The sequence below is a fragment of the Ruegeria sp. BA12 genome (assembly GCF_056539625.1).
This window is the reverse complement of record NZ_JBQFVF010000010.1, coordinates 1-55,812: the sequence shown is the minus strand read 5'-3', so window position 1 is coordinate 55,812 and position 55,812 is coordinate 1. Positions and strand designations below refer to the sequence as shown.

At 53.2% G+C, this 55,812-nt stretch carries 59 protein-coding genes (1 of these 59 only partly in view); 36 read left to right on the top strand and 23 right to left on the bottom strand.

Translation table 11 applies throughout. The features are described 5' to 3' along the window. The 10 genes from ACR0B0_RS17025 to ACR0B0_RS16980 all read left to right on the top strand — a co-directional run. Positions 1 to 817, top strand: partial view of a catalase gene (locus ACR0B0_RS17025; protein WP_480648829.1) — the 3' portion only. Its footprint begins 140 nt before the window's first position; only the last 817 of its 957 coding nucleotides appear in the window; the start codon falls outside the window, past its left edge; the stop codon is at positions 815 to 817. Between the two features lie 152 nt (positions 818 to 969). Beyond that, on the top strand, positions 970 to 1,866 hold the full coding sequence (locus ACR0B0_RS17020; RefSeq protein ID WP_480648827.1) for a catalase: 897 nt from the start codon (positions 970 to 972) through the stop codon (positions 1,864 to 1,866). 108 nt (positions 1,867 to 1,974) lie between these two features. Beyond that, entirely contained in the window at positions 1,975 to 2,394 is a 420-nt protein-coding gene (locus ACR0B0_RS17015) for a group III truncated hemoglobin (protein WP_170362191.1), read from the top strand. Then, positions 2,391 to 3,134, top strand: coding sequence for a DUF2189 domain-containing protein (locus ACR0B0_RS17010; protein ID WP_480648824.1), 744 nt, complete (start codon positions 2,391 to 2,393; stop codon positions 3,132 to 3,134). Before ACR0B0_RS17015 ends, ACR0B0_RS17010 begins: the two co-directional genes overlap by 4 nt. Continuing rightward, positions 3,131 to 3,421, top strand: a complete 291-nt coding sequence (locus tag ACR0B0_RS17005; protein ID WP_170362189.1) for a TehB-like domain-containing protein — start codon at positions 3,131 to 3,133, stop codon at positions 3,419 to 3,421. The genes ACR0B0_RS17010 and ACR0B0_RS17005 overlap by 4 nt, the downstream gene beginning before the upstream one ends. Continuing rightward, positions 3,411 to 5,033: a cytochrome-c oxidase, cbb3-type subunit I gene (ccoN, locus tag ACR0B0_RS17000; RefSeq protein ID WP_170378519.1), complete on the top strand. Its 1,623-nt coding sequence runs from the start codon at positions 3,411 to 3,413 to the stop codon at positions 5,031 to 5,033. The genes ACR0B0_RS17005 and ccoN overlap by 11 nt, the downstream gene beginning before the upstream one ends. 6 nt (positions 5,034 to 5,039) lie before the next feature. After that, a complete protein-coding gene (ccoO, locus tag ACR0B0_RS16995; RefSeq protein ID WP_170378521.1) occupies positions 5,040 to 5,771 on the top strand; it encodes a cytochrome-c oxidase, cbb3-type subunit II in 732 nt (243 codons plus the stop codon). Beyond that, positions 5,768 to 5,935 (top strand): cbb3-type cytochrome c oxidase subunit 3, encoded by a 168-nt coding sequence (locus ACR0B0_RS16990; protein ID WP_170578245.1) that lies wholly within the window; start codon positions 5,768 to 5,770, stop codon positions 5,933 to 5,935. The genes ccoO and ACR0B0_RS16990 overlap by 4 nt, the downstream gene beginning before the upstream one ends. After that, on the top strand, positions 5,926 to 6,798 hold the full coding sequence (gene ccoP / locus ACR0B0_RS16985; protein ID WP_480648821.1) for a cytochrome-c oxidase, cbb3-type subunit III: 873 nt from the start codon (positions 5,926 to 5,928) through the stop codon (positions 6,796 to 6,798). Before ACR0B0_RS16990 ends, ccoP begins: the two co-directional genes overlap by 10 nt. A gap of 25 nt (positions 6,799 to 6,823) precedes the next feature. Continuing rightward, positions 6,824 to 6,949, top strand: coding sequence for a hypothetical protein (locus ACR0B0_RS16980; protein ID WP_302478873.1), 126 nt, complete (start codon positions 6,824 to 6,826; stop codon positions 6,947 to 6,949). 33 nt (positions 6,950 to 6,982) lie between these two features. Here the strand turns inward: ACR0B0_RS16980 and ACR0B0_RS16975 are convergent, their stop codons facing one another. Next, positions 6,983 to 7,447, bottom strand: a complete 465-nt coding sequence (locus ACR0B0_RS16975) for an RrF2 family transcriptional regulator (protein WP_170347428.1) — start codon at positions 7,445 to 7,447, stop codon at positions 6,983 to 6,985. 106 nt (positions 7,448 to 7,553) lie between these two features. Between ACR0B0_RS16975 and ACR0B0_RS16970 the strand changes: the two genes are divergently transcribed. The 7 genes from ACR0B0_RS16970 to ACR0B0_RS16940 are packed head-to-tail and all read left to right on the top strand — an operon-like array spanning position 7,554 to position 12,448. Next, a complete protein-coding gene (locus ACR0B0_RS16970; protein WP_480648819.1) occupies positions 7,554 to 8,063 on the top strand; it encodes a cupredoxin domain-containing protein in 510 nt (169 codons plus the stop codon). Continuing rightward, positions 8,064 to 9,524, top strand: coding sequence for a cbb3-type cytochrome c oxidase subunit I (locus ACR0B0_RS16965; protein ID WP_480648817.1), 1,461 nt, complete (start codon positions 8,064 to 8,066; stop codon positions 9,522 to 9,524). Then, a complete protein-coding gene (locus ACR0B0_RS16960; RefSeq protein WP_480648815.1) occupies positions 9,524 to 10,123 on the top strand; it encodes an SCO family protein in 600 nt (199 codons plus the stop codon). Before ACR0B0_RS16965 ends, ACR0B0_RS16960 begins: the two co-directional genes overlap by 1 nt. Further along, positions 10,120 to 10,680, top strand: a complete 561-nt coding sequence (locus ACR0B0_RS16955) for a hypothetical protein (RefSeq protein ID WP_480648813.1) — start codon at positions 10,120 to 10,122, stop codon at positions 10,678 to 10,680. Before ACR0B0_RS16960 ends, ACR0B0_RS16955 begins: the two co-directional genes overlap by 4 nt. Before the next feature lie 6 nt (positions 10,681 to 10,686). Beyond that, positions 10,687 to 11,502: a formate/nitrite transporter family protein gene (locus ACR0B0_RS16950; RefSeq protein WP_480648811.1), complete on the top strand. Its 816-nt coding sequence runs from the start codon at positions 10,687 to 10,689 to the stop codon at positions 11,500 to 11,502. 13 nt (positions 11,503 to 11,515) lie between these two features. Continuing rightward, on the top strand, positions 11,516 to 12,043 hold the full coding sequence (locus ACR0B0_RS16945) for a hypothetical protein (RefSeq protein WP_480648809.1): 528 nt from the start codon (positions 11,516 to 11,518) through the stop codon (positions 12,041 to 12,043). Between the two features lie 39 nt (positions 12,044 to 12,082). Then, positions 12,083 to 12,448, top strand: a complete 366-nt coding sequence (locus ACR0B0_RS16940) for a c-type cytochrome (protein ID WP_170362178.1) — start codon at positions 12,083 to 12,085, stop codon at positions 12,446 to 12,448. 85 nt (positions 12,449 to 12,533) lie between these two features. Here the strand turns inward: ACR0B0_RS16940 and ACR0B0_RS16935 are convergent, their stop codons facing one another. Beyond that, complete coding sequence (locus ACR0B0_RS16935) at positions 12,534 to 13,478, bottom strand: hydrogen peroxide-inducible genes activator (protein ID WP_480648807.1); 945 nt, start codon at positions 13,476 to 13,478, stop codon at positions 12,534 to 12,536. Positions 13,479 to 13,574: 96 nt separating this feature from the next. On the opposite strand from ACR0B0_RS16935, the gene ACR0B0_RS16930 reads away from it, so the two are divergent. After that, positions 13,575 to 15,035: a catalase gene (locus ACR0B0_RS16930; protein ID WP_480648805.1), complete on the top strand. Its 1,461-nt coding sequence runs from the start codon at positions 13,575 to 13,577 to the stop codon at positions 15,033 to 15,035. Between the two features lie 169 nt (positions 15,036 to 15,204). Here the strand turns inward: ACR0B0_RS16930 and ACR0B0_RS16925 are convergent, their stop codons facing one another. Further along, positions 15,205 to 15,729, bottom strand: a complete 525-nt coding sequence (locus ACR0B0_RS16925) for a redoxin domain-containing protein (RefSeq protein ID WP_480648803.1) — start codon at positions 15,727 to 15,729, stop codon at positions 15,205 to 15,207. Between the two features lie 58 nt (positions 15,730 to 15,787). Beyond that, entirely contained in the window at positions 15,788 to 16,537 is a 750-nt protein-coding gene (locus tag ACR0B0_RS16920; RefSeq protein WP_480648801.1) for a hypothetical protein, read from the bottom strand. Positions 16,538 to 16,623: 86 nt separating this feature from the next. Between ACR0B0_RS16920 and ACR0B0_RS16915 the strand changes: the two genes are divergently transcribed. After that, on the top strand, positions 16,624 to 17,169 hold the full coding sequence (locus ACR0B0_RS16915; protein WP_480648799.1) for a MarR family winged helix-turn-helix transcriptional regulator: 546 nt from the start codon (positions 16,624 to 16,626) through the stop codon (positions 17,167 to 17,169). Next, entirely contained in the window at positions 17,166 to 17,864 is a 699-nt protein-coding gene (locus ACR0B0_RS16910; protein ID WP_480648797.1) for an MOSC domain-containing protein, read from the top strand. Before ACR0B0_RS16915 ends, ACR0B0_RS16910 begins: the two co-directional genes overlap by 4 nt. Positions 17,865 to 18,327: 463 nt before the next feature. Here the strand turns inward: ACR0B0_RS16910 and ACR0B0_RS16905 are convergent, their stop codons facing one another. Further along, complete coding sequence (locus ACR0B0_RS16905) at positions 18,328 to 19,329, bottom strand: helix-turn-helix domain-containing protein (protein WP_480648795.1); 1,002 nt, start codon at positions 19,327 to 19,329, stop codon at positions 18,328 to 18,330. A 139-nt stretch (positions 19,330 to 19,468) separates the two neighbouring features. On the opposite strand from ACR0B0_RS16905, the gene ACR0B0_RS16900 reads away from it, so the two are divergent. From ACR0B0_RS16900 to ACR0B0_RS16865, 8 genes are all read left to right on the top strand, one after another. Further along, a complete protein-coding gene (locus ACR0B0_RS16900; protein ID WP_480648793.1) occupies positions 19,469 to 20,866 on the top strand; it encodes a metal-dependent hydrolase family protein in 1,398 nt (465 codons plus the stop codon). An 86-nt stretch (positions 20,867 to 20,952) separates the two neighbouring features. After that, on the top strand, positions 20,953 to 21,657 hold the full coding sequence (locus ACR0B0_RS16895) for a DUF3299 domain-containing protein (protein WP_254429615.1): 705 nt from the start codon (positions 20,953 to 20,955) through the stop codon (positions 21,655 to 21,657). Next, entirely contained in the window at positions 21,654 to 22,832 is a 1,179-nt protein-coding gene (locus ACR0B0_RS16890) for a carbohydrate porin (protein ID WP_480648791.1), read from the top strand. Before ACR0B0_RS16895 ends, ACR0B0_RS16890 begins: the two co-directional genes overlap by 4 nt. A 48-nt stretch (positions 22,833 to 22,880) precedes the next feature. Beyond that, positions 22,881 to 24,122 carry a membrane dipeptidase gene (locus tag ACR0B0_RS16885; RefSeq protein WP_170351540.1) on the top strand — a complete coding sequence of 414 codons (1,242 nt, stop codon included), beginning with the start codon at positions 22,881 to 22,883 and terminating at the stop codon, positions 24,120 to 24,122. Positions 24,123 to 24,399: 277 nt separating this feature from the next. Next, positions 24,400 to 24,726, top strand: coding sequence for a potassium channel family protein (locus ACR0B0_RS16880; protein WP_226689145.1), 327 nt, complete (start codon positions 24,400 to 24,402; stop codon positions 24,724 to 24,726). A gap of 176 nt (positions 24,727 to 24,902) precedes the next feature. Continuing rightward, complete coding sequence (locus tag ACR0B0_RS16875; protein WP_170553532.1) at positions 24,903 to 25,982, top strand: AI-2E family transporter; 1,080 nt, start codon at positions 24,903 to 24,905, stop codon at positions 25,980 to 25,982. Continuing rightward, positions 25,979 to 27,043: an HlyD family secretion protein gene (locus ACR0B0_RS16870; protein WP_170351536.1), complete on the top strand. Its 1,065-nt coding sequence runs from the start codon at positions 25,979 to 25,981 to the stop codon at positions 27,041 to 27,043. Before ACR0B0_RS16875 ends, ACR0B0_RS16870 begins: the two co-directional genes overlap by 4 nt. After that, positions 27,033 to 28,043 (top strand): DUF2955 domain-containing protein, encoded by a 1,011-nt coding sequence (locus tag ACR0B0_RS16865; RefSeq protein ID WP_302478430.1) that lies wholly within the window; start codon positions 27,033 to 27,035, stop codon positions 28,041 to 28,043. Before ACR0B0_RS16870 ends, ACR0B0_RS16865 begins: the two co-directional genes overlap by 11 nt. Positions 28,044 to 28,425: 382 nt before the next feature. On the opposite strand, the gene ACR0B0_RS16860 is transcribed toward ACR0B0_RS16865, so the two are convergent. After that, positions 28,426 to 29,325: a LysR substrate-binding domain-containing protein gene (locus tag ACR0B0_RS16860; RefSeq protein ID WP_480648788.1), complete on the bottom strand. Its 900-nt coding sequence runs from the start codon at positions 29,323 to 29,325 to the stop codon at positions 28,426 to 28,428. Positions 29,326 to 29,421: 96 nt separating this feature from the next. On the opposite strand from ACR0B0_RS16860, the gene ACR0B0_RS16855 reads away from it, so the two are divergent. Further along, a complete protein-coding gene (locus ACR0B0_RS16855) occupies positions 29,422 to 30,276 on the top strand; it encodes an MBL fold metallo-hydrolase (RefSeq protein WP_170362162.1) in 855 nt (284 codons plus the stop codon). Between the two features lie 66 nt (positions 30,277 to 30,342). Continuing rightward, positions 30,343 to 30,804 carry a cupin domain-containing protein gene (locus ACR0B0_RS16850; RefSeq protein WP_170362161.1) on the top strand — a complete coding sequence of 154 codons (462 nt, stop codon included), beginning with the start codon at positions 30,343 to 30,345 and terminating at the stop codon, positions 30,802 to 30,804. A 310-nt stretch (positions 30,805 to 31,114) separates the two neighbouring features. Here the strand turns inward: ACR0B0_RS16850 and cutA are convergent, their stop codons facing one another. The 10 genes from cutA to ACR0B0_RS16800 form a co-directional block, all read right to left on the bottom strand. Then, positions 31,115 to 31,432 carry a divalent-cation tolerance protein CutA gene (gene cutA, locus ACR0B0_RS16845; protein WP_480648785.1) on the bottom strand — a complete coding sequence of 106 codons (318 nt, stop codon included), beginning with the start codon at positions 31,430 to 31,432 and terminating at the stop codon, positions 31,115 to 31,117. Positions 31,433 to 32,128: 696 nt separating this feature from the next. After that, positions 32,129 to 33,115: a type II secretion system F family protein gene (locus ACR0B0_RS16840; protein ID WP_170351524.1), complete on the bottom strand. Its 987-nt coding sequence runs from the start codon at positions 33,113 to 33,115 to the stop codon at positions 32,129 to 32,131. A gap of 14 nt (positions 33,116 to 33,129) precedes the next feature. Further along, entirely contained in the window at positions 33,130 to 34,098 is a 969-nt protein-coding gene (locus ACR0B0_RS16835) for a type II secretion system F family protein (protein ID WP_480648783.1), read from the bottom strand. Beyond that, positions 34,095 to 35,486, bottom strand: coding sequence for a TadA family conjugal transfer-associated ATPase (locus ACR0B0_RS16830; protein ID WP_367647831.1), 1,392 nt, complete (start codon positions 35,484 to 35,486; stop codon positions 34,095 to 34,097). Before ACR0B0_RS16830 ends, ACR0B0_RS16835 begins: the two co-directional genes overlap by 4 nt. A 12-nt stretch (positions 35,487 to 35,498) precedes the next feature. After that, positions 35,499 to 36,728, bottom strand: a complete 1,230-nt coding sequence (locus ACR0B0_RS16825; protein WP_170414587.1) for a CpaE/TadZ family protein — start codon at positions 36,726 to 36,728, stop codon at positions 35,499 to 35,501. Further along, positions 36,725 to 37,372 (bottom strand): TadE/TadG family type IV pilus assembly protein, encoded by a 648-nt coding sequence (locus ACR0B0_RS16820; RefSeq protein WP_170414589.1) that lies wholly within the window; start codon positions 37,370 to 37,372, stop codon positions 36,725 to 36,727. Before ACR0B0_RS16820 ends, ACR0B0_RS16825 begins: the two co-directional genes overlap by 4 nt. Continuing rightward, positions 37,369 to 37,866, bottom strand: a complete 498-nt coding sequence (locus ACR0B0_RS16815; RefSeq protein WP_170414592.1) for a TadE/TadG family type IV pilus assembly protein — start codon at positions 37,864 to 37,866, stop codon at positions 37,369 to 37,371. Before ACR0B0_RS16815 ends, ACR0B0_RS16820 begins: the two co-directional genes overlap by 4 nt. Before the next feature lie 14 nt (positions 37,867 to 37,880). Beyond that, on the bottom strand, positions 37,881 to 39,416 hold the full coding sequence (locus ACR0B0_RS16810; protein ID WP_170414595.1) for a TadE/TadG family type IV pilus assembly protein: 1,536 nt from the start codon (positions 39,414 to 39,416) through the stop codon (positions 37,881 to 37,883). Positions 39,417 to 39,425: 9 nt separating this feature from the next. After that, complete coding sequence (gene cpaB / locus ACR0B0_RS16805; RefSeq protein ID WP_170414598.1) at positions 39,426 to 40,385, bottom strand: Flp pilus assembly protein CpaB; 960 nt, start codon at positions 40,383 to 40,385, stop codon at positions 39,426 to 39,428. Between the two features lie 143 nt (positions 40,386 to 40,528). Further along, entirely contained in the window at positions 40,529 to 40,705 is a 177-nt protein-coding gene (locus tag ACR0B0_RS16800) for a Flp family type IVb pilin (RefSeq protein ID WP_145975006.1), read from the bottom strand. A 528-nt stretch (positions 40,706 to 41,233) separates the two neighbouring features. Here ACR0B0_RS16800 and ACR0B0_RS16795 point away from each other — a divergent pair. Beyond that, positions 41,234 to 42,076 carry a helix-turn-helix transcriptional regulator gene (locus ACR0B0_RS16795; RefSeq protein WP_480648780.1) on the top strand — a complete coding sequence of 281 codons (843 nt, stop codon included), beginning with the start codon at positions 41,234 to 41,236 and terminating at the stop codon, positions 42,074 to 42,076. 696 nt (positions 42,077 to 42,772) lie between these two features. Here ACR0B0_RS16795 and ACR0B0_RS16790 read toward each other — a convergent pair. After that, complete coding sequence (locus ACR0B0_RS16790; RefSeq protein WP_170351495.1) at positions 42,773 to 44,002, bottom strand: hypothetical protein; 1,230 nt, start codon at positions 44,000 to 44,002, stop codon at positions 42,773 to 42,775. A gap of 206 nt (positions 44,003 to 44,208) precedes the next feature. On the opposite strand from ACR0B0_RS16790, the gene ACR0B0_RS16785 reads away from it, so the two are divergent. Genes ACR0B0_RS16785 through ACR0B0_RS16775 form a run of 3 tightly spaced genes read left to right on the top strand, consistent with a single transcriptional unit; the run spans position 44,209 to position 46,917 of the window. Then, positions 44,209 to 44,886: a PepSY domain-containing protein gene (locus ACR0B0_RS16785; protein WP_480648778.1), complete on the top strand. Its 678-nt coding sequence runs from the start codon at positions 44,209 to 44,211 to the stop codon at positions 44,884 to 44,886. Positions 44,887 to 44,923: 37 nt separating this feature from the next. Next, positions 44,924 to 45,583 (top strand): response regulator, encoded by a 660-nt coding sequence (locus ACR0B0_RS16780; protein ID WP_170351510.1) that lies wholly within the window; start codon positions 44,924 to 44,926, stop codon positions 45,581 to 45,583. Next, positions 45,583 to 46,917, top strand: coding sequence for a sensor histidine kinase (locus tag ACR0B0_RS16775; RefSeq protein WP_170351508.1), 1,335 nt, complete (start codon positions 45,583 to 45,585; stop codon positions 46,915 to 46,917). Before ACR0B0_RS16780 ends, ACR0B0_RS16775 begins: the two co-directional genes overlap by 1 nt. Positions 46,918 to 47,067: 150 nt before the next feature. Here the strand turns inward: ACR0B0_RS16775 and ACR0B0_RS16770 are convergent, their stop codons facing one another. The 6 genes from ACR0B0_RS16770 to ACR0B0_RS16745 all read right to left on the bottom strand — a co-directional run bounded on the left by ACR0B0_RS16770 (position 47,068) and on the right by ACR0B0_RS16745 (position 54,321). Then, entirely contained in the window at positions 47,068 to 47,502 is a 435-nt protein-coding gene (locus ACR0B0_RS16770) for a hypothetical protein (RefSeq protein WP_170351506.1), read from the bottom strand. Between the two features lie 4 nt (positions 47,503 to 47,506). Then, a complete protein-coding gene (locus ACR0B0_RS16765) occupies positions 47,507 to 49,906 on the bottom strand; it encodes a trimethylamine N-oxide demethylase (RefSeq protein ID WP_170351504.1) in 2,400 nt (799 codons plus the stop codon). Next, positions 49,903 to 50,256 carry a cupin domain-containing protein gene (locus ACR0B0_RS16760; RefSeq protein ID WP_170351502.1) on the bottom strand — a complete coding sequence of 118 codons (354 nt, stop codon included), beginning with the start codon at positions 50,254 to 50,256 and terminating at the stop codon, positions 49,903 to 49,905. The genes ACR0B0_RS16765 and ACR0B0_RS16760 overlap by 4 nt, the downstream gene beginning before the upstream one ends. A 19-nt stretch (positions 50,257 to 50,275) precedes the next feature. Continuing rightward, positions 50,276 to 52,258 carry an ABC transporter permease gene (locus tag ACR0B0_RS16755; RefSeq protein ID WP_170351501.1) on the bottom strand — a complete coding sequence of 661 codons (1,983 nt, stop codon included), beginning with the start codon at positions 52,256 to 52,258 and terminating at the stop codon, positions 50,276 to 50,278. Then, the gene (locus ACR0B0_RS16750; protein WP_170351499.1) at positions 52,258 to 53,286 is read right to left on the bottom strand and encodes a quaternary amine ABC transporter ATP-binding protein; all 1,029 of its coding nucleotides are present in this window, start codon (positions 53,284 to 53,286) and stop codon (positions 52,258 to 52,260) included. The genes ACR0B0_RS16755 and ACR0B0_RS16750 overlap by 1 nt, the downstream gene beginning before the upstream one ends. A gap of 84 nt (positions 53,287 to 53,370) precedes the next feature. Continuing rightward, the gene (locus tag ACR0B0_RS16745) at positions 53,371 to 54,321 is read right to left on the bottom strand and encodes an ABC transporter substrate-binding protein (RefSeq protein ID WP_170351497.1); all 951 of its coding nucleotides are present in this window, start codon (positions 54,319 to 54,321) and stop codon (positions 53,371 to 53,373) included. Positions 54,322 to 54,558: 237 nt separating this feature from the next. Between ACR0B0_RS16745 and ACR0B0_RS16740 the strand changes: the two genes are divergently transcribed. Together ACR0B0_RS16740 and ACR0B0_RS16735 are read left to right on the top strand one after the other, a co-directional pair. Further along, complete coding sequence (locus ACR0B0_RS16740) at positions 54,559 to 55,494, top strand: LysR substrate-binding domain-containing protein (RefSeq protein WP_170351689.1); 936 nt, start codon at positions 54,559 to 54,561, stop codon at positions 55,492 to 55,494. Between the two features lie 170 nt (positions 55,495 to 55,664). Continuing rightward, the coding region (locus ACR0B0_RS16735) for a formate--tetrahydrofolate ligase (RefSeq protein WP_480648903.1) at positions 55,665 to 55,812 on the top strand (148 nt) is incomplete at its 3' end.

Below are 55,812 nucleotides of genomic sequence, written 5' to 3'. Positions count from 1 at the left end.
CACCAAAGGATTTTGCGTTGAGGGCACGCTTACACCCTTAGACGAGACGATTGAAACGTACTCCAACAGCCCTTTGTTCACTAGTGAATCTTCGGTTATTGCTCGGGTGTCCCACAAGGGTGGTAAGGCGAATCCAGCAGACGACAAATACGGGCTACTTGGGCTATCGATGGAGATCACGACGCCGGATGATGACCTGCACGTGATTGCCATGAACACGGAACACTTCTTTCCGGTGCCGACGAGCAAAGCGTTCATCGAACTTTTGCGTTCCAAGGCTGCTGGAGCGGACGCAACCAAGGCGTTTGCAGCCGCTAATCCTACATTGAAGACCTACAGCGAGTATCATGGCGCGTTGGATAAATCGCTTCGACCCCATGAGGGTACAACCTACTACAGCGTGAATTCTTTCCTCCTTGTAAATGACGCGGGTCAAGAAACTGCGATGCGATTCTATTTCCGCCCATCGGGGCAGGAAGATATCGTTGTTGACACTCACCCCGACTTCTTCATTGAAAACATGCAGGCCAATATCGCCAACGGGGGCGTGTCCTGGGACATGGTTATCGTTCTGGCTAACGCTGATGACAATGTCGAAGATCCCTCTGTTCAGTGGACCGGCGATCACACAGAAATCGTTGCTGCGCGTTTCACAGCGAATGCTGCGATGACTGAGACTGATGGGCAGTGTGACGAGATCAACTTTGACCCGCTGATCTTGAGCGACGGCTTTGCACCATCCAATGATCCCATGTTGAAAGCACGATCGTTGATCTACGCACATGGTGTGGGAAAACGGCTGTCTGAAAAAGAATAACTTCGAATCCACTGAATCAGCGGATCAATCGATTTCCTGTGATGCTCTGCGCTGCCGGAAATACGAATTCTCAATGAGCAAAATGCATGGGCAATAAAGCCATCTCAAAAAGGGTTTCCCGGCCTGCTCGATAACTGATCAAGGAGGACGTCATGTCACAGGCAGTAAAACTGATCGACGCATTGAATGGAACGTTTGGCCGTCACAATGGCTATCGCGTGTCACACGCAAAGGGGTTTACAGCACAGGGGCGTTTCTGTCCTGCTGCGGAGGAGCCGAGAGTTCAAATCCCGATGTTGAACAATGAATGCAAGGTTACGGCGCGCTTCTCCGTTGGGGGTGGAAAACCGGGCATCAGTGACAAAAGCCCTACGGTGCGCGGGATTGGGCTGGAGATCGGAAATGGATCAGACTCTTGGGTTCTGACGTTAATTTCGAACCCGGTTTTCTTTGCCAACTCTGCTGCACAATTCCGGGCTTTTCTTGCCGCTCGTATTCCTGATCCGGACACCGGTGCCCCGGATCCGAAGTTGGTAGAAGCCTTTAATGAGGCAAACCCCAACACGGTGCCACACCAACAATATCTGAAGTCTGTTGTGCCGTGCCGTTGTTATTCGTCTGAACAATACCACTCTGGTCATGCTTATCGGTTTGATTGGAGTGGAAGGGAAATCTCTGCCCGAATTCTGCTGGAGCCGGAGGGTGGGCGTTTGGCATTGAGCAAGGAAGAGGTGGAAACCCTCTCGGATGATTTCCTTCATGACAGGTTCCTGGAAAAGCTCTGCGATGGTCCCGCCCGTTGGTCGTTGAAGTTGGTGATCGCGAACGCCGCTGACAATGTGTCTGATCCGACTGTGCCTTGGAGTGGGACACATACCATGGTTGATCTTGGGACAATTCAGGTTGAGCTACCTGATGATCGTTCTGAAAGCACCAAAAAGGTGTTCGACCCAACCCGGATGCCTGAAGGAGTTAGGGCACCCCTGGATGATGTTTTTTCCCTGCGAAGTGGAGCTTACGCGGAATCTGCGGCAAGACGATCCGTCTGAGAGGCGGGTTGAGTATCTGTGGGGTACCAGCGCCCCCCCCCTTAATAGGTATTGACAATACCTATTAAGGGGGGCAAAAAACGGGAGCCCGAAATGGAGTAGATTCTGATGACAGCTGCGATGGTTGCCAAACCACAGATGTTTGAAATTTCCGCTGAGGAAATTGAGATATTGGTTTGCCGGTTTTACGCGCAGATAAGGGTGCATCCTGTATTGGGGCCCGTGTTCAATGAGGCCATTCAGGATTGGAAAGCGCACGAAGAAAAGATCGCATCGTTCTGGCGCGGCGCGATCCTCAGGGAGCCCGGGTATTCCGGAAATCCAATGCAGGCTCATCTGGCGAATTCAGACATCCTTCCCGAGCATTTTCCCTTGTGGCTCGATCTGTTTGGCGAAACGGCACATCAGGTTCTGCAGCCAGATACCGCTCAAGCTTTTACTCATTTGACCAACCGGATCGGTAAAGGTTTGACCTTTGGGATCGAGAACTTTCGTCGCGAGGTGGGTGCCCCGCCGGTGTTGTCATGACCATATCGGTATATTCAAAAGCGCAGGTCATTACCGAGCCGCCAATCCAAGTCGTGAAACGTTGGTTGCGAGCGGGATGGCGCGATTTCAGAGCGAACCTTGAGTATTCGATATGTTACGGCATTGCGCTTGTTCTGTTGGGATGGGCATGTGTCGCGGGTCTTGTGTTTAGCGGTCAAGGTTGGGTTCTGCTGCCACTTTTGGCTGGTGGCGTGCTTGTTGGACCCATTGCCACCGTTGGTTTGTATTCGATCGCCAGCGGTGACACTGGACCAGCTGTCGCGAAAGGGCAGATTGCTCTGGTCGGCGCGATCCTCATGGTGTTTGCCCTGACTTGGATACGTGCCGCGACAGTCATGTTCGCCATTGTATATGGTCTGCGCCCGTTCTCTGGCTTCGCTGACACTCTGCTGCGGATGATCAGCACACCGTCGGGCTGGGCTTTATTAATCTCTGGATCTTTGATCGGCGGATTGTTTGCATCGTTGGGGTTCGCTGTCTCAGCCTTTTCGCTTCCGATGCTTGTAGACCGCAAGATTGATGGCTTCTCAGCCATGGGGCTGAGTTTTAATGCCACCACTCACAATTTTCGTCTTTGCCTGTATTGGGGCAGTGCGATTACCGCGCTGACTTTGTTGGGGATTTTAACGGGCCTGCTAGGGCTGGCCGTAGTTTTCCCTTTGCTGGGATACTCAACCTGGCATGCCTATGCAGAGCTTTTCCATGGAGACGCACAATGACAGAAGCCCTTCCAGAAGGCGTGGTGCACTATGCGACTTCGCAATTCACTCACGAAACTCTGCCAGAAAAATTGCGCAAGAATCACAGCACGAAAGCCGGTGTCTGGGGCCAATTGGCGGTGCAATCTGGCCAGCTGTTGCTGCGTCGGGACAACAAAGAAGACCTGGTGTTAGCTGCGGATGAAACGGCGGTCTTTGCGCCCCAGGAAATTCACTCTGTGAACCCCATGGGAGAGGTCGCATTGGAAGTGCGTTTCCACCGGCAGGAGCGGCCAGATGCTGAATAACAATACTGTCGAAAACGTTTTGGTCCTGTGTGCTCTTGTCATTGTTCTGATCGGCGGAGTGGCCATTCTTGGTTGGGGTGTACCTCTCGCCTATGTGCTGCATGGCTGGATGATCGCCATCTTCGCCGGTTGGGGGTTGATCTGGATGATCACCCGAATGAGTGAAGAAATCCGGGACATCCCGCTTGAGTATAATGACAAGGTCACGCGTTTCGGTGTCATAGCTGCTCTATTTTGGGCCTTGGTTGGTTTTACCGTCGGAGACATTCTAGCTTGGCAACTGGCCTTTCCGGCATTGAACGGGGATATTTTCTGGTCGAACTTTGGCCGGTTGCGTCCGGTACACACGTCTGCGGTCATTTTTGGATTTGGCGGCAATGCCCTAATCGCAACTTCGTTCTACGTGGTGCAGCGCACCTCGCGGGCAAGACTGGCCAGTGAATCGCTGCCTTGGATGGTGTTTTGGGGCTATAACCTTTTCATGGTCCTTGCGGCGACCGGCTACCCCTTGGGGATTACCCAATCCAAGGAATATGCGGAACCGGAATGGTACGCGGATCTTTTGTTGCTGGTTGTATGGGTAGGGTACCTCGCGCTTTACCTAAAGACCCTTTCGCGTCGGGCAGAGCCGCATATCTATGTGGCCAACTGGTACTATCTGGCATTCATCGTCGTCATCGCGATGCTGCACACGGTGAACAACCTCTCGGTCCCCGTCTCCATCGCTTACCCCAAAAGCTACTCGCTTTTTTCGGGGACGCAGGATGCCATGACGCAGTGGTGGTACGGGCATAACGCGGTTGGTTTCCTGCTTACGGCAGGGTTCCTGGGGATGCTCTATTACTTCCTGCCTAAAGCTGTGAACCGGCCGATCTATTCATACCGCATGTCGATTGTGGGGTTCTGGGGGATCACTTTTCTCTACCTTTGGGCCGGTTCGCATCACTTGCATTATACAGCCCTGCCTGATTGGGTTCAGTACCTTGGTATGACCATGTCGATCATTTTGCTGGTTCCCAGCTGGGCCTCTGTGTTCAACGGCATCCTTACGATCAACGGGGCTTGGGATAAAGTCCGGACGGACCCGGCGGTCCGGTTCATGATGGTCGCAATTCTGTTCTATGGGCTGTCGACATTTGAAGGTTCGTTCATGGCGATCCGCCCGGTAAACTCGCTAAGCCACTATACCGACTGGACGGTTGGGCACGTTCATGCCGGCGCCTTGGGTTGGGTCGCTTTCATCACCTTTGGTGCCTTGTACAAACTGGTGCCCTGGATATGGAAGCGGGACGGCGTATATTCCTTGCGGCTGGAGGCCTGGCACTTCTGGCTCGCCCTGAGCGGAACGCTGATTTACGTCGGCGCGATGTGGAACAGCGGCATCACGCAATCGCTGATGTGGCAGACCTATGATGCGGACGGCGCTTTCCTCTATTCCTTCCTCGACAGTGTGATCGCGATGCATCCTTACTATGTCGCCCGCGCGATTGGGGGGCTGTTGTATCTGATCGGAGCCTGCATCGGTGCATACAATATTTACATGACTGTAAGTGGGCCGAAGAAGGCCCAAACCCGGGAAGCCGGACCATTGGTCCAGCTGCCAGCGGAGTAAGTCCCAATGAGCACTCAGCACCAAAAACTCGAACGCCATTCACTTGGGTTTGCAATGGCAATCCTGATGGTTGCATCTATCGGTGGAATTGTCGAAATCGCGCCGTTGTTCACGATCGAAAACACAGTGGAAAAGGTTGAAGGTATGCGGCCCTACACGCCGCTGGAACTTGCCGGGCGCGATATCTATGTACGCGAGGGCTGCTATGCCTGCCACAGTCAGATGATCCGGACCCTACGGTCGGACATAGAACGTTACGGGCATTATAGCCTGGCTGCCGAAAGCATGTATGACCATCCGTTTCAATGGGGCTCGAAACGTACTGGGCCGGACTTGGCGCGCATTGGTGGCAAATACTCTGACGCATGGCATGTGGCGCATTTGGAAGCGCCGCGAGACCTCGTCGAGGGGTCAATCATGCCGGGTTATGCGTTTTTGTCCGAGACGCGTCTTGCGACTGGACATTTACCTGCCTCGCTGAAAGCCCTCAGCCGGGCTGGTGTGCCCTATACGGACACCCAGATCGAAAACGCCGAAAAGGACGCCGCATGGCAGGCGGATGCTGAGCAGTACTTTGAAGGAGAGTTGCAGGCAAGTTACGGTGAAAACGTTCAGGTTCGGGATTATGACGGGCAACCGGGCAGGCTGACGGAAATGGATGCCCTTGTAGCCTATCTTCAGGTTCTTGGCACATTGGCCGATTTGGATTCGTTAAACCTTGAGGAGGTTCAGCGATGACACATGATACGGTTCTCGTTTTCTCCAAGACTTGGGGCGCAATCTACCTGCTGGCCGTCTTTTTAGCTGCAGCTGTTTGGACCTATTGGCCCTCGCGCCGGAAGGTTTACGACGATGCCGCCCAATCCCCACTCGATCGTCAGGAGGATCAGCCATGTCGATGAAGGAAAAGGATCCCGTTTCCGGCACCGATCTGACTGGCCACGAATGGGACGGTATCAAAGAGTTGGATACACCTGTTCCCTGGGCTGCCCGATGGGCGCTTTGGATCAGTATCATCATAGCAGCGCTGTATTGGGTGTTTTACCCATCTTTTCCGAGTGTGCGTGACTACGCGAAGGGGATGCTCGGCTATTCCTCGCGTGCAGAAGTTGCGACGGCACTTCAACAGGCGGATGCGAGTCGAGAAATGACATTCGCGCCTTTCGCGTCCGGGGATATAGAAAAGCTGGCCGCCGATCCGACGCTTGAGGCGCGGTATAGCGCGTCGATTTCCAAGCTTTACGCCGACAACTGTGCGGCTTGTCACCGGAATGATCTGAAAGGGCAGGTTGGCTTTCCCAACCTGGTGGACCGTCATTGGCTATGGTCAGGCACGCCGGAAGAGATAGAGGCGACCATTCGATATGGAATCAATGCGCAGCATGACGATACACGGATCGCACAGATGCTTGCCTTTGGTGCGGATGGCATGATCGAAAATCAACAGGTTGAGGAAGTCACAGAATTTGTCTTGTTCCTCTCTGGACAGCAGCATGATGCGACAGCGGCCGAAGCCGGTAAATTGGTTTTTGAAGAAAACTGCGCGGCCTGCCACGGAGATGACGGCCGCGGGGGCTACGAGATCGGCGCGCCAGATTTGGGCGATGAAAGTTGGATCTATGGGGGCGACCGGGACGCCATCTATCACAGCATCCATTTTGGCCGACGGGGGGTGATGCCGGCGTTGGACGGACGATTGAGTGACGCTCAGATCCGAATGCTGACACTGTACTTGCTCTGGAATGCAGAAGATGTACCAAGCTGAAGAGAATCCACGATTCCGAAGGGCAATGTATCTGATGATAATGGTCCTGTTGGCCGGCTACATCGGGTTCAAGGCATGGCACCTGTCGATGGCATTCGAGGCCTGGGAAGGACAGGCGATTGAGGATGCCGTGCCTGGTGCAGCTAAATGAAAATCGTGGTTTTATACGATTTCAATTTGCGTATTAATGATCTGAAGCCAGCGCATGACTAACTTCTAGCGCTCGGATCAGGTTTTTCATTCCGCGATTTCCTTCCAAAACATCCTGCAATGTCTTGCTGTCCAAGGCAGTAAAAAACGCCTCCTGAGCTTCAGTCAGGATTGGCAGCAACCCACAGGCAGGCGTCATCACACAACAGCCGCCGTCTTCTTTCATACACTCAACCAAAGGGGTGCCGCGTTCGGATTTTCGCAGCAGGCCGCCAATCGAGATCGCATTGGGAGGCAAGGCCATTCGCATTCCTCCGTTGCGTCCACGAACGGATTCTACGTAGCCCTCGTGTGTGAGCCACTGGGAGATCTTGGCCAGGTGATTGAAGGGCAAGTTTTGCATAGCCGCAATCTCGCGGGTCGACATCAACCCCTCTTCGTGGGTGGCAAGATGGATCAGGATGCGCAAGGCATAGTCGGAAAACTTGGTAATTTGCATAGTTATATCTCTCATAAAAAATAGGCTTTGAAAATGCCTATTTCATTGACATCTTTTTCTGGTCTTTATAATAGGTATTTAAAATGCTTAATAAAGGAGATGGCTCATGCAGCCTGTTGTACTTTTGATCTCGCTGATCCTGATGGCAGTGCTGTCACTTGTCTTCTGGAGGGCCGCGCGCGCCTCGAACGGGGAGGAAGCAGGACCCAATGCCAACTCGAAGCGTGCGGGCTTGATCTGGGCAATGACGATTGTTGGAGTAATCGTGGCAGTCGGTTCATTGCGACCATGGCCGCACGCTTTGGCCAGTACAGACGATGCCATCACCGTTTCCATCACCAGCGGGCAGTGGTGGTGGGATATCGAAACAGTTGAGATCCCTGTTGGAACGCCCATCAATTTTAGCGCCACGACCGAAGATGTTACCCACGGATTGGGCATTTACACTTCAGACCTCCGCCTTCTGACGCAAGTCCAGGTGATCCCCGGTTACACAACCGAAGTTTCTTACACGTTCGATGAGCCCGGCACTTACCAAGTCCTGTGCATGGAGTTCTGCGGGGTGGCGCATCAGGACATGGTCAACGAATTCGAAGTCGTCGCGGTGGAGGACTAAATGAGCGCTGTATCTGAACTTGTCGCGGAAAAATCAATCGTCACTGAACCCCAGGCTGGGGCAGTCAAGCTTACCATGATCCTCTCAGGCGCGGTCTTTGCCTTGATGATGGTCTTTGGTCTGATCATGCGTGCTGCGCAGGGCCAATGGATCGAAGTGGATCCGGCTTTGTTTTACCAGTTGCTGACGGCCCATGGCGCCGGAATGGTTGGTACAGCTGCACTGTCTGGCGCCGCAATCATGTGGTATTTTTGCGGGCGTCATATCGTTCTGACGGCTGGAATCTTTTGGGCTTTTCTTGCTTTGTTTCTGCTGGGCGTCGTCCTGATCTTAGGCTCGATCTTCATCGGCGGATATGGCGGCGCATGGACATTCCTGTTTCCCTTGCCCGCGATGTCAGGCGGAGCGTGGGAAGCCGGCGCGGCTGCTGCGTTCATGCTTGGATATGTTTCGATCGGCGTTGGCTTTCTGCTGTATTATCTGGAGCTCGGTCGTCAGATTCATGCCCGTTATGGCAGCCTTTTGCGCGCCCTGGGCTGGAACCTGATCCTAGGGCGAGAGGACAAAAATCCTCCGCCGCCAACAATTATCGCAGCGGCGGCCGTGACTATTTTCAATTCGATCGGGATAATCCTAGGTGCCGCGGTGTTGGTGGCGAGCCTTGTCCACCTGCTGGTGCCGGGTTTTGAAGTAAACGCGCTGTTGGCCAAGAACCTGATCTATTTCTTTGGCCACGTTTTCATCAATGCCTCAATCTACATGGCCGTCACTGCGGTGTATGAAATCCTGCCGGAATACACCGGCAAACCGTGGAAATCGAACCGTCTGTTTGCGATTGCCTGGAATGCAGTTCTGATCTTCGTGATGGCTGTTTACTGGCACCATCTGCTTCAGGATGTGGTGATGCCACCCTGGATGCTGGTGGTCGGGCAACTGGTCTCATACTTCAGCGGTATTCCCCTCATCGCGGTCACGGCATTCTCTACGTTCCTCTATGTGCGCGGTTCGAAAATGACCTGGGATTTAACGTCCTCACTGCTGGTTCTGTCCGTGGCAGGCTGGTCGGTCGGCTCAATCCCCGCGTCAATCGACGGGATGATCAGTGTGAACAAAGTGATGCACAATACAATGTGGGTCCCGGGGCATTTCCACACCTACCTGCTGCTGGGCGAAGTGGCGATGGCCTTTGGGTTCATGGCCTGGCTGGTCCGAGGCAAAACCATCGCCCAGATGAGCGGGTTGGACCGGGTCGCTTTTGTGACCTACCTCGCAGGTGCCGCTGGGTTTGTGACGGTGTTTCTCTTCTCTGGTGCGGCTTCGATCCCGCGTCGCTGGGCGGCGCACTACGAAGAATGGCTGGCCCACGACCGCATTGGCACCTTGTTCGGCGTGCTGGTCGTGTTGGGAACATTGCTCTTTGTTCTGCGCTTTGTGCTGCGTCTTGGGCGGAGTGACAGCTGATGATTGCGCGCGCTCTTCCCTCGGTTCTGGTCGCGAGCATCGGCTTGGGAACTCTCTGGCATGCCACAGATGGAGGGCAGGCTTTCACCAGCGAAGCCGCTCGGAGATTGGACGTGGTGCACGCACCGCGTCCAGTTCCAGCCCTGCAACTGGAAGACATGTCAGGTCAGTTGATGCCCCTGTTGCCGCAAGGGGAGGAAGTGGTTTTGGTCGAGTTCATCTACACCGTGTGCGGCGACATCTGCCAGATTGCAGGCGCAGACTTTGCCAAGATCCGAGATCAATTGGAACAGCGTGGAGAGTCCGTCCGGATGATCTCGGTCAGTTTTGATCCTAAGCGAGACACGCCCGAGCAGATGACGATTTACGGGGAAGCCCATGAGGCGGACGGAAAAATGTGGACCGTCGCGCGGCCGAGGCCAGAAGAGTTGCCGGCATTGTTGAAGCTTTTTGACGTGACTGTCATTCCCGATGAATGGGGCGGGTTTCAGCACAATGCCGCAATCCATGTGATTGAAAGCGACGGCCGCTTTTCGGCGGTGTTTGACACCGATGCTATCGACGATGTTCTGACCCATTTGGAGGAGCGCAGCTCATGAAGTTGCTTGGTTTGGCCTTCCTGGCTTCTGCCGAGGCCGTTGCACTTCGCTATGCGGTTGTTGAAAGTCCGATCCAGCATGTCCTGGTGCAGATGCCATTGTTGGTTCTGGCCGGGGTGTTGTTGGCTTGGAACAGGCAGGTCCGGCGTGAATGGGCTGTTCCGTTGCTACTTGTGGCCTTGACCGTATTTCTGTTCTGGATGCTGCCTAGAAACGTTGATTGGGCGCTAACGCCGACAGGGGAACTTACTAAATATCTGAGCTTGCCTTTGCTGTTGGGGGCACTGCTGAGGTTGTCCTGGCCCTGGCTGGGCCCGGTGCTTCGCGGATTTCTGAAGGCGAATGCGCTGTCGATGCTGGGTGTGCTGGGTTTTCTGTATACGCATGCGCCGGTCAGGATTTGCAACTCCTACCTGGTCTCGGCTCAGAAGGATCTGGGCATGGCCTTTCTCTACCTCGCTGCATGCTTGGCCTGTCTCTGGGCTATCCCGATCCTGTTTGGAAATCCAAGTGGCCAAAGGTCGAACGCGACCGGCTGCGTAAGCTGTGGAGTATAATACGAAATGACCTATGCTGACACAGTCATTGGGTTCGCAGAATTGGCGCAAGAGAAAGGCGTCAACCTGCGTGCAGATCCAATTGCCTTTCTGATCCTCGCCTTAAAAGCCGGGGCGTTTGTTGGGGCGGGCATCTTGCTGATCCTTTCTGTTGGGCAGGGCGCGGATCCATCCATCCGTCCTATCGTCATGGGGGCCAGCTTCGGTATCGCCTTGACCCTTGTGGTTTTTGCAGGGGCCGAGCTGTTCACTGGTCACACCATGTACATGACGCACGGATTGCTGGCCAAAAGTATTGCTTGGTGGGATGTGCTGCGCTGCTGGTTGGTCAGTTGGGCAGGAAATCTGATCGGGGCCATATTGCTGGCGTTGCTGTTCGTCGCAGGCGGTGGTGGACTTGTCTTAGGGGCAGGCGAAGAGGCTTTTCTTTATAAGGTGGCCATCAAGAAGATGCACGGCACCGAGTTGGAGCTGTTCGCCAAAGCGATCCTGTGCAATTGGCTGGTTTGTCTTGCCTTGTGGTGTTCGGCGCGCGCAAAAGACGACGTTACCAAATGCATCGTCATCTTCTGGTGTCTTTATGCATTTATTGCTGCGGGGTTTGAACACAGCGTTGCGAACATGACCGTGTTTTCACTGGCGCTGATCTCAGATCACCCCGACAGCATCACCCTGGCCGGAGCCGCCCACAATTTGACGTATGTCACCTTGGGCAACGCATTCGCCGGTGCCGGGATCATGGGCTACGGCTACTGGCGAGCGGCTTCTAAACCCACGGTTAAGGGCGCCGCAACACACGCGTCAACCAAAAACCCTGTCTAGTGAGGGCGCGATCATGAGCGTGACACGACCTGTCAAAATCTCTGTCTCTAATAACCGACAGTCCCATGCCGAGCCTCTTTTTGAGGCCGCCCGCATTGCACTGATAGCGACTATCTCTGTTTGGATGGGCGCCGCAGTTGGCGGTAACTTGATCGCGGCTCCGGCCAAGTTCCAAGCCCCGTCATTGACATTGCCGGTCGCCTTGGACGTTGGGCGGATGCAATTCCTGTGGATTGGCGTATTCGAGGCGTTTTGCACGCTACTAATTGCAGTTCTTCTTCTGTCGTTCCGGCAGAAACCGTCGTTGTCATTAATTGTCGCGCTCTGCGTGTTCGGATTTCAAAGGCTTTGGCTCCTTCCTTTGCTGAACGCGCGGACGCTTTTGATCATCGCGGGTCAACCAGTCGAGGACAGTTCATTGCATCTGCTCTACGTCGCGTCTGAATTTCTGAAGATCGGTTTTCTTTTTTGGGCTGGCATTCGGGAAATGAGAAGCCTGTTCCGAAAAGCAAGACCGACTGCAGTTTCGGTCCAAACCTGAACTCTCAAATATCTGCAATCAAAAGGAAGGGATGATCTCATGCGAGGTATTCTTGTGGCTGTAACAATAGCGCTGGCGGGTGCTCAAAGCGTTGCCGCAGAAGGCGACGCGGCGGCAGGCGAAAAAGTTTTCAAAAAATGTGCCGCATGTCATGCAGTTGACGAAGGTAAGAAAAAAGTGGGCCCAACGATGTTTGGTGTTTGGGGCCGAGAAGCTGGCGCTGTTGATGGTTACAAATACTCAACAGCGATGGGGGAAGCCGGATTTGTTTGGGATGAAGAACGCTTATCCGGGTTCCTAGCGTCTCCCAAAAAGTACCTGCCGGGCACGAAGATGTCCTTTCCCGGAATAAAGAAACCGGAGCAAATCTCAGACCTGCTGGCTTATCTGGAATCCCTGCAGTGACAGACCAACGGCGTTTCTTTGATAGTGACTTGTACGCTTGCCCTCAAAGAAACGCTATATTGCCTTTTCCGTGGTTGGTCAGGCTCTAAGCTTTTCCGTTCAAATACCGCGCCATTTCCGGGGCAGCCATAAGGGTCTGAATGAAAGTCCCGAAATGTTCAAGCGATCCCGTGCGTGGGTCACTGTCGCGCCATGCCAGCCTGATAGAACGGCCAAACACCCCATCCGCAATGGGATGTGTTGTTGCTAGGCCGCCGAAACGGTCGGGGCCACTCACAGACAATGCCGGAAAAAGCGCGCAACCCTCTCCCAGCGCGACCATTTGCCGGAGCATCTCAAGACTGCTGGCCACTCTTTGTCCTGGTCGGTCAATCCGGTCGCAAAACGCAACGGTCTGATCCCGTAGACAGTGTTCTTGAGAAAGTAGAACGAGCTGTGAGGACAAAACCTTGGACCAACGAACCTTTTCATTGGGTTTGAGATCCAGATCCTTGGGACAGGCAAAAACAAATGGTTCATGAAACAGCTCAAGCGCACTTAGTGCAGGCTGTTTCGGGTTAGTTGCGATCAGCGCAGCGTCCAGCGCCCGGTTGGTGAGCATCTCTTCAAGAACATGCGTGGGTTCTTCGAATAGTGACAGCCTTAACTTGGGATAAGCGGCTTTGAGTGACTTGAGGATGAGCGGCAATAAGTAAGGACCAAGGGTTGGAAGTACACCAAACTTCAAATCACCTTCCAGATTGTCACTCAGGCTCAGCGACAATTCCAACAGTTCACGGGCCTCGGTCAGAAGGATTTCTGCTTTTTGCAGGACTATCCGGCCATTTTGCGTCAAAGAGACATGCCTACCCTGACGTTCGAAAATCGAAAATCCAAGTCGGGCCTCTAGCTTCAATACCTGTTGGCTGATTGCAGGTTGTGAAACCCCACAGATATCAGCTGCTCGGCCAAAATGACCTTCTTCGGCAATGCTTTGAATGTACTCAAGATCTCTGAGTGAAAGACCGGCAACCGAGGTTCTTCTTACCATGCATCACCTCTGATTATCGATCGGATAATTTATATAAGTTGGAGTAATTTGGCGGTTTTCGGTTTTGTCCTGCCGATACCAACTCAGGAGATTGACATGACCAGCAAACCGAAACTGACCACCGCATTTGGCGCGCCAGTGCCCGACAACCAAAACACTCTGACGGCGGGGCCGCGTGGTCCTGCGCTGCTTCAGGATGTTTGGTTTCTCGAGAAGATGGCTCATTTTGATCGCGAAGTGATCCCCGAACGCCGGATGCATGCCAAAGGGTCCGGCGCTTACGGTATATTCACTGTGACCCACGACATCACCCGCTATACACGCGCCAAATTGTTCTCTGATATTGGTAAGAAGACGGATCTTTTCCTGCGCTTCTCGACCGTTGCAGGGGAACGCGGCGCAGCGGACGCGGAACGGGACATTCGCGGCTTTGCAGTCAAGTTTTACACCGAGGAAGGTAACTGGGATCTGGTGGGCAATAACACTCCAGTGTTTTTCCTTCGCGACCCATTGAAGTTTCCCGATCTTAACCACGCGGTCAAACGCGATCCGCGGACCAACATGCGCAGTGCGGATAACAACTGGGACTTCTGGACCAGCCTTCCCGAAGCTTTGCTTCAGGTGACGATTGTTATGTCTGATCGCGGCATTCCCGCAACCTACCGGCACATGCACGGCTTTGGCAGCCACACATTTAGCTTTATCAATTCGGACAGCGAACGGTTCTGGGTCAAATTCCATTTCAAAACCCAGCAGGGGATCAAAAACCTTACCGACGAAGAAGCCGCGCAAATCATCTCTGGTGACCGTGAAAGCCATCAGCGTGATCTTTATGATGCTATCGAAGACGGTGATTTTCCCAAATGGGTGCTCTACGTCCAAGTCATGCCAGAAAAGGATGCGGGTACATACCACCTCAACCCATTTGATCTGACCAAGGTATGGCCGCATGGGGACTATCCGCTGATTGAGGTTGGCGAGCTGGAATTGAACCGCAACCCCGAGAACTACTTTGCCGAAGTGGAACAGGCGGCCTTTGCGCCTTCTACAATTGTACCTGGTATCAGCTTTTCGCCGGACAAAATGTTGCAGGGACGTCTGTTTTCCTATGGCGACACTCAGCGGTATCGGTTGGGTGTCAACCATTCCCAGATCCCGGTGAATGCGCCGCGTTGCCCGTATCATTCCTACCATCGTGATGGAGCGATGAGGGTCGACGGCAATGCCGGATCTCGGATTGGCTATGAACCCAATATGCATGGCGAATGGTCCGAGCAACCGGATTTCTCTGAACCACCTTTGTCCATCGAAGGTGCTGCGGATCATTGGAACCACCGCGAGGATGATGACTATTTCTCGCAAGCCGGTGATTTGTTCCGCCTGATGACGCCGGAGCAGCAAAAAGTGTTGTTCGCAAACACTGCCCGCGCGATTGGCGCTGCAAGGAAGGAGATTCAGATCCGTCACATATCGAACTGTCTCAAGGCCGATCCTGGTTATGGTGCCGGTGTGGCAAGCGCGCTTGGTTTGAGCATCGAGCGTGTAGACCGGGCATAAAAACAATTGGCAAGTCCCCGATCTTTTGGGACTTGCCTGACGCTGTGGGTTGTTGGGTAGCGAGCACCGTATGGTGTTTTTGGGCTTTTCGTCGCCGTGTAAGACAAAACTACGGTTTGGCGATGGCGCTTGGAAAAAACGATTTCCATATGTGGGCACCTTGGCCCGATCACACATTGCAGCTACCTGGTTCGCATTCGCTTTGATCAACAGTGACGGTGCCGCCTTTGGTCGACACGACCTCCTGTGTCAGAAGACTGCCAATCTCGGACCCCAATTGAAGTTCCGAAACCTGACCAAGGTGATGCGCAACGATCTGCCTCGCCTGATCTAAAAGGACAAGGCTTGGTGTGCCGCGCATGCCAAAGCGAGACATCGTGTTTGGCAACGGTCCTGCGCCCTGTTTGTCCACGCCGACAGGGAACGTGATGCGATATTCATGCAGGAAAGCTTGCAAAGACACCGGTGTCATAGCGTTGTGATGCTCGAACACGGTGTGCAGGCCAATTACGGCTACCTTCTCTTCAGGAAACGTCCTCTGAATCGACTGCGCCAAGGGAATACCGTGCAGGACACATCCTGGGCAAAGCATTTGAAAGGCCTCAATGACGACAACCCGTCCTTTTAGGTTTTCTAGGGTTAGGGGCGTGTCTGTGTTGAACCATTCCGTGACGTCTAACTCTGGTGCTTGCATTTTCTTTGTCCTCAGTAGCAGGCAGCCGCCGTGGGTTCGGCGGCTGCGCAATCGAATATTAGTGAATCTTGCCCGGCAGGCTCAGTTCGCCAGATGCGACGTCAAAAACATCTGTGACGCACAGCAAGGGAGCATGGATATTAGCGTTCACACGCAAGGCCGAAGTGACGCCATCGTAAGCGACACCTTCCAGTTCGACGTCGCTGGCGAAGCCTGCGTTCACCGAGATTTCGGGCCCGTCGAACAGCGGTGTAAACCCTGGGCTGTCCAGAAAGATCGGGAATCCAGGCCATGTCGCAGGTAGCTTGGGTGTGGAACCTTCGGGGATGTCACGTACGGCAAGCGCGTCGGGTCCGCACGCTTCGGTCGGGGTCAACACAACCCAATGGCTGTGCCATTCGATGCCGTCATTGGCCGGATCTCCGTCGCCGTTCTCGTCAAAAAGCGGTGTGTCATCAAAATCTGGATGACTGGTTGCGGCCATTGCAAGGATGCCTGTGCCGGCTTCAAACCCAACGGCCGAAGGGTCCAAAGACGTAGGCCAGACATATGACCAGACGTCTGAACCACCGACCTCTCCGGTTGCCGCCGGAACCGAGGCACCAGCCGATCCATTCGTGGTCATGTGAAAAGTGACCGTGTTTCCATTACGGTGCGCGTGCGCGGCCAGAATGTCAAAATCCGCGACTTTACTGGCGTCAGCAGAAGATATGATCGCGCCATCCTGATGAATGGCATGGTTCCCATCAGCAAGAGCTGTGCTGCCGATGAGCAGAGCCAAAGTAGAAGTGAGCGTTGAAAGTTTCATAGATGCCTCCAATTAAAAGATAGCGAGTCGCTACTATAGTGAGAAATACATTGCAACTATAATTTCGAGTCGCTACTAAAAGTGTTATGAACTCAGATCATCGCATACGCACACTGATCAACCGTCTGGCCCGGATTGATGCTTCCGAAGGATGGGCGGGAGATCTGAACCCGACTCAGAGGATGGCGCTCGAGTACCTCGCTGAGGCGAACATGTTCTCGCGCTCGCCGTCGCATGTCGCAGAGTACATCGGTACAACCCGTGGAACGATGTCACAGACGCTCAAGGCTTTGGCACGCAAAGGCTATGTAGAAGAGCACCGGAAAGAACACGATCAGCGGTCGATTTCCTACGAACTCACAAAAGAAGGGGCCGAGATCGTACGTCAGCCAAATCCTGTTGCTCAGGCAATTGGAGATATGCCTGCAGAAAACCTAGCCTTACTTGAGCAGGGGCTGATGCAAGGCCTCAGTCTGGCTTTGGCCGCAAATGGAGGCCGATCCTTCGGCCAGTGCAAATCCTGCACTCATCATGACGACACGACAAACAGCGGTTTTTGCAAGTTATTGGGCGTCTCATTGGAACCCGGCGAAAAAGACAAGATCTGCATTGAGCACGAGGAAGCCAGATGAACCATCCTGAACTGTCGGCAAACATCGACGGCATTTTCCTTGGAGCCATCAGAGATCGCTGGGAAGGCAAACCGCCTTCGGCCATTCAGAAAGTTCGGGTGAACGGCCGGCAGGTTGTTACCTCGCTCGGTTTTGCAGGCGATGCGCAGGCGGATTTGACCGTACACGGTGGTAAAGACAAAGCCATCCATCATTATGCACTTGATCACTATTCAGCCTGGCAAGCAGAGGGCCTAATGGCACCCGGCACAATACCAGCGGCGTTTGGCGAGAACATTTCAACAACGGGGCTGACCGAGGAAAACCTCTGCATTGGGGACATCCTGTCGCTCGGGACGGCGGTGGTTCAAATTAGCCAGGGGCGGCAGCCATGCTGGAAACTTGGGCTACATACCGGGCGCAAGGAAATGCCGTACCAGTTTCAGAAGACGGGCCGAACCGGATGGTACTATCGTGTACTCGAGCCTGGCGAAGTTGGCGCCGGTGATCGGATCACCTTGTCTGAAAGGCCAAATCCCAATTGGTCTGTATTGGCTGTTACACGCGCACGGTTGACTCGTCGCATTCTGCCGGAAGATGCCGAGGCTTTGTCTCAGATGGAAGAACTTGCTGAGGGTTGGCGACAAGCTTTCCGCCGAATGGCTGAAGGCAATGCCAAGGAGGATACATCGGCAAGGCTTGGAGGCTCAGGGTAAGACACCCAACGCGCGTTCTGTCGCGACGTAATTTCCTTGATCTTACTAACCTTCTCAATTCCATGACAGTCAAATCCCCGTTTGTCAGTCGCTGGGTGGGGCAGGTAAAAAATGAGACATCAACTCCAGCACCGATGAAATGCCATTAACCGCTTTGGGCCAGAAATGCTTGACGTTTGGGGCAAAATTGAATGACGTGATTTGAGCATTTTTTGAGGTTTTGACTGTCGATTGAGTCAAATATCACTGACGTTCCACATCTCCTGTTGAACGTCACACGAACCTGACCCAACCGTCACAGTTGGACCAGAAACTAGGTGAACGTTCGACATCAGAAGGCGCCCCCGACGTTGGACATCAGTTGAATTTGACCTTTGCGTTATCAACTAACACGCCGCCTCCATTTCATACTCCCGCAGACAGTTTGGTTTGATCTGACTTCCCTTTCGGAACATCAGAGCCGCTACTTTTTCCGGAAAGCAGTCGGTGTCATTCCGGTCTGGCCACGAAAAAAGCGAGTGAAGTGGGACTTGTCGGAATAACCGAGCATCAAACCAATCTCCGCAATTGTCATCTGGCCTTCTTTGAGGTGCTCCTTGGCGACATCGACACGCAGTCGTTTGACTTCGCGTGGGAGCGTTGTGCCTTGCCGCTGAAGCGCTTTCAAAAACCGTTCCGGCTGTATTCCCAGTAATCCCGCCATCGCCTCCGGCCCCAAATCGGTTTCATCTAGTTTGTCGCGTAATACAGATCGCAAAGCAGCTACCACTGTTACTTCTTCATCTTGTCCCTGTGAGGCGATGGGCTTGGCAGGGCCCTCAGAGACATGGTGCAAAAACAACCATTCCACAGGAAAACTAATTTGCATTCCGGGATCGGTCCCAAGGCCAACCTCGATCCCTTTGTAGTTGATAGGCAGACCGTTGATGTATCTGCTTTCCCATCGTACACGGGAAGAATCCCAGGCATCTCCGACGACGGTCTGAAATAGGCGTACGTAGATTGCCGCACCAAATCCGGTCACCTGAATGGGTGGGACAGTAGGCTCTTGTTGCCTCTCGATACGATAAGTCGCTTTGTCCGCTTCAACGACAAGGCTATGCCGCACAGAATTGGACTCCTGCGGTACAAGTCCGACGAAACGGGTAAAGAACTCGAACAGCGTCTCGGTCGATTGCAGGGCCTGAGCGAATGGAGGCCACTGATGCAAGTCAAACGTCTCTCCGACATTCAGGCCAAGATATCGATCCCCTGACACTTCTGAGAAGGAATTCAGCAATCCATAGACCAACTCAGAGTGAACGAACACGGATGGGTCAGACAACAGTTCGGCTTTCAAGCCGACCTGATCCAGTGCTGGTTGCGGATTGATCTTACGTTCGGTGAGATATTGCAGGAACGGAGCAGCTAAGGAGAGGCGAATAAAGCCTTCGCTATGCTCTTGAGAGGTGGAGTTGAAAGGCAAGCTCGTCACCCTCGTTTGGACTAGATTTACAATGTGGCCATTTTTGCAGTCACATTCGAACATCCTAATGCGAAACTGGCAACCTAGGCAAAGATTTCCGGGCTACAGTTGGCAAAACATGAATATGAAGGGAGTGCTTATGTCCGGTCTACGAATGTCGCTTTGCTCGACGGCAATTGTCGCTGCAGGACTTTGTTTTTCAGCGTCCGCGCAGGCTCAGGATCAAGAAGAACTCCAGACGCTGTTTACTAACGTGCATATCTTCGATGGCGTGAATGAACAGCGTATCGAGAATGCCAGCGTATTGGTCGAGGGCAACCTGATTACGTCTGTATCAACTGAAGCGATTGACGCCCCCAATGCTACGATTATTGACGGAGAAGGGATGACACTGACCCCGGGCTTTATTGAAAATCATGCACACCTGATGCTGCCCGGACCCACGTTGCCCGCAATGGAAGCCAACAGCACTTGGGAAGACCTCGCGATTCACGGCACTCAAATGGCTGAGATGTACTTAATGCAAGGCTTTACCACTGTAAGAGATGCAGGTGGCGCTAATGGAGGTCTTCGTCGCGCAATCGACAGCGGGACCATTGCCGGGCCGCGTTTCTACCCTGCGGCTGCTTTTCTAAGTACACGTGGTGGCCATGCTGATTTCGCCAACTTTACGGCGCCGGTTGGCCAGTCTTCAAACTTCAGCCGTCTGAATATGGCCCAAGAAGTCGACAGTGTCTCCGAAATGTACAAGTTTGCTCGCAACAACTTCCGGATGGGAGCAACACAACTGAAGTACATGCAATCAGGCGGTGTAGTTTCAGCGTTTGACCCGTGGCAGTTGTTGGCTGGATCGACGGCAGAATTAGAAGCGGCCGTGCAGGTTGCAAACGAATACGAAAGCTACGTCATGGCCCATTCCTACCGCAAGGAAACGATCATGGCGGCACTGAATGCTGGTGTGCGATCAATTGAACATGGGTTCATGTTTGATTGTGAAATATCAGCGCTGATGGAAGAGAAAGGAGCCTACATCACAACCAATCTCACAGCATTTGATCCAAATCTCTTTGATATTCCTGCCATTCGAGATGTCCCAGCCAGCTTACGAAAGGCACAGTCCGCTACGCAGGCTTTTGGCGACTACATAAAAAACATGAATGAGTGCCCAGCCAAAAGAGGGTTTCACACGGATTGCGTAGGTTCTGTAGCGGCCTGCAATATTCAAATTGCGTATGAAAAACATCTCAATAATGAGTTCTTTGGCTCCCACGCTTCATTGGTCGCAATGACGTCCACCGGCGGTGAAATCGCCGCTTTGTCGGGGCCGTTTATGAACCCCTATCCCGAAGGCAAATTGGGCGTGATTGAGGAGGGGGCCTATGCAGACATTCTGCTCATTGACGGCAACCCGCTTGAAGACTTCTCGGTTGTTGGCACGGGTAATCAGTGGTTCGGTGCCGATCCGAGGCCTGAAAGCCCAGATACGATCCGCCTGATCATGAAGGACGGCGTCATCTTCAAAAACACACTGGATTGACCTGTCTAAACAGCCGGAGAGTATTTATGCACCATTGGTTTCGCTCCTTAGTGTTTGCAGGGTTGGTTTGGTGTGGTCATCCTGTCATGGCGACGCCAGGAACCGCGTTGGACTGGTCTGACCTACCTGACCCGTCCGCGCAGGTCTTTGAAGACCCCTATCGAGATCTCAGCCCCGAACAATTCGACGATGTCCTCTACGTCGTACGACTGCGCGGCAGGCTGCAGCAGGATGGCGGCAGCGAAGAAGAGCGTCAGAAGTGGCAAATGCTTTTGACCGAGACTGAGGATGCCTTGGCAACTGATGGAATTGATGTGGACTGGCTACTCGATCAGCGAGAGGTTGTAACGGAACGTCGAAGAAAGGCCGGGACGAACGGAAATCCGCAATTCGATGGTCGAACAATCACACTGGCGGGCTTTGCCATTCCTGCTCCCAACGATCCAGACGGTCGGCCTGTCGCATATTTGGTGCCAGAAAGAGGGATGTGCAGCCACATGCCTCCACCTCCGCCCAACCAGATGATCCGTGTGCGGTTGAACGGGGGCTGGACGCCCAGCTATTTCCATGAACCCGTTCGGTTGACAGGCACGCTAACGATCGATCCGTCTGTTCAGAATATGATGGTTGTGGATGGCCAGATGCCCATGAGCGCGACTTTCCAGTTGGAAGCAGAAAGTGTCGAAACTCTGGAAACCAAGGCAGATAGGCTGGAATGGAAGCAGCGTGCCGCTGATCGCATCCGCGCGGCGGGCAATCGCAAGACCGGCGGGGCAAAGGCGTCTGAATGATAAGACTTCTGGTTGCCGCATTGAGCATTGCCTTCGCTGGCGCAGCGTCGGCTCAGGGACTATCCGGGCCATCTTCGGTCGAAGCTGATCTTGAGCCCGGAGATGGGCTAACCGACCCACAATATCGTTCCGATTTTCCGCGCAATATCGCATCGGGTTGGTTTCAATGGAAAGACCGACTGGCTGTGGGTGGGTTTCGCTTCAACATTGATTACTTGGCATTGGGCCAATCCACAAATGCTGATCTGGGAACCGGCGAAGCGGCAAGTGGGATTGCGCGTTTCTACGGTAGTTGGCAGGCAACTGAACGCGGCTCTCTGACATTCAAGATCGAAGATCGGCACAGCTACACCGATGTTGCCCCACAGTTTTTGGGGCTGGATGGCGGAGCCCTTTCAATCACGGGAACGGCCTTCAACGATAATGGTCTGCTGCTGACCAACCTTTTCTGGACCCAAAGGGCCGAGAACGGTTCGTGGACGCTGCAAGTTGGCCAGATTGATGTAACGGACTTTGTGGATATCTATGGGTTGGTCAGCCCCTACAGTGGTTTCCAAAACCTGTCTTTCAATACCAATCCGACTATTAACACACCCAATCAAGGCCTTGGCATTGCCGGTGGGGTAAAGCTGAGCGAAAACTTCTACGCTGTTGCCAGCGTCTCAGACGCAAACGCCGACCCGTCTGATCCAAACTTTGATGTGTTTAGCGACGGCAATCTCTTCAAATCACTCGAATTTGGTTACACCTCCGGCTTTGATCGCATCTACTTCGACAACATCCATTTGACCCTCTGGCATGCGGATGCGGCTGACGATGGCAGTCGAGCGGAAGATTACGGCGCTGCGTTCTCTGCCGCATGGTTTGTTGACAATAAGTGGATGCCGTTCTTTCGGGCTGGGGCCTCAAAGGGTACCGCAGCGCTTTATGACCGGTCCGTCTCAGCAGGTCTGGGCTACTATGGTCGCAACACCGATTTGGCCGGGCTGGGCCTGAATTGGGCCGAGGCAAGAGGCATAGACGGTGATCAGTTCACGCTCGAGGCATTCTACCGGTTTTCAATCTCGCCCGGACTGCAGATCACGCCATCGCTGCAGTTCATTTCTGACCCGCTACTGAACCCCAATCAGGATAGCATTACGCTGTTCGGTCTAAGAACCCGGATCGTTTTCTGAGGGGTTCGAATGCGGCGGTAAAAACAAAGCAGTTAGGGAGGTTCTGTCATGAAGACCATGTTGGCCGTAAGCGCTATCGCGATCACTCTAGGTTGCGCACTACACGCGAGCGAGGAAAGCAAGACTTGGGATGCATCAGAAGAGGCGAAGCAATTCGTACAAGACACCATCGTCCTCGGCATGTTGGCCAGCCCCTACGGCACTGGTTGGACCGACTACGACCAGCTTCATACTTACTTCGCGCGCGCTCGGGACAACGGCATTACGGGACACGAGATGACGCTGGCTGCTGCGGATATGTCGTTTGAAACCCTGCTGGAGCAGCACTATCACTTTCGCTCAGCCATGGCGCAGCAACCGGAAAACTACCTGATTGTCAATGAAACCCGAGATATCGAAGCCGCCCATATACAAGGCAAGACGGCCGTCATCTGGAACAGCCAAACCGCCACAATCCTGAACGGCGATCTTAAGAAAATGGCATTGCTAAAGGATATGGGGATCAAAAGTATGATCCTGGCTTACAATGACATTTTCCGAACCGGATCGGGGCAGTTGGCGGCCTATAACGGACGCGACATTGGTCTGACACCTTGGGGGAAGTCGGTCATCGATGAAATGGTGCGGTTCGGTATCTTGCTCGACCTAAGCCACACGGGTTCAAAAACGGCCAACGACGCCATGGACTACATGGATGAAAACTATCCCGGCGTGCCATATGTCTATACGCATTCTGTCCCAGCAGGGCTTTATGCGAACGAACCCAATGCCACGACACGCGGTTGTTATCGGGCCATTCCCGACGACGAGGCGCTGCGTGCGGCCAAATCGGGCGGCTATATTTCTCCGACCTTCACCGAATGGATGATGGACGGTGTTTGGCCTGAGGATATCTCACCCGAGCAAGCTGCTGATATGATCGACTACTATGTCCAACTTGTGGGGGTCGACCATGTTGGGATTGCAACGGACGACATGTTCTCGACTGAACTAGTCGTACAGTTCGCAACTGCAAACGCGAGCATGTACGACGACGGCGGCTACATGATCGATGCGTTCAACAAAGGGGCCACTGGCAACGGTGAACTGGCCAAAATCCTTGCGGCGATTACCGATGACCTTTGGGCGAAGGGTTATTCCAATGAGGACCTTGCGAAGATTTATGGCGGTAACAAGATGCGAGTTTATGCGCAAGTTTGGGAGGGCAAACCACCCGAACTATTCCTGAAAGAGTACCCAGAGCGTCTGCGCCTAAGGCAAGAACTCCGTGATGGGTTCTATTCGCGTTAGAGACGAAAGACCTAGCAGCAAGATACTTGGCGCGTAGGCGAACAGGTCGATTGCTAGCTTGCAAAATCGAACCTCCACGGCTGTTCATGCTTCCTAATCACTCGAATGAAGGGATCCGTTGATCTGTACCTATCGGACCATCGCGCGCAGAATAGCATCGATGAATCTGGGACTCTGGTTGAGAGTTCTTATCGGGCAGCTTTCAGTAAATCAGCATTGTTCCTTCCGTAAATCCTCAACTCTGGTACAAATGCAATTATTCGAAGATGAGGGTGCAATGAATTCACTGACCAGAATAACACGAGGAATTGGCGTCGCTTTCAAGGACGGTAGAGTGAAAGGCATTCTTGCCTTCACAGTTGGAATGATTTTATGGGCCTCGGTCTTTTACCACTTTGTCGAAGGTTGGAGTTGGCTCGACTCAATCTACTTTTCTGTCGTGACAATTTCGACCGTGGGGTTTGGTGACTTCTCACCTGAAACTGCGGCAGGGAAGATCTTCACAATGGTATACATCATCGTGGGTCTCGGTGTCTTCGTGACCGCGGCGACGACAGTGGCAGATACAATCTTGTCCCAAGACGACACAAAAGCGGACAAGTAGATTATCCCAATTTGGCCAAATCGAGTTCACGCCCAGGCATTGGTTTGACTGGGCACCTCAAGCTGTGGCCCAGATTCATTCGTGTCTTCAAGCTGATAGATGATCACTAAAATTCAAAAAAATATACATATTATGTTTTTTGAGTGTAACATTCGAAAAACACATGGAGGGATGGAATGGAAAAGACACAGGACGCAAAGATTGTCGATCTGGCAATACGATTGCTCTTTCTCGGACTATTCCTCTACAGCGCCCTAGTCATGGTGGCCCCGCTTGCGAGCGTGGTTATCTGGGCAACGATCCTCTGTGTGGCGCTTTACCCGGCATTTGACTGGCTTCAGTCCAAGCTGGGAGGGCGGAAAAAACTTGCCACGACGATCTTGGTTTTGTTGGGCCTTGTTCTGACCCTCGGGCCAGTCGCTACGGCGGTGTCTGGTGCCGCAGAACTTGGGTCTGAATTCGCGGAACAAGCTGACAAGGGTGAATTGAAAGTCCCACCTGCGCCCGAGGGTCTCAAGGAGTTGCCCTTGGTGGGAGACAAAATAGCCGATGTCTGGGGAATGTTTGAGCGCAATCTTGACGGCGCGCTTGCAAAATATGGCACGCAAATCCTTGAGATCACCAAATCGCTTTTCGGGAAGGTGCTGGGCATCGGAATCGGGCTGCTTGGCTTAGCTCTGTCCGTGTTGATTATGGGGGCATTGTTCAGCCCTGGGCCAAATTTGGTCCAAGGTCTTCAGCGCTTTGCCAACCGTGTCTTTGCACCACGCGGTGGTGAATTCGTGACACTCGCGGGCGCAACGATCCGGAACGTTACAAAAGGCGTGATTGGCGTAGCAGCCATTCAGGCGGTTTTCGTTTGGATACTGTTGGCATTGTTTGGGATTTCTTCGGCCGCCACGCTGGCATTTATCTGCCTGATACTCTCGATTATCCAAATCGGACCCGGATTGGTTCTTATACCGGTTATTATCTATGCATGGAGTTCCATGTCCGGCGGAACAGCTTTGATCTTCACCATACTAGCCGTTCCAGTCATGATAATGGACAGTTTCCTAAGACCCGTGTTCATCTCAAAAGGCCTTGAGACTCCCATGTTGGTCATCCTCATCGGTGTTCTCGGAGGTATGATGGCGTACGGTTTGATCGGCGTCTTTATGGGGCCGGTACTCTTTGCTGTGTTCTATGAGCTGTTCAAGGTTTGGATTGATACCTCGCCTGAAGCAGAAGGCACTGTTGAAGGTGCGGCGAAATGAGAAAGACGATATGGACAACCCTGGCTGTCATTCTGATTTTTCTTGTCTGGTATCTGGTCGCTGATCGAAAAACGCCATTTACCGGGAACGCCAGAGTAAAAGCTGTGGCCACCCAAATCGTGCCTCAGGTGACCGGAACGGTAACGGAAGTTTTGGTAGAAAACGGCCAAGTCGTTTCGGCAGGTGATGTTCTGGTTCGAATAGATTCCAGACCCTACGAAATCGAGCGTTCAAAGGCGGAAGCTGATCTTGAAGCGGCGACCCAAGAGGTAGGCGCGTCTTCGGCAGAGGTAAGTGCGGCACAGGCCAAACTCGCAAGGGCGCAGAGCGATCTTGATACGATGCGCATTCAAACGGAACGCGTATTTGCGCTCGAAAAGAAAGGGTTGATTGCCGTCTCAAAGGCCGATGATGCACGAGGGCAATTGGCAGAGTCTGAGGCAAACTTTGAGAACGCAAAAGCGGATCTGGAAAAAGCAAAACAAAGGCTTGGTGACGACGGGATTGAAAACCCGAAAATCCAGCGCGCGTTGGCGGCCTTGGCGGATGCAGAACTGAACCTTGAATGGACGGAACTGCGTGCTCCGGCGACAGGTGTCATCACTAATTTGCTGATAGCCCCCGGAACGTATGCGCGATCCGGCCAGGACCTTTTGACGTTTCTTGATGCAACGGACGTCTGGATCGAGGCGTATTTTACCGAGAACAACTTAGGAAGAGCTTCGATAGGGTCTCCGGTTGATGTAGTGTTGGACATGCATCCCGGTAAGATTGTTCCGGGCGTCATCGAGAGCTTTAGCGCGGCCGTTTCCTTAAGTGGCGGTGATGAGCCCGGGCAATTGGCGAGCCCGCCAAGTACCAAAGGTTTTTTGCGGGAGCCTGAAAGGTTCCCAGTCAGGATCGTTTTGCCGGGCTATGAAGCCGGAAGCACCGAAGATGATCTTCGCTTTCAGCTGAACGGGCAGGCCGATGTGATTATGTACCTAAGCGACAACTCGTTGCTGAACCTCGTAGGCCGCACCTACATCCGCTTGGTCTCAATTCTGTCCTATGCGTACTGAGGACCAGCGCTCTGTCGCCCGGCTTGCGGTTGGTGTTACCGGCGTCTTTTCCTTGGGCTTGTTTCTTGGCTGGCCACTCGCCGTCGTTGGGGCGGTGTTCACCGCACTGTTTTTGCAGGCGCCAGCCGCATTGCCTCTGGCAGCATTTGCTAAGCTGTTTGTCTTTTCGATTGGATTGATGTTCACTTCGTTCCTGGTGTCGTCAATCTTCTCACCATATCCTCTTGTTTTTCTCATTCTGGTGGCCATAGGAATAATCCTGTCTTTCATGTGGTCGGTTTCCGGAGCCGGAGTTTTACCGGGCGTCATTGCCCTGATGGGTGCACTGATGATCCCGAACTTGGTTTTGCAATCACAGGATCTGGCTTTGGTGCTCGTGTATTGGATACCGTTGAACCTGCTGTTTGCGGGCTTTGTATCGACGCTGATGTTCGTGTTGATACCCGCTGAACCTCAAACGCCCGCTCAAAAGAAGGCCGCATCGTCGCCGAACTTCGACCCACATCGCCGAATCGTCAGGATGTCGCTTGTAACAGTGCCGTTTGCCTTGGCGTTTTTTGTTTCCGGCGCATCTGCACTACTGGTTCTGTTTTTTGTCGCCCTGCTGAGCCAGCAGCTTGCGGCAATGCCCGCTGCAGGCAAAACAGTTGCAAAAGCTATGCTGACGGCAAACCTTCTTGGGGCGGCAGTATCCATCATATGCTACGAAATAAACGTAATAGCTCCGGTTATTATAACCCCCATTCTGCTGTGTTTCTTCTTTTGCCTAACACTCGGAGCACTTGGAAAGTCAAAAGTACCGCTCGCCGCCGCCGCCGGTTCCGCTATTACAACAGCTCTGATTGTATATGGCGGTTCGGTTGCACCGTTTTCAGACGAGGCTGACGTCAAGAGCATCACTCGCGTATTGCAAGTTGCCAGCGCCGCTTTTTTTGTAATCATTGCATATGTCGTGGTTGATGAATTCTGGCCGGAAAAAGAGCGCCGGGCAATTCAATGAGGTTAGCTGCGATGAGGCTTGGAACCGAAACCAGCAGAGATCCTCCAGCTGTATGCGCGCCGCACAAAACCACAATGACCGCCTTGGGCTCGAAACAGACGTTCTCCGCGCGCAGGATCAATGACTGCTATCCGGCGATTTAGTAATGGTTCGTTTGATCCGCAGGGGAGCTGACCACTCAACCAGAGATCGCTTCACATAACACCCCTTCGGCGACGTTCATGGTTCGTTACGGCACCACCAATCATCCAGTGGCTGTGAGAGCCTGCCGCTCGCGCCCCCTGTCGCCGATGACCGCAACGCGGGACGGAGCCGCCGTTCGCTGCAAACATCCCAAGTTCGGCTTTGTGCAATTTAAGTCAGCACGGGGGCGCTTTTTCGGTCAGGCCAGATGTTGTTTGATCTGTTGCCGAAGGTGGTCCAGAAATAGACCAACCCGACGAGGTTGGAAGGCTTTTTCGGGGTAGACTGCAAACACCCCAACATCAGGGAACTGCCCTGTAAAATTGATTGGCTCAAGTTGGTCCGCTTCCACCAAGTCTATCGCCATGATTTCTGGAAGCAATCCGATCCCCAACCCACGCACCAGTGCTTCGCGATAAGTATTGGTGTGGTTCATGACAAGTTTCCAGGGCAGGCGCAGCTTTTGCATCCCTTTATTTGTCACGAGCGGCCAACTGTCACCGAACCGTGAAGCACCAAAGACGAGGCAGCAATGTTGGTCTAGATCGGCAACCGTTGTGGGTGTTCCATATGCGCGTAGATAAGAGGGGGACGCGAACAAACCGAGGGATGTCTGAGCCAGCTTGCTAACGATCAGACTGCTATCGTCCAGCTTGATCGCTAACCGAATGGCCAAATCCACCCTAGAGGTGATGAAGTCAGTCTGCTCATTTTCAAACACCAGATCAAACAACACCTCGGGATGAAGCGTCTGAAAGCTCTGCACCGCATCCAGCAAAAGTGGCGTACCGATCCCTTCCGGAGCAGCTACGCGAATTACTCCAGATAACAGCCCCCCTTCTTGTGCAACCACGTCCTGCTCAAGTGCATCCACTTGTTCCAGGGTGGCCTTGCACCCGTGATAGTAGCGAGTTCCGGCTTCGGTCACTTCCATCGAACGAGTTGTGCGGCTAATGAGGCGCAGATCAAGCATCGCTTCCAGATCGGCCACATGTCGCCCAATAATGGCCGGACTAACATTCAAATCTTCCGCGGCTGCGGCAAAGCTTCCCAGCTCGACCACGCGAGCAAACACGGTCATTTTCTTCAGCTTGTCCATTCAGTACTTTTTGTATCTTTTGAATTGTCAATGACATCAATTATCTCATGTTGGGTCAAGGGTATGTTGTTTCCAACGCAAATGGAGACACATGCCATGAAGCGCATTCTGACGGCCATCGCCGCCGCTATCACCTTTACAAGCGCGGCCATTGCAGCAGGTGATGAAATGACACCGGCCATGACCAAGCTGAAGGACGGCGTCTATCAGTTCTACATGGCGCATTATTCCAGCCTGGTGGTGATCACGGATGAAGGCGTTCTGGTTGTAGACCCCAATCACGAATTCCGGTCCGAGGCGATGCGCGCTGAAATTGCCAAGCAGACCGATCAACCCGTGGTCAAGGTTGTTTACTCGCACGATCACTTTGACCATTCGCGGGGCGGCCAGATTTTCAAGGACGAAGGTGCGGAGTTCATCGCCCATGAAGGGTGCGTTGAGTTGATGAGCCGCGATCTGGAAAACCGGGTGGTGCTGCCTGACGTGACCTATGCAGATGAGCATCGCATCGAACTGGGCGATAAGATCATCGACTTAAAGTACTTCGGGTCCAGCGACGGCCAGTGCCAGAGCGTGATCCACATGCCCGACGACAAGGTTTTAATGGGCGTGGATTGGCATCTTCCGCGTTATCTGGTCTCGACCGCCCGTTTGAATACGCATGATTATGTGGGCGCTCTGAACACCCTGCGCCGTGTCAGCGCAGAGCTTGACTACGATACCGTGGTTTCAGGCCACCTGGAGCATTCGTCGCCTGAGCTTCTCGCTGAAGAATTGGCCTTTGTCGAAGCCCTGTACGTTGCCGTTTGGGAGGGTCTACAAAACGGCAAATCGGTCGACGAACTTAAGGATACGGTCAAACTGCCTGATTTCGAAGACTGGCTATTCTACAAAGAAAACCTTCCAGCCCATGTTGAACGGATGGCTTACGCCATTTGGCACGGCCACTAAACCTCTGACTGGGTTGCGGGGCAGCCCGGTCGTTCCCCACAAATGAAATCAGAATTGGACCTCAACATGTCTAAGAAAACTGAAGCGACCGCCAAAAAGACCGTTGTCAGCGGTTGGCATGAAGGCCGCAAATATTTCATGGCGGATCAGGAGTACACCTCGGTTGTCGCAGGCAAAGACGACACGCAATCCGAGTATGTCTTTGGCTCAGGTGAAATAGCACCGGGCGGGTTCATTCCTGATCATTATCACAAATGGGAAGACCAGACCTTCCACATCCTTGAGGGCGACCTGGAAGTTAAAATCGGCGATGAAGTCTTTAACGCCGGGCCTGGGGCCAGCATCCAATGCCCACGCGGCGTGTCCCACTACATGAAGAACGTCGGTGATACGACCGCCAAGATGATCAGCTACATCTTCCCCGGTGATTGGGCTGAGGAGTTCATGGCCGAAACCTCGCGCCAGAACGAGATCGGCGAAATAGATTTCGCCTTGATCGAAGAGCGCTTTGGCGTCGTCTACATCTGAACCGAAAGGAAAAACGCAATGAGACTCTTAACGCTTCTTGCCACGTTCCTCGCTTTGACCAATCTGAGTGCGGCTTTCGCTGCGGGCCCTCAAGTGACCACAAAACAACTGGCGGACAACGTCTCCCTACTGCTTAACCTACTAGCACTGAATGTCCGGTATGTATGGTTCGCGACTTGCTGCGCGAACAAGTAACCGAATTACGATCAACGCCCGGTCAGGGCTCATCTGCTTGTCCGAACTCGCCGCAGAGAAAGTCGGTAGTGAGCCCAAAGATACAGCGGTTATAGGCCGTTAGTTTGAGCTTTGCTTAGATCTCGCGCGTGCTTTCAATCATCCACTCAAGATATTCACCGTTGGCTTGGTCAACATCAATCGAGAGAATACTGGGCGTCTCATAAGGGTGCATCCTGCGGATCGCTTCAACGACTATGCCAAAAAGCTCTTTTCGGGTCTTCAGCAGAAGTGGGACCTCCCGCGCAGTTACGATTTTTCCCTTCCAGAGATATTTACTGCTAGTCGCAGTGTAGCGGTTCGATGAGGAAACCAAACGCTTTTCAAGAAGCCTGTCCGCGATCTGGTCAGCGACTTTCTCGGATGGGCAGTTGACCCAAATTTTGACTATCATCTGCAATCTCACAAACGCCAAACCTAAGTTCTTAGTCTAACACGGGACCATTTCGACGCCATTGTTGCTCCTACAACGTATCACCGCCATCTGCGTACCACTCAGAGAATGACCGGGTTCCTTTGGCACGCGTTGTCACCGATTGACCGGCGTGTCGCGTGATCCAGAAGTCGAAGGTTTGGCTGGTTTGCTGATCGATCAAGCTGAAGGCTGAGAAAGACAGGAGCGTGCATTTTCTGGCGACCTGCCGCTCTTGGATGCGGCTGCACGCTTGAAAATAAATGTGATATCGATCCGGCGGTTGCGGAATGGCGGCTTTCTAAATCAGGTCACGGTGCGAAACCCGGACACGCAGCACTACCGTTGCTATATAACTGCCCAAAGCCTGCAAGCGTTTGTGGCTCGTTATGTAACACTGGGTCAAATGGCAGAGCAGTTTGAATTTGCCGCGATTCATCTGGCTCGGGCGAGGGACCGAAGAAAAATCGAGACGATCCCCTGTGAGGCTGGGTTCGTTTGCGCTTAGTGGACGCCGCCTGGAATACGACCGATACCTGGTGCTTTACCCCAGCAAAATGCAGCGTTAGCAAGGTATTAGGATTAGAACTTGGCTAAAAGCAGATAACTAAAGCGTGTCATCCATTGCAGCTCAAAGAAGATTCTTTGTTCCTTCAATTCTCAGACTACACCCAACCATCACCCAAACATATTGATCCATCGGATCACCATCGGCGACAGGCAGATCAGCAGTAGAACGGGCATCATGCACATGGCCATTACGGCTGACATTTGAACTGGTAGCCGGTTGGCCTTTTCCTGAGCGCGCAGTTCGCGATCGATACGCATATCAGTGGCAAATCTGCGCAGCGAAGCGGAAATGCTGGTGCCGTATTGATTGGATTGAAGGAAGGCGTTCGCGAAAGAGCTGACCTCGTCAATGCCGACGCGTTCGGCCATGTCCATAAAGGCGGCCTGACGCTCTTTGCCAGCTTGCAGTTCCAGTTGGAGTATCGTGAACTCTTGCGAAATCTCCGGTGCCGCATGCGCCATCTCATTCGCCACTCGCACCATTGCGGCGTCAAATCCGAGCCCGGCCTCAATCGCCACCTGTAACAGGTCCAGCGCATTTGGAAGGCTGTGTTCGATGGCCTGGCGGCGCTTTCTTATACGGTGCCGCAGCCAGAGTGCTGGACCGTAGAAACCTGTTACCATCAAGGCGGTGACAATCTGTAATGCGTTCACCCAGGTGATGCTTTGCAATAGGCCAGCAATCCCAAGCTGAACTTGAGTTTCAAGCGGCAACGACAAAGCCACTACGAAAACGGCTGGAAGCACAAAACCCATCACCAAACGGAACAGATAAAATGATCGGACGGCATGTTTGCGCTGAATACCAGCCTGCTTAAGCATTCTGCCAATTCGGGAACGTTCGCGTTTCGACGAAGGCACAAATGCCTTAAGCAGTCCGTGCGGGTCGCTGTCATCCCCCTGTATGAGGTCAAAATCTGTTCCGTGCCCCCGAGAAATTGATCCGACCCGCATCCGGCGCGCGGCCGTGTCATCGGTTGCGGTCATGCCAGAGATTCCGAGGATTACAAAGAAAACACTTACGGCAATCCCACCTAGCACAAGATACTGAAGGGGAAGGTCTTGGCCGTTTAGAACATTTTGAATAAATTCCATTTTTTCGCTCCCATTCAGAATTTGAATTTGACGAGCCGCTTCAGGATAAGTCCTTGGGCAATCGTCAGGCCGACTATCGCACTCGCAAAATATGGGAACAGCGGATCGTTTCGAACATCGCCGTAGAACGAAGGTGTGGACATCTCGATTGAGAAGTAGATGAACACCGGCAAGACTGTGAGAATTAGACTGCTAAGACGCCCTTCGGCAGAGATGGCCTTGATCTTTTTTTGCATGGTTTGCCGGTCACGGATGACCTGGGACAGAATGCTTAGGACACGGGCAAGGTTGCCGCCGGTGCCGTGCTGAATACCGATGCTGACGGCAAGATAGTTCGCATCCTCTGTTCCGACACGTTTTGCAAAATCCTGAAACGCGGTTGCCACGTCGTCGCCATAGTTAATCTGGTCCTGAATTATGCCAAACTCACTACCTATCGGGTCCGGAAGATCTGTCGCCACGTTCCCGACAGTTACAGCCACTGGGTGCCCGACTTTCAGGCCACGGGCCATAAGGTCCAATGCATCCGGTAACTGTTTCGTAAGTTTTTTGGCCCGGGTATCCTTCATGGCGATCAGTGCCAGCAGCGGCAGAACGCCAGCCAGAAGGACGCTCAGAGCTGCGGCAATTTCCGGGGCAAGGAACCGAGATATTGCGATGAAGGCCGCCACGGCCAGACAGGTGGCTGCAAGGACCACCCAGATCGGGTAGATCGTCAGCCCGGCCTGGACAAGCAGACGACGAAAACGGGCGATCACACTGGGTTTTTCGCCAGGAGTGGTCATCGCAGGGTCACGTAGCAATTGCAGAACCTGATCGGTTGAGGCGCCCCCCTGGATTAGCTTCATGCGCCGATTTCTGGCCTCGCTGAGGGATTCCTTGCGCAGGAAAAGCTGCTGTAATCCTTCGTAAGCAAGAAGAATTCCTAGGAAAATCGAAATGTAGAACAGAATGTTCAGGGTGTTCGGTTGCAGGTCAATCATGACGACATAGCCCCACGAATAAACATGTTGGTGTCTACGTCGATCCCTGCGGCAACCAACTGATCGAAGCACTTTGGACGAATGCCGGTAGGCAAGAACTCTCCCAGTACCTGTCCGTCTTCCGACTTGCCGCGACGTTTGAAAACAAAGATATCCTGCATTGTGATCGTGTCATCTTCCATGCCGGTAATCTCGGAAATGCTGACGACTCTGCGGGTGCCGTCGCTAAGGCGGCTGAGTTGGAGTACGATCTGAATGGCCGAAGCTATCTGCGACCGGATGGTTCTGATCGGCAAGTCAGCGCCAAGCATTGTCACCATCTGCTCGACCCGGCTTAGTGAATCACGCGCCGAGTTTGCGTGAACGGTGGTCATAGACCCGTCATGGCCCGTATTCATGGCTTGAAGCATGTCAAAACATTCTGATCCACGAACTTCTCCAACGATGATGCGGTCAGGCCGCATCCTTAGGGCATTGCGAACCAGATCACGTTGGGTGATTACACCTTGCCCTTCAGCATTTGGAGGGCGGGTTTCAAGACGTACAACATGGCTTTGCTGAAGCTGAAGTTCGGCAGCGTCTTCGATGGTAACGATACGCTGTTTGCCATCGATAAACGACGACACAGCGTTCAGCATGGTTGTTTTACCCGTGCCGGTACCGCCTGAGATGAGGATATTCAACCTTGCTTCGACAAGTGCCTCAAGGAGTTTGGCTGCCTGATCATTCATGCTGTTCTGATCAACAAGCTTTTTTATTGTCAGAGGGTTGCGGGAGAACTTGCGAATTGACAAAGCTGGTCCATCGACGGAACACGGCCGAATAATTGCGTTAACGCGGCTGCCGTCTTCCAAACGCGCATCAACCCAGGGCTGAGACTCATCGATACGCCGACCAACTTTGCTGACGATCTTGTCGATAATCCGTAGCAAGTGACGTTCATCGCGGAAGCGAACAGTAGAAAGCTCCAGAAGACCAAAGCGTTCGACGTACACCTGATCAAAAGAGTTTACGAGAATATCGTTGATAGTCGGGTCTTCCAGCAACGGTTCCAATGGCCCCAGGCCCATGACTTCGTGGATAAGCTCATCAACCAGCGCAGTGAAAGCCTCAGACCGCATGTGCAGGTTTTCAGCCTCGATCAGGCCGGTTACCAAAGATGCGATCTGGCGTTTCAATTCCGATCGTTCAACCTTGTCGATGACTGAAAGATTGAGCCGGTCCAGAAGCTCACCATGCAAGCGGCTTTTGAGTTCCAGATGCGCCTGCAGGTCGACGTCCACTGGGTCAGGAGTCGCCTTGGATTTGGTGGGCATGTCAATGGGTCGATCCAGTGTCAGCACATTCGACTTGGAAGCAACCTTGCGTGATCTAAATTCGTTGAACACGTTGATCTCCTTTTACGCTTTCTTCGTTGCCACGGGCTGAGTTTCAGCCGAGACCGCAGCGGCCAATTTTGCCAAGGCTTTTCCAAGGTCCGATTGCGGCTTCATGTCCACAATCGGCCGTCCAAGATCTACGGAATTTCTGGCAACTTTCGAATTGTCGGGTAGCCAGTGTTTCAGGCTTGTTTTCAATACCTTCTCGGCTTCGCGGACATGCGAAGGCTTGATCAAAGTGTTCCGCTCTCTGTTGACCACGAACTCCACCGGAAGGCCGACGTTTGCCTCGCGGTAGAAATCAATCAACCGCCGCGCCTGGCGTACGCAGGGGACAGTAGTATCGGTAACCAAAGCCAATTTGGTGGCCCGTTTGAAAATAGGTTCAACCCATTCAACAACGGCGCAGGGAAGGTCGATGATTATATAATCATAGCGCTGTTGCAGAAGGTCCAGCATCCCTTCGATCAGATCAGGCCGCATCGATTGCAGGGGCACCATCGGGGTAGGCGCGCACAGAACGTCAACGCCAAGCCCATGCTCTTGCAGGATCGAAGACAAAAGGTGATCATCAGGAATTTCAGAATTTTCAATTAGCTGAAGGAATCCGCCGTTGTCCTCGATGTCCAGAAAGACATTCGAGTTTCCGAACTGAAGGTCAAAATCCAAAAGGGCTACTCGGTTCTTTGCGGATTTCCTGAAGAAAGATCCCTTGCCGCCGACAAGCGAGCACGCAAGGTTGACAGCAACTGTTGAAGCCCCGATACCACCGCGCGCCTTTGCGACCGGTACAACCTTGCCCAACGCCGAAGAACCATCTGAAATAGTTGTTCGCGAAACCGCACGCGCATTTAGTTTTTCACTGACTGCGGCTTTCAAACCATCGCCATCAATTGACAGCGGCAAAACCTCATCAATACCGATCTTGTACAATTCACGCGCCTTGGAGATCGACAGATCATTCTGAGTGAGCGCAACAAACAAGGTGTTATCGTCGCGGTGCGTCAGGACAGCCTCGATAGCGCGGAGCTCTCCTGTGTCATCAGGGTCGATTTCAAAGATCACCAGATCGTGCTTGAATGCAAGATCGAGAGCAGTTCCATTCAACATCTGAAACGATGCCCCGTTCCTGGTGACTTTATTTTCCTCATTTACGGGAAAGACATCCGCAACCAGCTGCGCGATCTCTTCGTTTTCCGAAACAAGCATAATTGCCTGTGATGTGGGTGTGAAAACACTCTGATCTCTCATCCTGACTCTCCTAATGCAAGGTCTTCAGCAGGCAGCGAGACGCTGAAGTTTGAGTAACCGACTGTCGAAGATATTGTGCTGTTAGTTGCGCCCGCGGCATTTGCCAGCGCGGCCAACGGTGACACGAATTGAAAATCGTTAAGGTTCAATTCGACTGAGACCATGGGTGTATACGGGCCACCCAGGAAACCCAGATTGGGATTGAAGTCATAATGAAACTGTAAGTTGTCTATTGTGGCATCCGGGGGCAAAAGTGGGCTAATCCGGGTCCAGATTTCCGAGGCCGTAGCATTGGTTACGACACCCGAACACGAAGGGGTTTGAGGATCCGCACAAACCCCGGCCGAGGCACTGCAGGACGTACCAAATCTCGGTGACGAAGTAGATGTGCCTCGCTGATGCGTCGTGGGCACTCCGGGGCATGCAGGCGGTCGTACGATTGCAATGCGCGTTGCCAGTTGCGAGGCTTTTTGAGCATTCGCAACGCTAAAGGACATGCGGCCGAAATCCAATAACGCCATGAAGAGGAACAGAAACAGGGAAACGACTATGGCGAACTCGACAAGAACGCCGCCGCTTTGATCCTGAAGAACTTTCTGCCCTCGGCGAAGCAAGCGCGTGTGGATATGAAGCAGACCTTTCATTGACCAAAAATCCGTGAAGTGTCAGAGACATCCGTCGTCACGGACGATAGTCCGCTGCCAAAGAGGGACAGGATGTTGCCCATCGGAAACTGGATAGTGATGTTTGCGCTGACCGTGCCTACTGGGGCTGGGTTGACCCTATAGGTTCCAGACACACAGGACAGGCTGGGTGTCACCGAATTGACCGTTATGCTGGGCGGGAACAGGCTGTTGGCATTTTTGTCGTCTTCGACGATGCCCTTTAAAGTAGTAGTGAGTCCCGCAACAGAGCCACCAGAGGTGCAGATATCTGCCGGAGTGACTCTGGACAGATAGCGACTGGCGTCGCGAACACCTGCTATGACCGATTGGTATGACCACATCATACGTGCAGATTCCAACGTGACCGCCAGCAGCAACAGCATGAGTGGCATGACCAGGCCAAATTCCACAAGGATCGCGCCATCATCTTTTCTTACAAAGCGTTTGAGGGATTCTGCGAGGCGAGTTTTCATGATCCTGCGCCCCCTCAACGGTACAACTGTACGAGGTCGCGAAAGATACCGCCGAACCCATTGCCGCCGCTGCCGACACCTGAAACGTCAGGAAAGCCGACAATTTCGCCATGGATGTCAAAACTCGGCGGTGAACTACCGTCATCCCCCACCGGTTCGGTCAGGAAGACGGCAACAAATTTTGTGACCGGAACGCCTGTGGTCGAGCCGGAAACCGGGTTTTGAGCGCAATCAATGCCTGCTGCGGTCACGACGCGACGCGCTGGGTTAGTCGACATTTGGTTCGAACACATCGGGCGACCGGTTTCAGCAAGCGATGGGTCCAGGATCGAATTTGCGTTCGGTGGTGAATGTGGGCTGCTATTGCCGTACGCGATTTCCCGCAGGTACATTCCGTATCTTGTGCCAGCAAACACGCTATCCGTTACGCTAAGAGCCGGGAGGTGAGCATCGCTGCCAATTCCGTCTGCGATACCATCTGCAAGGTCATGGTTCCGGTTAAGATACCCCTCGCGATCCCAGACACCGTCCCCAAACCGGTTGTTCCCGCCGCAGGTTCCCGCAGCCATGCAAGTGTCGCGACCAAGTGCGATCGTATCAGGCGTGACTTCTTCGTTTCCCTGAATGCAGGAACCTCCACCCTTTTTCTGTATCCCTTTGATGACGTTCGGAGCCGGTGCAAAGTCCGGATTGTTTTTCTCACCGTTTAGTACCGAGCGGAAAATATCAAAGCGGACATTGAACGCCGCATTGGTGATACCGACCTTCTGACCCGGTTCTGTATCCAGACCATTTGTCAGGACACATTGCGTGATCTGGCTTTGTGCCGCGATTAAGCAGGCTAGTTTGTTCCCGCCTTCATCCGCACATACACCAGAGGCATCTTCAAAGGTCGCCAGGTCGATAAAACCAAAATTACCCGGCCCCCAGGCAGTTCCATTGCCACCGCTGCGCAGCAGGATTTGGTCGCCGACGGTTAGGGTATTTTCCCAGTTCGGCGGCAGACAGAACATCAAAGGTGAGATATCGCAGGCTGCCTTGGAGTAACCAGCGACGGCCTCGGCCGAAACGCTGGCCGATACGCCACTTCCACCAAGCACTCTGTCCAAAGCCGAAGCAAGGTTCATGCTAAGGGATTTGGGCGTTAGCACGACCTGAGCAAACTTGGCTTCTCTTGGGTTGGTGGTGACATCTGCGCCCAACGGCGTGAGGTCCGAAACCGGCAGAGCGGAATGAAACGAAAGCGTATAATCCGATGAACCCGAAAGCGTGGCGGACCCATTGGCAAATGTCTGGCTGTCACTGATCAAGTTGGCCGCTGCATTGGTTGCGCGGGTGATGGCGTCGGGTTGTCCGTCCAACTCACCTGCGGCTGCCAAGGCTACGTGGTCCGCGAAGGACTGAAGCTCTGCATGGGTCGAGTTCATTCGGCCTACATCCATCGTGATTGCAAAGAACCCGAGAAATGCGACAAATGCTGTACCCCAGAGAATAGCGACCGTGCCGCGCTCGTCCTGTGCAAAGAATGATATGTTCGTTGTCCGACGCATGACGCAGCCTTACTGTGCAGTGTTCTGGCTGACTTTGAGCGAGCGGGCTTTCGGCTTGGTGCCAGAGTTGATGGCTGCCGGTGTCGACCGGGCGTCCGTTTGATCGCGGGACTCTGCATTTGGAACCGCTTCCACTTCTGTCGCGTCGTCGGCTCCACGAGAGCTTCTCTGTATAACTTCAACTTCGGTTTCGGTGCCGCGGTTCACAATGATTGTCGGTTGCGCTTCGACTTTTTCAACCGGACCTTCCTCTTGCAGAAGATCGCGCAGGCGGACCATTTCCATCGGTTCATCCTCGACACCGTCCAACGTTCTGAGGGTGAGGCTCAGGGTGCCGGCCTTTTGGGCCAAAGCCAGGCGCTGACCTTGCTGAGGGGTCACTTCTACTGTGATCGTACGGGCAATTTCGGGCTGATCACTCAGTTCTTCGGATTGCTGATCCACACCAATAACGCGGATATTCTGTAAAATGGTCACAGCGCGCAAATCCATTTTCGCACCTTGTGTCAAAACGATGTCTACCCAATCACCCGGAGTGACAAATCCGCCGACCGCGGTCACGGCGTCCACTTCGATCGCCATGGCGCGCGTGTTTTCACCCAGCTTTTGAACCAGCGTGACCTTTTCGCCAAAATTCGAAACTTTCGAAATAAGCATGACTTCACCGGGATAGAACCGCCCCTTAGCGCGACGCAGCTGTTGGCGATTATCCGGAACAAGTACGCCTAACTCGGTGAAAACCCCGGCAGGTAGCGCTTCGCGTGGCCAGAGATGAGTTGTGACGTGATGATTTTCTATTGTTTGACCAAATGCGATTTCTGAGCGCGCAACGTAGATCTCAACGAGATCGGCGTTCGTCGTGGCACTGGGTGCAGTCGTGTTAAATTGGATGTAATCCTTCGCCAGGAACACAGAGCCTGAAGCAATCGCAATTCCAAATAATGTGGTAATAACTGGTCTGATACGCATCTCTGTCTCCAAAAGTTACGCTCAAAAATTTCGAAATGTCAGTGGTTAGGTTTCGAAAATCCCGGCGGTGTATTCTGCGCCGCTACACGGATGGGACGGCGCAGAATGTTGTTGTGGTTTGCAAATCGCAAGGAACCAATGGTTCAGCAGGTCGCGCTACCCAGAGCTGCGCAAGCACCCGTTACGTTCGTGTTAGTGGTGGTTCCAAGATACGAGAACGCACCAACCGCAATTGACGCGACAACCAAAAGGGCAAGGCCATATTCAACAATTGCCGCGCCGCTTTCTTCTTTGACAAACTTCTTCATAAATTTGGTCATGTTTCCCCCGAAAGGTTAAATTGAAATCCACGCTGCATTTGTCGCAGCGCAAGCCAGGCATTTCGCATTGGCTCTGAAATAACGGTAGCGGTGATGAAAACTTCCGCCTTCCGCGAAAAATAGGAAAAATACACGTAAAAGAAGATTTATTTATTATTTAAACTTCTTAAAAGAGATTAAAATAAACATTGCATTAACAAGGCTTTAATCTTCAATCGAATCAGTCAATCTGGAAACAATGCGGCGATTCGATGTGCAACTGTGGCTGGAAGGCTCAATAATACTCGTCGCTATATCTTTCCTTTGAGGCATCCAAGTGTCGGGAATTTGTTTTTCGGTATCTAAGTTTTACGTCATAATTACAGATAGTTATGCAAGTATTGGAAGCTGCTCGCTCTTTTTTTGCCCTATAGGCATGGCCTTAAAATCAGTTGCTGGACCCATGAACCCCGAACAAGTTTGTAATTGCGGTGGGGCCGCGGCAGAAAGTTCTGCCTCGCAACGTTTGTTGTTTTGGTTAGTAGGGTAATGAGTATCAGTTTCTCCAAGAGCGCCCAGGCGCAAAATAGTTTCAATTTTGTTATGGAATGGACGCATGCTTTAACGAGCAAAAACTCCATTCCACAGGTTTTATATAAGCTAATAAAGTTGGTTAATGCGGATGCCGCATTAATTGCACGTACAATTAAGGCGGAACGAAAAGTAAAATATATTGCCCGGTGTTGCAGAGAGGAAGGAAAGGTTTGGCCCTCTCAACCTCAAACTCTGGTGGAACGGGTTCTGGGTGAAAGTTTTCTGACGGCACGGGTGGGCTCAATTTGGACGTTGTCAGACGCGTTGGTTGCGGGCAACACAGCAACGCTTCGTCATTTTGAGGGCAATTTAAAGGCGCTGGGCGAGGTGATCGTGGTTCCGCTTGATACAACCGGCGGGCATGTGGATCACATCGAGCTGCATTTCAGGCATGAACCTGCCCAATATGATCTGGACCTACTAGCCATGTTGGCACCGACACTGGCGTCAGGTTGGTGCAAGCGAACGCCTGGTTCAATCTCCTCGTATCTGGAGAAGGGTCGTAATCATAATCTGAAAAAAGTTTCGGATACCGAGCATGTTCCAATCCTGGGCCCTCAAAATCCAGCAGGGCTCAGCCGGTGCGAGTTTCGGGTTTGCGCTATGCTGAAGGAAGGAATGACAGTTAAAAAGGTTTCAGAAGCCCTGACTGTCTGCCCAACGACTGTTCGTTCGCACCTAAGCTCGGTATTTTCGAAGACGGGTGCCTCTAATCAAGTCGAACTGTTGCACTTGTTAAATCGAAAAATTCAAGCAGGCCGCAGGCCCAGAGACGCTGAAACAGCTAACTTCGGTTGACAGCAATGGAATGCCAGTTCTGCAACGCGCCTCGTTAGCCATAAAACCGAGCAAGACACCCTTTGGTCTGATCGACGGCTAAGCTATGGCACAAAGCCAAGCATGGCTGATGTTATTCGAATAATATTTAGAGCAACCCAAATTTATAGTTTGGTTACAAGCGGCGAAGAGCAATTCAACACATTGTTTACGTTCCGGCGACAACTTTAACCAAAGGTGAACAATGTGTTCTCGTGGTGTTCAACAGGCATCGCGCATACTCCTTCCACCGAGCCGAGACAGTTATGGGTACTTGGCTCCCTGGAAGGGGAACTGCATGATTAAGTCTGCCACTGAAAGCGCTATGGATCAGGTTCCTGTACACTTGGAACCACCACGTTCCACCGCGCGCAAACACTTGTCTAACAGCACGAAATCCAGAAGCGGGCGTTTCCCGCCTGTCGAAATTGCTCTGAAAGCTATCGCAAGGAATGAGCAGCTTGAAAGAGCAAGAAGGACGTCTGACCCTACATCTTGACGTCCGCAGTTTTCGCGGGAAACGTCCTACCCGGGAAAACACAAATGCAAAAGCCCGCTCCAATCCGAGCGGGCTTTTTTGCTGTGTTAAGCTAAGGTTCAGAATTAAGGTACTTTTTCTGGTTCATGTTAGACGAATGCAAGGCAAAAGCGTCGCCCGGAGTCTCGTTGGCAGAATACTTAGCCGTTGCTAACAAGTTCTTCCACTTGTTCTCCCTCAGGCGTTTGACCGTCATCGACCGGATCTGTATTGGCTTCATCCTCATCGTGATCGTCGTCATCATACTTGTCTTCGTCATACGAACTGCCAAGCGCGGTTTTGACGGCTTCCTCGTCAGGATTAGAGGCTCGTACAGCGTCGAGAACATTGTCCTGCTGTTGCGTTGCGATGGCGTCATCTTCTGAAAACCCGCCCTTGTGGTGATCCAAAAGGTTGTCTTCTGCCTGATGCACGGCTTCTGCGGCCGCCAACTGATCTTCCGTAGGTCGATCAATCGGATTACCATCTTCATCCGTGGTTAAGTCGTGCGCATCTTTAACGGCTTGCGCGTCTTCCAAAGCTTCAGGGTCAGTTGTCCCAGGGTTGGCTTCCTCATTGGCGAGGATATCCTCAGCTTCCTCCAATGACAGAGGGGCTTCGTCCAAGTAATCTAGCGCTGCGTTGATTTCTTTCACGTCTTTGGGGCTTAACGTGTTGTCTTCACCCATGATGTGATTGAATTCGGTGTCCGCAACGGCAAGGCCCGCTGCAAGGCTGACCGGTCCGGTACCTTTCTTATACTGACCGTTTGCAATATGCGCGAGCTTTGCTTTGGGGCTGGAGTTAATGGCGCCGTTTAGCTTGCCGAGATTGCGCGATTCAAGCGCAAGCGTACTATCTTCCAGAATCGTTGCTTTTCTACTTGGCGGGCGCAGGGACCGCTTGACCGAAGTAGTCTTTGTTTGTTTTGCGGTGGTTACTGGCTTGCTACCTTTGAACAGGCCACCAATTCCCTTCCTTTGCGTTTTTTTTGCAGTTTGCTTTTTATTACCGCCAAGCAAGCCTTTCAGAGAGAATTGACCCTTCTTAGAAGACCTCGAATTGACCCCTGCGGAGCCTTTTGACTTGTGACCAGATTTTCCGGCCGCTTTGCTTGCTCCGTTCGTGGATGCGGCTGACCCGTTACCCTTGTTTTTATCTTTGCCGCTACTCGCACTGTTGCCATGGCCTTTACCACCGCTGTTGCCCTTGTCGCCCCCATTTCCATTGCCGCCATTGCCACCACCATTACCGTTGCCACCGCCGTTTCCTTTGCCTTGCTTGGCATAGGCGGCATCAGGGAACGTGAATGCGCCAACAATTGCCGTGGATCCCAGCAAGGCGATTGCGATTGCAGAGGCTTTCATTAGGCCGGTCGTATTGATCTTCATGACGGTCCTCGTTTGTTGAATGCGAATTTCCGCACACGATGCAATGCGTAGAAACATGACAGCACGAGTGCGCGTGTCGGAATCGGGAACTAACTGACAAATTTAAGCCTATTATCGTTGAACCTGCGACGAACCGACCGTTCATCGCCAGTTCATCTTAAAATCTGTAGAATTGAGGCGCGATTACGCGATATTGAGTACTGAGGATGAGAAAGCTTTTTATCATCGCTTGTCTGTTCGCCTTTCTCCAGGTTGGGGAAGGGCATGCTGCTGTGCGCGAACTAAAGCAATCCGAATTGCGCAAAGTGACAACGACGGGCAGCACCATCAGATTAAAGAGGGTTCTAAAAGGCGTTGAAAAAGTCTTTGGTGGAACGCCGGTCGATGCGCGCGCGTTCCAGACTGACAAGGTCTACTATCGGATCCTCGTAAAGAAACCCAATGGGAAGATCATAAGTGTTATTGTGAATGCTCAAACCGGTGTCGTTGTGCCCAATCGTTCTAATATCGGACGCCAGATTTCAAACGCAGCCAAGTCCACATCAGGCAATTCTGCCAAATCCAACACACAAAGCCAGACCAGCAGTAAGGGCAATCAGAGCAACAATAGTGGCGGCAACGGTAACGGCAATTCCGGTGGCAACGGTAATGGCAACTCCGGTGGCAACGGTAATGGCAACTCCGGTGGCAACGGCAACGGCAACTCTGGCGGCAACGGTAACGGCAACTCCGGTGGCAACGGTAACGGTAACTCCGGTGGCAACGGTAACGGCAACTCCGGCGGTAACGGTAACGGCAACTCCGGCGGCAACGGTAACGGCAACTCCGGTGGCAACGGTAACGGTAACTCCGGTGGCAACGGTAATGGTGGTGGCAAAAAATAGTGGTTAAAATTTCGGTCGCAGGCCTATAGATAAAAGTATGAGAGTATTACTCGCAGAAGACGAACCGCACCTTTGCGAACAGATCAAAAAGCTGCTGAATGCTGAAGGCCGCGTGGTCGATATTGTCCACAACGGAGTTGATGCTCAGCATCTGGGAACTACCGAACCATATGACATGATCATCCTCGATCTCGGGCTTCCGGAACGAGATGGCATCTCGGTTTTGCGCGACTGGCGCAGCGCGGGTATAAAAACTCCGGTTCTGATCCTGACGGCACGCGATGGTTGGAGCGAACGGGTCGACGGATTGGATGCCGGTGCAGATGATTACATGACCAAACCATTCCATTTGCCCGAGCTGGCCGCGCGTGTCCGCGCCATCTTGCGCCGTCAGAGTGGGCAGCTGAATCCTGTTATCGAGATGGGCAATGTCGTTCTTGATACACGCAATGGGCGGGTGACTGTTGATGGCGTTCCGATCGACTTAACAGCCCAGGAGATAGCCGTTCTTACTTACCTGGCCCACAACGCCGGTCGCCTGATCCCCAGATCCGAACTTTCGGAACATATCTACGAATATAACGGTGACCGAGATTCGAATACCATTGCGGTTTTCATAAACCGGCTGCGCAACAAATTGGGACCTGACCTGATAACAACGGTCCGGGGTCGCGGATATATGATCGATTCAGTTTGATGTTGTCGCTGCGTCAACGGGCACTGCTTGGAGGGATTGCATCTGGGGCATTGTCCGTTGGCGTGGGCACTCTGGCTGTTTTTTCGTTTATCGATGCCCGAATTTCAAACAGGTTCGACGCTACGCTTCGAGATCGCCACACCCAGCTTGTCGTTGGGTTGAGCGTTACGACACAAGACCCGGATGCCCTGCGTGATCTCATGTTTGATCCGGCATACAGCGCGCCATATTCCGGCAGATACTGGCAGGTTACCACCGGCAACGGCGAGGTTTACACGTCGGCATCTTTGTTTGACGAAACAATCGCTGAACCACCTGACATCTCTGAAGATGCAACCCTTTGGAACACTTCCGGCCCCGAGGGGGAAGCGTTGCGCAGCGCATACCAAAAAATTTCTTTCGAAGATGGAACTGTCTGGGGAATTAGTGTCGCGGAAAGCCAGGCGCAGTTGGTCAATGAAAGACGGGCGGCACAGCGTAGTCTTCTACCGGTGTTTGGTTTGGTTGGCTTGATCGGTGTTGCAAGTTCATTGATGCTGATGTCCGCAATCCTGGGTCCTCTTCGTAAATTGCGTGCGGATGTCGCCCATCGTTGGGACACGGATGACAATCTGGCACCCACGGATTACCCGGACGAAGTGGCCCCTTTGGTCGATGATCTGAATCAGCTTTTGCATCGCAATCGGGACATTGTATCCGGCTCACGCAGGCAAGCCGCTGATCTGGCACATGCTCTGAAAACGCCAGCCACTATTCTGAGAAATGAACTACAGGCTATGTCACAGGCCGGTGTCGACACAGGTATCGCTGACGAAGCTTTAGATCGGATCGACTCTCAACTCGGTCGGTCACTCGCGCGAATCCGGGCTCTAAACACGGCTGAGTTGACCCATTCGCGTACGGACGTTTCACACTCAGTCGAACGTCTCGCACGGTTGTTTACTACGATCGCTGAGAGAGAGGATAAAATACTGGAAGTCAAAAGCGATCCTGAGCTTTGGGTGCGCATGGATACGCAGGATATCGAAGAGGTTCTTGGGAACTTACTGGATAACGCAGTCAAATGGTGTCGTGGCAAAGTAAAACTGACCGCAAAACGTCACGAAGACTGTGTCGAGATCTGTATCGAAGATGACGGCCCAGGTATCCCAGAGGACGCAATACGCGAAGCGCTACGCTCTGGTGGACGGCTTGACACTTCGGTAAGAGGCAGCGGGCTGGGGCTGGCAATCGCGGTTGATCTTCTCAAGGCATACGGTGCGCACTTCGACCTGGGAAAATCTGCCGCGTTAGGAGGATTAAGTGGTCGGGTGGTTATCCCAACCAAGTCTTAAGCGGCGACGGCTGAGAGAATGAGTGGCACAATGCGTGGATTTCTGAGCAGCCTCATCTGACTGGTCCAGTTTGATTGTTAGTGCATTGTTGGCCTCTGACCCATTGGGATGATGGTTTCCGTGGCTGGTGGGCGATGTACACCGACTGCATCAATTGTGATGTTCGAGACTCAAAAACACCAATGTACGATTGATTTGGCCCTTATCTTTTTGGGCAACGCGAATAAAGCCTTCTGAAGTGAAAAGCTCCCTCAGCACGTAACTATCAGGGTGGTTGACTGATCCGTCGTCTTGCGTCCAAGTTCCCTCTTTGCAAAGTGTTACTTCAGTCCAGAGGTCGTTAAACGCGCGAATGGCTTCAGAGTCCCGGAATGGAAACTCCCATCGGCATGAAACGCCTTGGACATTGTCCAGGCCGACAAACGTTTTGCACATCGCTCCATTCGGTGAAACGCCCGTGGTATTATAGTTTTCAAGCGCGGAAACCCGGTCACATTTGTCCGCGAAGCCAGTTGTTGGTGAAGTTGCGATGACAAGCTCCAGAAAACAAACGGCCACAACTTTGGCCGTTTGTTTGGCAGTCAAGTTTTCATTCGGCCGCATCCGGGACATTTTTACTGGGGTAAACACCTTTCACGCGCTCTTTAGTTGGATCAAAATGCGGGAACGGAACAATTTTTGCCTTAAGGCGCTTTTGCTGCCCATCCAGTTGACCGATCTCAATGTCGTGTCCCTCCAGCGCATGGGTTGATGCAACACGCCCAAGGGCGATGACCTTGCCTAAGATGGGTGACTTCATCGCGCTGGTGATTTCGCCGACCTGCGCTTTTCCGACACGTACACAATCGCCCGGAGAAGGCACTGTTCCACCTTCTATATCAAACCCGACCAGCTTGCGGTGAGGGTGAGCCTTGCGTTCCTCAATTGCGCTGCGCCCGATGAAATCATCGGTCTTAGATTTCAATGGGACGGTAAAACCGACCCCGGCCTCGAACGGATCGGTCTGGTCGTCAAATTCGGACCCGGCAAAGATCAAGCCGCCTTCGATCCGCAACATGTCGAGGGCGGCAAGACCAAGCGGGGCAATTCCATAATCCTGACCAACTTCCCATACACGGTCGAAAATCTCGACAGCATCATTGGGGTGGCAGAATATTTCATATCCCAACTCGCCGGAATATCCGGTTCGGGAAATCACGACCGAGGTTCCGCGCACATCCCCGACCCGGGCCACGGTAAGCCGGAACCAAGGCAATTCTTCAATTGTTGGCTGCTGGGGTGGCGTCCAGAATATCTGCGAGAGGATGTCGCGGCTGTGGCGCCCCTGTACCGCGATATTGTGCAACTGATCTGTAGAGTTTCGCACCCAGACATTCATATTGCGCTTGCGCGCTTGTTCCTGCAGCCACAAACCACTGGTGTCGTTGCCGCCGATCCATCGGAAGTTGGTCTCTCCCAGCCGATAGACAGTGCCATCGTCGATCATGCCGCCATGTTCATAGCACATTGCCGTATAGACAACTTGACCGACGCTCAGCTTCTTCATGTTGCGGGTCACGCAAAGCTGCATCAGCTCTTCGGCATCCGGGCCAACAACCTCGTATTTGCGAAGTGGGCTCAGATCCATTACGGCGACTTTGTCCCGACAGGCCCAATATTCTGCGATCGCGCCATGATTGGTCATCGTATTGGGCAGCCAATACCCGTTGTATTCGACAAAATCACGGGTATGACGTGCAAAGCAGTCGTGAAATGCTGTTTTCTTGGTTTCTTCCACATCCGCCTCCGCAGATTTTCTGTAGCCGTAGGACCGTTTGAAATCTTCGGTCGCTCTGTAAGTTCGCACCTGAATGTCGGTTGGATTCCAACCATTGGCCGGGTCAATGTCGCAGGGGCAGCCGGTACTGACGCAGACAAGATCTGTCAGCGCGCGCAGCAGCACGAAATCTCCGGGTCGCGACCACGGATCATCCATGCCGATGGCATTGTCATCGTCCAGCATCGTGTTGAAAAAGAAGTTGATCGCAGGCCAACCTGCGCGGGGCCGGATGCCATACTGGTCCAGATCTTTGTTGATATTTTCCGAGCAATTGACATGGCCAGGATAGCCCAAGTCTTCATAATACCGAGCTGTGCAGGCCAGCCCGAACGTGTCGTGGCGGCCGCACGTATCCTGCACGATCTCGACCAGGGGTTCTTGATCCACCGACCAGTACTTTGAGAATATGCCTGGTTGCGGATACAAACTGCCCATCAGGCTACGTGTCGTGGTGGGATCAATCTCGCGTTCGATCCCCTGATCCAGTGCACGTCGGCTGAACGCCTGAAAGTCTGAACATTCGCGGCCCCTGACATCCACGATCTGGATGAACTCCCCGGCTTTGACCTCATAAGATTTGGCATTGCCAGGCTGAATGTTGATATCCTTGAGTGGGTCGGCCAGAGGATCGGGCGGGCCCACGTTGGGTTTTTCCAAGCCAGGAGCGGCACGCTGAATGTACAGGATAATGTCGGTCGGCGGGTTGTTGTCTTCGGGTCGCATCGCTTCGCCGGGAGCAGAGACGATCAGAAGACCGTCGCATTCCGCCACGAAATGCGCCATGTCGCCGGGCCGTGATCCATCCGAGAAAGCCCGGATCGCATCCCCGCGTCCGATATCGAAACCTGCAACCTCTAACGCGCGTAGCACTTTCTTGCCCGAAACCGAGCCATTCGCCAGAGTCGCAATCAGCCCCTCTGGTCGACCGTGCCCCTGCGCGCCAAGCATGGCAGCGTCCGAGCTTCGATCGGGGGCAAAGAACACCATCTCGGCGGGTTGCATCCCATCGCGATCCAGCAATGTGATCGTGTCGCCTTTGGACACCGAAACCGCCCGCGACCCTGCGCCAGGGACGGGATGACGTTCCGTTCCATGCGGTAGAATCGGAAGACCGGGGGCCAGAACCCCGCTACGTTCGTAAGGCACTTCGAAAACCGGTTTCACATTCATAATGCACCTTCCTGAATGGACTCGGTTGCACCGCGGTGCGTGACCACCAAAAGGCATCCCGCCTCGGTGCGCGAAAAATGGCTGGAACCGGCGGCCAAACTGACGAAGTCACCGCTGCGATAGCTGAAACCGTCGTGATCAGTCAGATCGCCTTCGAGGACAAAGAACTCTTCCGCACCATGATGAATATGCGGATTCGAGCGCGTTCCCGGGGCCATCTTCATCAGATAACTCCCTTGCCCGGTGACTTCGTCAAAGCTGACATTCTTCCACCAGACCTGTTCGTCGAGCAGACCGTCCATGTGCATTCTAACAAAGCCGGTATCGTCGAACCGGGCGACAGTACGCATGTTTTGCTGTTGTGCCATCTTAATCGAGCCCCAGTCGCTTTTTACGCTGTTCCGCCCAGCTGCTGATCGCCATGTCAAAGGTCAGCGCCATCAGCGACACGTTCAGGCCGAGGACAAAGTTTTTGCCCAACTCGGTTCCGGCCAGCGTTCGCTGAAGTTCTTGCCCAAGGTCCTGCGTGCCGATAAAGGCTGCGATGATGACCATGAAAAAGGCGAACATGATGGCCTGATTGAACCCGACCGCCATAGTTGGCAGAGCCAGTGGGAACTGTACCGACATCAGCTTTTGGCGACGGGTTGAGCCGGACATGTCGGCGGCTTCGGTCATTTCCGGCGGGACGCTGCTGAGGCCAATAATAGTGTACCGGATCAGCGGTACGGCGGCGAAGATCAGGATCGAGAACACAACCGCCACGTCATTGACACCGAACAACATGATCGCTGGGATAAGATAAATAAAGCTGGGGAAGGTCTGCGCGGTGTCGCAGGCCAGAAGGATGCTTTTCGACCAGCGTTCGGACCGGGCAGCGATTACGCCCAGCGGTATTCCGATCAGTGTGGCCAGCGCAACAGCCGAGATAACTGTATACAGAGTGATCACCGACCGGTCCCACCAACCCGAGAATGCGACGATGGTAAAAAACACTGCCGCATAGATACCTGGGCGGCGTCCGCCGACCCAATAGGCAAAGGCAACGACTATTAGGATGAAGGCGGGGGTCGGGATCGCCAGCAGCGTGTCCCGGAACGGGATCAGAACCTTGACGTTCAGGAACCAGCGCAACCATTCAGTTGTTCCCTTGATGGCGTCGATCGCCAGGAACGACTTGATCACCACGTCAATTTCCTTGCCTTGGCTCAGGTGCTGTTTGCGGCCAACTTCAGCCAGGATCGGGAATACCTGCGATAGCAGGATAAACCCGATGAACAGACCCAGTGCGACCAGCGAGATTTGATGCCGCTTCCACCAGGGCGTGTTGCGTTCAAAGTGAACTGGTTGCTTGACCACCCAGGCCTTGGACATCCGGTCCAAAGTCACGGCCAAAAGGACGATAGTGATGCCAATCTCGAAGGATCGTCCGAGCTTGAAACTTCCCATCATCGCCAACAGTTTAGCGCCAAGACCCGGCATTCCGATAAAGGCGGTCAGAACGACCATTGCCAGACACAGCATGATCACCTGATTGACGCCAACCAGAATTTCGGTGCGCGCTGCCGGAATGTATACATGGCGCAGCATCTGCCAGCGAGTACAGCCGGACATCTGACCCGCTTCGATCACTTCGGGGCTAACCTTCTTGAGGCCCAGCGTTGTCATCAGGATCATCGGCGGGATCGCGAATGTAATCGTTGCAACGGCTCCGGCGGTTGGACCCACCTTGAAGAAAATCACCGCAGGCAGCAGGTAGGTAAAGAAGGGCAGGGTTTGCAATATGGACAGGATGGGCTTCAGGACCCGCTCGAACCAACCGTATTTCCATGCGGCAATACCCAAAGCCAGCCCCAGCAGGAACGCCAGGGGTGCTGCAACCACGATCACCGACATTGTTTGCATGGCGATCTTCCACTGGCCGATTGCTGCGGTCCAGATAAAGGTGCCCGCGCCCAAAGCGGCCAACTTCCATCCACCGACAGCATAACCCACAACCGCGGCAACGGCGGCAATCGCAGACCATGGGATCGGTCCCAGATAGGGCCAGCGACGCTTGCCTTCCAAAAGGTTGGCCGATGTATCCAGCAGGAATTCAAGCGGACCTTCCGCGATGAAGCGGGTGACGTATATCAGGCCCAGGTCATTCTGGATGAAGTTGAAGATCGCATCCAGAACTTGTGCGGTGGGCGGGATCGCCGCTTCGGGGATGCGGTTCAGCCATTCAGGCAGAATACCAGCGGCTTTGGCAAGGATCAGTGCAAACGCCACTGCAAGCAGCGCGGTAAGTACCCGTGTACGTCCCCACGGCTTGTCCGAAGTCTCCGTCAGATCAGTGGACAGCGTCGCCATTATTCGGCTCCGAGCAGAACATTCAGAGCGGTGTCGCGTTCCAGGACACCGGTGATAACGCCTTTGTCATCTGCAACCGGCAAAAGGATGCGGTTGTCATTGACCAGAACTCGCGCAAGTTCGTGGATCGTTGCGCCACCATTGATCGGAGCTCCTTCCAGGGCGTGCCCGTTGACCGGTTTCGCCAGCCCTTTCGCATGCACCACGCGGGCTTTGTCGATGTCCTCGGTAAATTTCGCCACATATTCAGTGGCAGGATTCATGACGATTTGATCGGGTGTGTCACACTGTTCAACCGCGCCATTGCGCATGATCGCGATCCGATCTGCCAAACGCAGCGCTTCGTCAAAATCATGAGTAATAAAGACGATGGTTTTACCCAGCATCTCTTGAAGCCGTAGGAATTCATCCTGCATTTCACGTCGGATCAAAGGGTCAAGGGCGGAGAACGGTTCATCCAGGAACCAAATATCCGGCTCAATCGCCAGGGACCGGGCGATGCCGACCCGTTGCTGTTGCCCGCCGCTGAGTTCGCGCGGGAAATATTCTTCACGACCCTCAAGGCCCACCAGCTTGATTACTTCCAATGCGCGTTCGCGTCGGTCATGGCGATCCTGACCGCGCATTTCCAGCGGGAAGGCCACGTTATCCAGAACCGTACGATGCGGCAGCAGACCGAAGGACTGGAACACCATGCCCATCTTGTTGCGTCGCAACTCGATCAGGTCGCGCTCGCTCAGGCTCATGATGTTCTGACCGTCAACCTCAATCGTGCCGCCGGTAATGTCATGAAGACGTGAAAAGCACCGTACCAGAGTAGACTTACCTGATCCGGACAGCCCCATGATGACCAGCATTTCACCCCGGCCAACTTCAATCGAGACGTCTTTGACCCCGGCGATGTAACCGTCCGCACGTATCTCGTCGAAACTGCGACCCGCGGGCATAGATTTCAGATAGGTCTCAGGAGAGGCTCCAAACAGTTTCCAGACGTTTTTGGCTGAGATGACGGGCGCTGTGGCGGACATGGCTGCCTACTTTCTTGTTAGGCGCGGCCTTGCTTCAACGAGATCAGCAAGGCCGCGCCAGTTTCGTCGCGAATGACCGGTTTATCAACTGCAGGCGCTGATCCAGGGGTCAACAACAGCGCGGTTAGCGTCCAGCCATTCGGCTGCTGCCTCTTCCGGTTCCAGTTCGTCTGTATCGACCAGCTTGGCCATTTCCGCGATTTGCGGGTTGGTGAACGAAATTTCAGTCAATACGCAGTAGGCAGCCGGCCACTTATCTTTCATGCCATCCCACGCGGCTTTTTTCAGGTAACCGCTGGCTGGGTTTCCGCAATCATACAACGCATCGGGATTCGGACCTTTGGATGGATCTTTGTCGCAACCATCTTCCCAGGCCGGAAATTCAACAAACTCACCGGGCCAGACAGCTTCGGCAAAGTTGGGTGTCCAGTTGAAGACCAGAACAGGTTTCTTATCCGCCTCTGCCGCTCCGATCTCGGCCCAAAGGGCTGCAGCCGAACCCGCATTGATAACCGTGAAATTCAAATCAAGCGCTTCGGCACGTTCCTTACCGTGCTTCAACCAGTCGACGGGTCCATCCAGATACCGGCCTTTGTCCCCGGTTTCCGCTGTTGCGAAAAGATGCGCGCAGTCGTTTAAAGCTTGCCAATCAGGCAGGCCGGGGCAGGATTCCTTAGTCCACATCGGATACCACCAATCCTCGCGCGTGACTGCATCATGATCGCCTGCATCATGCAGTCCACCCTTTTCCAGCGCGGCGCGGAAGGATGCGCCAAATGCACCTTCCCAGACTTCCATCTCAAGTGTGACATCGCCCAAGCGTACCGACTCGTAGACCGCCTGACTGTCTGTTGTGACGTATTCGACGTTGTCACCGATCTCTTCTAGTAGTTGACCTGTAACGTAAGACATCACGATCTGACTGGACCAGTTGTGAATTGGAATGACGATCGGATCGCTGCTGTCTTCGGCGAACGCTCCGGTGCCCGCTACCGCTGCCAAGGTTGCAGCAGAAAATAGGTTTGTGAGTTTCATGTTTGCTCCCTGAGTGACGTACATTTCTTATCTGCGGACTCTTCCGGCCCCGAATTTTCTCATTCTGCCTAAGTTTTCACGAGACGCAGAACAGAAATTTGAGAGGCATTGCCTATAAATTCTTGAGGCAAATCTGACTTTTCACTATTTTAACAGTCAGTTGCCTGGTCGGTTTCCAGTCGAAACGGGCAAATGTTTTTGATTGCGATCATCTTCAGATTGGGAAACCGCCTTCAGATGCCAAAGAAAGCGCCAATTACCGGGAAGGTCCTTCCACCGCTCGATTACCTTTTGGCCTTTGAAGCGGCTGCGAAGGCGCAGAGTTTTGCGCAGGCCAGCAAGGTGCTCAACATTTCGGAAACGGCAATAAGCCGCAAGGTGCGACTGTTGGAACAACATTATGATGTTCCGCTGTTTGTCAGAGGTCATCGCTCGGTCTCGCTGACGCAGCAAGGTGCGATTTTGTTGGCAACTGTGGAAAAGTCGCTGGACCTGATGCGGGATGTTAGCCGTGACATGCTGGCTAAACATCAGGCCAACACAGTCTCGATCTCTGCGACCAACTCGGTTGCGTCACTCTGGTTGATGCCACAGCTAAGAAAATTCAACAAATCTAACGATCGCATTCGTATTTCGTTGGTGTCTTCCGACAGTGATGCAGAGTGCCTGTCAGATTCGATGGATTTGACGATATTGCGCGGGGATGGGGAATGGCCTGGATATGATGCTCAGCTGTTATTTGGGGAAACTGTTTTCCCGGTCTGTAGCCCGGAGTATCTCAATAGTAATCCGACGGTGACAGATTTAACTGCTTTGCCAGAGTTGGATCTGATTGAGGTGACCAGTAGTCACGCGGAATGGATGACATGGCACACGTGGTTCAACGGCAATGATATTTCGACCTCATTGATGGAACGCGCTGTGGCCTTCAACACCTATCCTCTCTCTATACAAGCTGCAGTCGATGGATTGGGGGTCGCATTGGGTTGGGCCCATCTTGTCGACCCACTGCTTGAAAGCGGCGCGTTGGTCAGACCAATTCAGGACGTCTCGGTGCGAACACAGTCTGGGTATTATCTTCTTAAAAGCCCAACGCAAAAAGCGTTCCCGGAATTACGCATCGTTGAGGATTGGTTGTTGGGGCTTAGCGCGGTGCGCAAACGTTACGCGTGATCCGTGACCCCATTGGGTAACAAATACCCTTTCGGTCATGTCCTCGTATTTCCAAGGTTGACCCAAGGGAAAAATTATTTACCGTAAAGAAAGTATTCGATTCCTCCCCGGTCGCAGATGCGGACGGGTTTGAGTCCGTTAAACCTACTTTGCACGGAGCCCAGCACCCAATGAGCTACAAATCCGACATCGAAATCGCCCGTGAGGCGAACAAGAAGCCGATTCAAGAAATCGGTGCGAAAATTGGCATCTCCAGTGACGATCTGCTGCCTTACGGCCACGACAAGGCGAAGGTCAGCCAGGACTTCATCAACTCGG

Bases quoted from the DNA above. Each gene is read 5' to 3' on its own strand.
- ACR0B0_RS16755 (WP_170351501.1), bottom strand. From the start codon at position 52,258: ATGGCGACGCTGTCCACTGATCTGACGGAGACTTCGGACAAGCCGTGG.
- ccoO (WP_170378521.1), top strand. From the start codon at position 5,040: ATGAGCACTCAGCACCAAAAACTCGAACGCCATTCACTTGGGTTTGCA.
- ACR0B0_RS16875 (WP_170553532.1), top strand. From the start codon at position 24,903: ATGGAAAAGACACAGGACGCAAAGATTGTCGATCTGGCAATACGATTG.
- ccoP (WP_480648821.1), top strand. From the start codon at position 5,926: ATGTCGATGAAGGAAAAGGATCCCGTTTCCGGCACCGATCTGACTGGC.
- ACR0B0_RS16740 (WP_170351689.1), top strand. From the start codon at position 54,559: ATGCCAAAGAAAGCGCCAATTACCGGGAAGGTCCTTCCACCGCTCGAT.
- ACR0B0_RS16855 (WP_170362162.1), top strand. From the start codon at position 29,422: ATGAAGCGCATTCTGACGGCCATCGCCGCCGCTATCACCTTTACAAGC.
- ACR0B0_RS16935 (WP_480648807.1), bottom strand. From the start codon at position 13,478: ATGGTAAGAAGAACCTCGGTTGCCGGTCTTTCACTCAGAGATCTTGAG.
- ACR0B0_RS16785 (WP_480648778.1), top strand. From the start codon at position 44,209: ATGAGAAAGCTTTTTATCATCGCTTGTCTGTTCGCCTTTCTCCAGGTT.
- ACR0B0_RS16795 (WP_480648780.1), top strand. From the start codon at position 41,234: ATGAGTATCAGTTTCTCCAAGAGCGCCCAGGCGCAAAATAGTTTCAAT.
- ACR0B0_RS16900 (WP_480648793.1), top strand. From the start codon at position 19,469: ATGTCCGGTCTACGAATGTCGCTTTGCTCGACGGCAATTGTCGCTGCA.
- ACR0B0_RS16865 (WP_302478430.1), top strand. From the start codon at position 27,033: ATGCGTACTGAGGACCAGCGCTCTGTCGCCCGGCTTGCGGTTGGTGTT.
- ACR0B0_RS17005 (WP_170362189.1), top strand. From the start codon at position 3,131: ATGACAGAAGCCCTTCCAGAAGGCGTGGTGCACTATGCGACTTCGCAA.
- ACR0B0_RS16950 (WP_480648811.1), top strand. From the start codon at position 10,687: ATGACCTATGCTGACACAGTCATTGGGTTCGCAGAATTGGCGCAAGAG.
- ACR0B0_RS16940 (WP_170362178.1), top strand. From the start codon at position 12,083: ATGCGAGGTATTCTTGTGGCTGTAACAATAGCGCTGGCGGGTGCTCAA.
- ACR0B0_RS16885 (WP_170351540.1), top strand. From the start codon at position 22,881: ATGAAGACCATGTTGGCCGTAAGCGCTATCGCGATCACTCTAGGTTGC.
- ACR0B0_RS16840 (WP_170351524.1), bottom strand. From the start codon at position 33,115: ATGGAATTTATTCAAAATGTTCTAAACGGCCAAGACCTTCCCCTTCAG.
- ACR0B0_RS16835 (WP_480648783.1), bottom strand. From the start codon at position 34,098: ATGATTGACCTGCAACCGAACACCCTGAACATTCTGTTCTACATTTCG.
- ACR0B0_RS16780 (WP_170351510.1), top strand. From the start codon at position 44,924: ATGAGAGTATTACTCGCAGAAGACGAACCGCACCTTTGCGAACAGATC.
- ACR0B0_RS16915 (WP_480648799.1), top strand. From the start codon at position 16,624: ATGAACTCAGATCATCGCATACGCACACTGATCAACCGTCTGGCCCGG.
- ACR0B0_RS16975 (WP_170347428.1), bottom strand. From the start codon at position 7,447: ATGCAAATTACCAAGTTTTCCGACTATGCCTTGCGCATCCTGATCCAT.
- ACR0B0_RS16890 (WP_480648791.1), top strand. From the start codon at position 21,654: ATGATAAGACTTCTGGTTGCCGCATTGAGCATTGCCTTCGCTGGCGCA.
- ACR0B0_RS16870 (WP_170351536.1), top strand. From the start codon at position 25,979: ATGAGAAAGACGATATGGACAACCCTGGCTGTCATTCTGATTTTTCTT.
- ACR0B0_RS16775 (WP_170351508.1), top strand. From the start codon at position 45,583: ATGTTGTCGCTGCGTCAACGGGCACTGCTTGGAGGGATTGCATCTGGG.
- ACR0B0_RS16980 (WP_302478873.1), top strand. From the start codon at position 6,824: ATGTATCTGATGATAATGGTCCTGTTGGCCGGCTACATCGGGTTCAAG.
- ccoN (WP_170378519.1), top strand. From the start codon at position 3,411: ATGCTGAATAACAATACTGTCGAAAACGTTTTGGTCCTGTGTGCTCTT.
- ACR0B0_RS16925 (WP_480648803.1), bottom strand. From the start codon at position 15,729: ATGCAAGCACCAGAGTTAGACGTCACGGAATGGTTCAACACAGACACG.
- ACR0B0_RS16895 (WP_254429615.1), top strand. From the start codon at position 20,953: ATGGCGACGCCAGGAACCGCGTTGGACTGGTCTGACCTACCTGACCCG.
- ACR0B0_RS16790 (WP_170351495.1), bottom strand. From the start codon at position 44,002: ATGAAGATCAATACGACCGGCCTAATGAAAGCCTCTGCAATCGCAATC.
- ACR0B0_RS16910 (WP_480648797.1), top strand. From the start codon at position 17,166: ATGAACCATCCTGAACTGTCGGCAAACATCGACGGCATTTTCCTTGGA.
- ACR0B0_RS16965 (WP_480648817.1), top strand. From the start codon at position 8,064: ATGAGCGCTGTATCTGAACTTGTCGCGGAAAAATCAATCGTCACTGAA.
- cutA (WP_480648785.1), bottom strand. From the start codon at position 31,432: ATGATAGTCAAAATTTGGGTCAACTGCCCATCCGAGAAAGTCGCTGAC.
- ACR0B0_RS16945 (WP_480648809.1), top strand. From the start codon at position 11,516: ATGAGCGTGACACGACCTGTCAAAATCTCTGTCTCTAATAACCGACAG.
- ACR0B0_RS17020 (WP_480648827.1), top strand. From the start codon at position 970: ATGTCACAGGCAGTAAAACTGATCGACGCATTGAATGGAACGTTTGGC.
- ACR0B0_RS17010 (WP_480648824.1), top strand. From the start codon at position 2,391: ATGACCATATCGGTATATTCAAAAGCGCAGGTCATTACCGAGCCGCCA.
- ACR0B0_RS16955 (WP_480648813.1), top strand. From the start codon at position 10,120: ATGAAGTTGCTTGGTTTGGCCTTCCTGGCTTCTGCCGAGGCCGTTGCA.
- ACR0B0_RS16880 (WP_226689145.1), top strand. From the start codon at position 24,400: ATGAATTCACTGACCAGAATAACACGAGGAATTGGCGTCGCTTTCAAG.
- cpaB (WP_170414598.1), bottom strand. From the start codon at position 40,385: ATGCGTATCAGACCAGTTATTACCACATTATTTGGAATTGCGATTGCT.
- ACR0B0_RS16860 (WP_480648788.1), bottom strand. From the start codon at position 29,325: ATGGACAAGCTGAAGAAAATGACCGTGTTTGCTCGCGTGGTCGAGCTG.
- ACR0B0_RS16800 (WP_145975006.1), bottom strand. From the start codon at position 40,705: ATGACCAAATTTATGAAGAAGTTTGTCAAAGAAGAAAGCGGCGCGGCA.
- ACR0B0_RS16970 (WP_480648819.1), top strand. From the start codon at position 7,554: ATGCAGCCTGTTGTACTTTTGATCTCGCTGATCCTGATGGCAGTGCTG.
- ACR0B0_RS16745 (WP_170351497.1), bottom strand. From the start codon at position 54,321: ATGAAACTCACAAACCTATTTTCTGCTGCAACCTTGGCAGCGGTAGCG.
- ACR0B0_RS16815 (WP_170414592.1), bottom strand. From the start codon at position 37,866: ATGAAAACTCGCCTCGCAGAATCCCTCAAACGCTTTGTAAGAAAAGAT.
- ACR0B0_RS16750 (WP_170351499.1), bottom strand. From the start codon at position 53,286: ATGTCCGCCACAGCGCCCGTCATCTCAGCCAAAAACGTCTGGAAACTG.
- ACR0B0_RS16920 (WP_480648801.1), bottom strand. From the start codon at position 16,537: ATGAAACTTTCAACGCTCACTTCTACTTTGGCTCTGCTCATCGGCAGC.
- ACR0B0_RS16765 (WP_170351504.1), bottom strand. From the start codon at position 49,906: ATGAATGTGAAACCGGTTTTCGAAGTGCCTTACGAACGTAGCGGGGTT.
- ACR0B0_RS16990 (WP_170578245.1), top strand. From the start codon at position 5,768: ATGACACATGATACGGTTCTCGTTTTCTCCAAGACTTGGGGCGCAATC.
- ACR0B0_RS16850 (WP_170362161.1), top strand. From the start codon at position 30,343: ATGTCTAAGAAAACTGAAGCGACCGCCAAAAAGACCGTTGTCAGCGGT.
- ACR0B0_RS16930 (WP_480648805.1), top strand. From the start codon at position 13,575: ATGACCAGCAAACCGAAACTGACCACCGCATTTGGCGCGCCAGTGCCC.
- ACR0B0_RS16825 (WP_170414587.1), bottom strand. From the start codon at position 36,728: ATGAGAGATCAGAGTGTTTTCACACCCACATCACAGGCAATTATGCTT.
- ACR0B0_RS16820 (WP_170414589.1), bottom strand. From the start codon at position 37,372: ATGAAAGGTCTGCTTCATATCCACACGCGCTTGCTTCGCCGAGGGCAG.
- ACR0B0_RS16960 (WP_480648815.1), top strand. From the start codon at position 9,524: ATGATTGCGCGCGCTCTTCCCTCGGTTCTGGTCGCGAGCATCGGCTTG.
- ACR0B0_RS16810 (WP_170414595.1), bottom strand. From the start codon at position 39,416: ATGCGTCGGACAACGAACATATCATTCTTTGCACAGGACGAGCGCGGC.
- ACR0B0_RS17015 (WP_170362191.1), top strand. From the start codon at position 1,975: ATGACAGCTGCGATGGTTGCCAAACCACAGATGTTTGAAATTTCCGCT.
- ACR0B0_RS16760 (WP_170351502.1), bottom strand. From the start codon at position 50,256: ATGCGTACTGTCGCCCGGTTCGACGATACCGGCTTTGTTAGAATGCAC.